This is a genomic window from Kitasatospora sp. NPDC096204 (genome assembly GCF_044763205.1).
Classification (GTDB): Bacteria; Actinomycetota; Actinomycetes; order Streptomycetales; family Streptomycetaceae; genus Kitasatospora.
This window is the reverse complement of record NZ_JBIWFT010000020.1, coordinates 115,344-159,145: the sequence shown is the minus strand read 5'-3', so window position 1 is coordinate 159,145 and position 43,802 is coordinate 115,344. Positions and strand designations below refer to the sequence as shown.

47 protein-coding genes, 2 tRNA genes, 1 other RNA gene and 1 pseudogene (1 of these 51 only partly in view) are annotated in these 43,802 nt (G+C 72.4%); 43 read left to right on the top strand and 8 right to left on the bottom strand.

Annotated elements, in window-relative coordinates:
• From ACIQ87_RS22910 to ACIQ87_RS22895, 4 genes and pseudogenes are all read left to right on the top strand, one after another.
• On the top strand, positions 1-381 hold a 381-nt coding region (locus ACIQ87_RS22910), incomplete at its 5' end, for an integrase core domain-containing protein (protein WP_402409585.1).
• Between the two features lie 176 nt (positions 382-557).
• Positions 558-1,799 (top strand): annotated as a pseudogene (locus ACIQ87_RS22905) (tyrosine-type recombinase/integrase).
• 195 nt (positions 1,800-1,994) lie between these two features.
• Entirely contained in the window at positions 1,995-2,405 is a 411-nt protein-coding gene (locus ACIQ87_RS22900) for a nuclear transport factor 2 family protein (protein ID WP_402409583.1), read from the top strand.
• Between the two features lie 93 nt (positions 2,406-2,498).
• Positions 2,499-2,981, top strand: coding sequence for a GNAT family N-acetyltransferase (locus ACIQ87_RS22895; protein WP_402409581.1), 483 nt, complete (start codon positions 2,499-2,501; stop codon positions 2,979-2,981).
• 69 nt (positions 2,982-3,050) lie between these two features.
• On the opposite strand, the gene ACIQ87_RS22890 is transcribed toward ACIQ87_RS22895, so the two are convergent.
• Positions 3,051-3,135 (bottom strand) — tRNA-Ser (locus ACIQ87_RS22890).
• 111 nt (positions 3,136-3,246) lie between these two features.
• Here ACIQ87_RS22890 and ffs point away from each other — a divergent pair.
• From ffs to ACIQ87_RS22840, 10 genes are all read left to right on the top strand, one after another.
• Positions 3,247-3,337, top strand: an RNA gene (gene ffs / locus ACIQ87_RS22885) — signal recognition particle sRNA small type.
• 69 nt (positions 3,338-3,406) lie between these two features.
• Positions 3,407-5,551 (top strand): DNA polymerase III subunit gamma and tau, encoded by a 2,145-nt coding sequence (locus tag ACIQ87_RS22880; protein ID WP_402409579.1) that lies wholly within the window; start codon positions 3,407-3,409, stop codon positions 5,549-5,551.
• A gap of 164 nt (positions 5,552-5,715) precedes the next feature.
• Positions 5,716-6,054 (top strand): YbaB/EbfC family nucleoid-associated protein, encoded by a 339-nt coding sequence (locus tag ACIQ87_RS22875; protein WP_392868351.1) that lies wholly within the window; start codon positions 5,716-5,718, stop codon positions 6,052-6,054.
• A 284-nt stretch (positions 6,055-6,338) separates the two neighbouring features.
• On the top strand, positions 6,339-6,938 hold the full coding sequence (gene recR / locus ACIQ87_RS22870) for a recombination mediator RecR (protein ID WP_350575393.1): 600 nt from the start codon (positions 6,339-6,341) through the stop codon (positions 6,936-6,938).
• Entirely contained in the window at positions 6,931-7,686 is a 756-nt protein-coding gene (locus ACIQ87_RS22865; protein WP_402409577.1) for a DUF5063 domain-containing protein, read from the top strand. The genes recR and ACIQ87_RS22865 overlap by 8 nt, the downstream gene beginning before the upstream one ends.
• A gap of 411 nt (positions 7,687-8,097) precedes the next feature.
• Positions 8,098-9,378: an aspartate kinase gene (locus ACIQ87_RS22860; protein WP_316522622.1), complete on the top strand. Its 1,281-nt coding sequence runs from the start codon at positions 8,098-8,100 to the stop codon at positions 9,376-9,378.
• 60 nt (positions 9,379-9,438) lie between these two features.
• Positions 9,439-10,506, top strand: coding sequence for an aspartate-semialdehyde dehydrogenase (locus ACIQ87_RS22855; RefSeq protein ID WP_402409575.1), 1,068 nt, complete (start codon positions 9,439-9,441; stop codon positions 10,504-10,506).
• Positions 10,507-10,777: 271 nt separating this feature from the next.
• Positions 10,778-11,323 (top strand): SigE family RNA polymerase sigma factor, encoded by a 546-nt coding sequence (locus ACIQ87_RS22850; RefSeq protein ID WP_392868345.1) that lies wholly within the window; start codon positions 10,778-10,780, stop codon positions 11,321-11,323.
• A complete protein-coding gene (locus tag ACIQ87_RS22845) occupies positions 11,316-12,608 on the top strand; it encodes a hypothetical protein (RefSeq protein ID WP_402409573.1) in 1,293 nt (430 codons plus the stop codon). The genes ACIQ87_RS22850 and ACIQ87_RS22845 overlap by 8 nt, the downstream gene beginning before the upstream one ends.
• A 107-nt stretch (positions 12,609-12,715) precedes the next feature.
• Complete coding sequence (locus tag ACIQ87_RS22840) at positions 12,716-13,495, top strand: SURF1 family protein (RefSeq protein ID WP_402409571.1); 780 nt, start codon at positions 12,716-12,718, stop codon at positions 13,493-13,495.
• A gap of 27 nt (positions 13,496-13,522) precedes the next feature.
• Here ACIQ87_RS22840 and ACIQ87_RS22835 read toward each other — a convergent pair whose 3' ends face one another.
• Positions 13,523-14,179 carry a hypothetical protein gene (locus ACIQ87_RS22835; RefSeq protein WP_402409569.1) on the bottom strand — a complete coding sequence of 219 codons (657 nt, stop codon included), beginning with the start codon at positions 14,177-14,179 and terminating at the stop codon, positions 13,523-13,525.
• Positions 14,176-16,044 (bottom strand): S9 family peptidase, encoded by a 1,869-nt coding sequence (locus ACIQ87_RS22830; RefSeq protein WP_402409567.1) that lies wholly within the window; start codon positions 16,042-16,044, stop codon positions 14,176-14,178. Before ACIQ87_RS22830 ends, ACIQ87_RS22835 begins: the two co-directional genes overlap by 4 nt.
• 1,307 nt (positions 16,045-17,351) lie before the next feature.
• On the opposite strand from ACIQ87_RS22830, the gene ACIQ87_RS22825 reads away from it, so the two are divergent.
• Both ACIQ87_RS22825 and ACIQ87_RS22820 read left to right on the top strand, forming a co-directional pair.
• Positions 17,352-18,821 (top strand): helix-turn-helix domain-containing protein, encoded by a 1,470-nt coding sequence (locus tag ACIQ87_RS22825; RefSeq protein ID WP_402409565.1) that lies wholly within the window; start codon positions 17,352-17,354, stop codon positions 18,819-18,821.
• 11 nt (positions 18,822-18,832) lie between these two features.
• The gene (locus ACIQ87_RS22820) at positions 18,833-19,771 is read left to right on the top strand and encodes an NAD-dependent epimerase/dehydratase family protein (RefSeq protein ID WP_402409563.1); all 939 of its coding nucleotides are present in this window, start codon (positions 18,833-18,835) and stop codon (positions 19,769-19,771) included.
• A 1-nt stretch (position 19,772) separates the two neighbouring features.
• On the opposite strand, the gene ACIQ87_RS22815 is transcribed toward ACIQ87_RS22820, so the two are convergent.
• Complete coding sequence (locus ACIQ87_RS22815) at positions 19,773-20,195, bottom strand: winged helix-turn-helix domain-containing protein (protein WP_402409561.1); 423 nt, start codon at positions 20,193-20,195, stop codon at positions 19,773-19,775.
• Between the two features lie 921 nt (positions 20,196-21,116).
• On the opposite strand from ACIQ87_RS22815, the gene ACIQ87_RS22810 reads away from it, so the two are divergent.
• The 26 genes from ACIQ87_RS22810 to ACIQ87_RS22685 all read left to right on the top strand — a co-directional run bounded on the left by ACIQ87_RS22810 (position 21,117) and on the right by ACIQ87_RS22685 (position 39,672).
• Positions 21,117-21,488 (top strand): hypothetical protein, encoded by a 372-nt coding sequence (locus tag ACIQ87_RS22810; protein WP_402409559.1) that lies wholly within the window; start codon positions 21,117-21,119, stop codon positions 21,486-21,488.
• A complete protein-coding gene (locus ACIQ87_RS22805; RefSeq protein ID WP_402409558.1) occupies positions 21,488-21,889 on the top strand; it encodes a WhiB family transcriptional regulator in 402 nt (133 codons plus the stop codon). The genes ACIQ87_RS22810 and ACIQ87_RS22805 overlap by 1 nt, the downstream gene beginning before the upstream one ends.
• 73 nt (positions 21,890-21,962) lie before the next feature.
• On the top strand, positions 21,963-22,943 hold the full coding sequence (locus ACIQ87_RS22800; RefSeq protein WP_402409589.1) for a DUF2637 domain-containing protein: 981 nt from the start codon (positions 21,963-21,965) through the stop codon (positions 22,941-22,943).
• Positions 22,940-23,314: a hypothetical protein gene (locus ACIQ87_RS22795; RefSeq protein WP_402409556.1), complete on the top strand. Its 375-nt coding sequence runs from the start codon at positions 22,940-22,942 to the stop codon at positions 23,312-23,314. Before ACIQ87_RS22800 ends, ACIQ87_RS22795 begins: the two co-directional genes overlap by 4 nt.
• 19 nt (positions 23,315-23,333) lie before the next feature.
• On the top strand, positions 23,334-23,543 hold the full coding sequence (locus ACIQ87_RS22790) for a hypothetical protein (RefSeq protein WP_402409554.1): 210 nt from the start codon (positions 23,334-23,336) through the stop codon (positions 23,541-23,543).
• 16 nt (positions 23,544-23,559) lie between these two features.
• Complete coding sequence (locus ACIQ87_RS22785) at positions 23,560-24,318, top strand: DUF4097 family beta strand repeat-containing protein (RefSeq protein WP_402409552.1); 759 nt, start codon at positions 23,560-23,562, stop codon at positions 24,316-24,318.
• Positions 24,319-24,332: 14 nt separating this feature from the next.
• The gene (locus ACIQ87_RS22780) at positions 24,333-24,950 is read left to right on the top strand and encodes a hypothetical protein (protein WP_402409551.1); all 618 of its coding nucleotides are present in this window, start codon (positions 24,333-24,335) and stop codon (positions 24,948-24,950) included.
• Positions 24,951-24,967: 17 nt separating this feature from the next.
• Complete coding sequence (locus ACIQ87_RS22775; protein ID WP_402409549.1) at positions 24,968-25,396, top strand: hypothetical protein; 429 nt, start codon at positions 24,968-24,970, stop codon at positions 25,394-25,396.
• A 41-nt stretch (positions 25,397-25,437) separates the two neighbouring features.
• Positions 25,438-25,938 carry a hypothetical protein gene (locus ACIQ87_RS22770; RefSeq protein ID WP_402409547.1) on the top strand — a complete coding sequence of 167 codons (501 nt, stop codon included), beginning with the start codon at positions 25,438-25,440 and terminating at the stop codon, positions 25,936-25,938.
• Positions 25,938-26,120, top strand: a complete 183-nt coding sequence (locus tag ACIQ87_RS22765) for a hypothetical protein (protein ID WP_402409545.1) — start codon at positions 25,938-25,940, stop codon at positions 26,118-26,120. Before ACIQ87_RS22770 ends, ACIQ87_RS22765 begins: the two co-directional genes overlap by 1 nt.
• A 137-nt stretch (positions 26,121-26,257) precedes the next feature.
• Positions 26,258-28,303 carry a hypothetical protein gene (locus ACIQ87_RS22760; protein ID WP_402409543.1) on the top strand — a complete coding sequence of 682 codons (2,046 nt, stop codon included), beginning with the start codon at positions 26,258-26,260 and terminating at the stop codon, positions 28,301-28,303.
• Positions 28,304-28,314: 11 nt separating this feature from the next.
• Positions 28,315-28,815, top strand: a complete 501-nt coding sequence (locus ACIQ87_RS22755) for a hypothetical protein (RefSeq protein WP_402409541.1) — start codon at positions 28,315-28,317, stop codon at positions 28,813-28,815.
• 86 nt (positions 28,816-28,901) lie between these two features.
• The gene (locus ACIQ87_RS22750; protein ID WP_402409539.1) at positions 28,902-29,744 is read left to right on the top strand and encodes a hypothetical protein; all 843 of its coding nucleotides are present in this window, start codon (positions 28,902-28,904) and stop codon (positions 29,742-29,744) included.
• A complete protein-coding gene (locus ACIQ87_RS22745; RefSeq protein ID WP_402409538.1) occupies positions 29,741-31,123 on the top strand; it encodes a transfer protein in 1,383 nt (460 codons plus the stop codon). The genes ACIQ87_RS22750 and ACIQ87_RS22745 overlap by 4 nt, the downstream gene beginning before the upstream one ends.
• Before the next feature lie 54 nt (positions 31,124-31,177).
• Entirely contained in the window at positions 31,178-31,369 is a 192-nt protein-coding gene (locus ACIQ87_RS22740) for a hypothetical protein (protein WP_402409536.1), read from the top strand.
• Between the two features lie 17 nt (positions 31,370-31,386).
• On the top strand, positions 31,387-31,824 hold the full coding sequence (locus ACIQ87_RS22735) for a hypothetical protein (protein WP_402409534.1): 438 nt from the start codon (positions 31,387-31,389) through the stop codon (positions 31,822-31,824).
• Positions 31,825-31,833: 9 nt separating this feature from the next.
• Positions 31,834-32,016, top strand: coding sequence for a hypothetical protein (locus ACIQ87_RS22730; protein WP_402409532.1), 183 nt, complete (start codon positions 31,834-31,836; stop codon positions 32,014-32,016).
• A gap of 10 nt (positions 32,017-32,026) precedes the next feature.
• Complete coding sequence (locus ACIQ87_RS22725; RefSeq protein ID WP_402409531.1) at positions 32,027-32,341, top strand: hypothetical protein; 315 nt, start codon at positions 32,027-32,029, stop codon at positions 32,339-32,341.
• A gap of 117 nt (positions 32,342-32,458) precedes the next feature.
• A complete protein-coding gene (locus ACIQ87_RS22720; protein ID WP_402409529.1) occupies positions 32,459-32,941 on the top strand; it encodes a single-stranded DNA-binding protein in 483 nt (160 codons plus the stop codon).
• Positions 32,942-33,062: 121 nt separating this feature from the next.
• Positions 33,063-34,634: a DNA cytosine methyltransferase gene (locus tag ACIQ87_RS22715; protein WP_402409527.1), complete on the top strand. Its 1,572-nt coding sequence runs from the start codon at positions 33,063-33,065 to the stop codon at positions 34,632-34,634.
• On the top strand, positions 34,631-34,993 hold the full coding sequence (locus ACIQ87_RS22710; RefSeq protein ID WP_402409525.1) for a hypothetical protein: 363 nt from the start codon (positions 34,631-34,633) through the stop codon (positions 34,991-34,993). Before ACIQ87_RS22715 ends, ACIQ87_RS22710 begins: the two co-directional genes overlap by 4 nt.
• Positions 34,994-35,010: 17 nt before the next feature.
• Positions 35,011-35,298 carry a hypothetical protein gene (locus ACIQ87_RS22705; protein WP_402409523.1) on the top strand — a complete coding sequence of 96 codons (288 nt, stop codon included), beginning with the start codon at positions 35,011-35,013 and terminating at the stop codon, positions 35,296-35,298.
• Between the two features lie 62 nt (positions 35,299-35,360).
• The gene (locus ACIQ87_RS22700) at positions 35,361-36,299 is read left to right on the top strand and encodes a bifunctional DNA primase/polymerase (RefSeq protein ID WP_402409521.1); all 939 of its coding nucleotides are present in this window, start codon (positions 35,361-35,363) and stop codon (positions 36,297-36,299) included.
• Positions 36,296-37,576, top strand: a complete 1,281-nt coding sequence (locus ACIQ87_RS22695; protein WP_402409519.1) for a DUF3631 domain-containing protein — start codon at positions 36,296-36,298, stop codon at positions 37,574-37,576. Before ACIQ87_RS22700 ends, ACIQ87_RS22695 begins: the two co-directional genes overlap by 4 nt.
• Positions 37,577-37,746: 170 nt before the next feature.
• Positions 37,747-38,085 carry a DNA-binding protein gene (locus tag ACIQ87_RS22690; RefSeq protein WP_402409517.1) on the top strand — a complete coding sequence of 113 codons (339 nt, stop codon included), beginning with the start codon at positions 37,747-37,749 and terminating at the stop codon, positions 38,083-38,085.
• Between the two features lie 63 nt (positions 38,086-38,148).
• Positions 38,149-39,672 carry a LacI family DNA-binding transcriptional regulator gene (locus ACIQ87_RS22685; RefSeq protein WP_402409515.1) on the top strand — a complete coding sequence of 508 codons (1,524 nt, stop codon included), beginning with the start codon at positions 38,149-38,151 and terminating at the stop codon, positions 39,670-39,672.
• A gap of 116 nt (positions 39,673-39,788) precedes the next feature.
• Here ACIQ87_RS22685 and ACIQ87_RS22680 read toward each other — a convergent pair.
• The 3 genes from ACIQ87_RS22680 to ACIQ87_RS22670 all read right to left on the bottom strand — a co-directional run bounded on the left by ACIQ87_RS22680 (position 39,789) and on the right by ACIQ87_RS22670 (position 42,345).
• Positions 39,789-39,862, bottom strand: a tRNA-Pro gene (locus ACIQ87_RS22680).
• Between the two features lie 100 nt (positions 39,863-39,962).
• Entirely contained in the window at positions 39,963-40,907 is a 945-nt protein-coding gene (locus ACIQ87_RS22675) for a metallophosphoesterase (RefSeq protein WP_392914264.1), read from the bottom strand.
• Between the two features lie 151 nt (positions 40,908-41,058).
• Positions 41,059-42,345 carry a helix-turn-helix domain-containing protein gene (locus ACIQ87_RS22670; RefSeq protein ID WP_402409513.1) on the bottom strand — a complete coding sequence of 429 codons (1,287 nt, stop codon included), beginning with the start codon at positions 42,343-42,345 and terminating at the stop codon, positions 41,059-41,061.
• 742 nt (positions 42,346-43,087) lie between these two features.
• Here ACIQ87_RS22670 and ACIQ87_RS22665 point away from each other — a divergent pair.
• Positions 43,088-43,549 carry a GatB/YqeY domain-containing protein gene (locus ACIQ87_RS22665; RefSeq protein WP_402409511.1) on the top strand — a complete coding sequence of 154 codons (462 nt, stop codon included), beginning with the start codon at positions 43,088-43,090 and terminating at the stop codon, positions 43,547-43,549.
• 222 nt (positions 43,550-43,771) lie between these two features.
• Here the strand turns inward: ACIQ87_RS22665 and ACIQ87_RS22660 are convergent, their stop codons facing one another.
• Positions 43,772-43,802 carry the 3' end of a transglycosylase domain-containing protein gene (locus tag ACIQ87_RS22660; RefSeq protein ID WP_402409509.1) on the bottom strand. Its footprint extends 2,255 nt past the window's final position, so 31 of the gene's 2,286 nt are visible here — the last part of the coding sequence; the start codon falls outside the window, past its right edge; it ends in the stop codon at positions 43,772-43,774.

The following is a 43,802-nucleotide window of genomic DNA, read 5'->3' as shown; positions in this document are numbered from 1 at the left end:
CTCGGCGTCACCAGGAGTCACTCACGCCCCAAGGTCTCCAACGACAACCCGTACAGCGAGGCCCAGTTCAAGACCACCAAGTACATGTCCGACTACCCCGAGCGGTTCGACTCCCTGGCTCACGCCCGTGAATGGTTCGACGGCTTCATCTCGTACTACAACCACGAGCACCGACACTCGGGCATCGGTCTTCACACACCCGCCAGCGTTCACTTCGGCACCGCCGAACAGGTCCGTGACCAGCGGGCCGTCACCCTTGCCGAGGCCTACGCGCGGCACCCTGAACGCTTCGGCCACCGCCCCAGGCCACCCGAGATCCCGAAGACGGCGTGGATCAACGACCCGGCCAAGCGCAGGGAACCCACACCACAAACCTCATAGCGTCACGACCGTCTCACTGGACTTGAAATCTTCCGGGTCGCCTCCGGCGAAGTCCCGTCCGTGACGATCGGCCGTCTCCGCCGAGTGCCCGCCGAGGCGCTCAAGGAGTACGTGGCTGCCCATACGCAGGCTGCCCCTTCGACCGTCGCGCTCGCGGCCTGAGCGGGGGAAACCGAATGGCGAACACCCGCAAGCCCAACGGCGACTCCTCGATCTACCAGGGCAGCGATGGCCGCTGGCACGGCCGCGTCACGGTCGGGGTCAAGGACGACGGCACCCCCGACCGCCGCCACGTCAGCGCCAAGACCCGCCCCGAGGTCACGGCCAAGGTCCGCAAGCTGGAGAAGCTGCGCGACAACGGCACCGTGCCCAAGGCCGGCCAGAAGTGGACGGTCGGCAAGTGGCTGACCCACTGGATCAAGGAGATCGTGCCGGGCACCGTCAGCGAGAACACGTACGCCGGATACGAGGTCGCTGTCCGCGTCCACCTCGTCCCCGGCCTCGGCGCGCACCGCCTGGAAAAGCTGGAGCCCGAGCACCTGGAGCGCTTCTACAAGAAGATGCAGGCCAGCGGCAGCGCCGCCGGTACCGCCCACCAGGCCCACCGCACCATCCGTGTCGCCCTCGGCGAGGCCCTGCGGCGCGACCACCTCACCCGCAACGTGGCCACGATCGCCAAGGCCCCGAAGCTCGAAGAGGAGGAGGTCGAGCCGTTCGAGATCGAGGAGGTCCAGGAGCTCATGGACACGGCGCGCCAGCGCCGCAACTCCGCCCGCTGGATCTTCGCGCTCGCCCTCGGCCTGCGTCAGGGCGAGGTGCTCGGGCTCCAGTGGAAGGACGTCGACTTCGCCCGAGGCGTCGCCTGGGTCAAGCGTGGCCGGTTGCGGCCCAAGTACCGGCACGGCTGCGGCGACCGCTGCGGGCGCAAGCCCGGCTTCTGTCCGCAGAAGGAGCCGATCCGGCGCGAGACCAAGGACACCAAGTCCCGAGCCGGGCGACGCGCGGTGCCGCTGCCCGAGCAAATGGTCGCGATCCTCTGATTGCACAAGGAGGAGCAGGACCGGGAACGGGCCCTCGCACGCGACCTCTGGACGGACAAGGGCTACGTCTTCACCTCGGAGACCGGCGAGCCGCTCAACCCCAGCACCGACTACCACCACTGGAAGCGGCTCCTGCGCGAGGCCGGCATCCGTGACGGCCGCCTCCACGACGCCCGCCACACCGCCTCGACCGTCCTCCTCCTGCTCGGCGTACCGGAGCGGATCGTGATGGCGATCATGGGCTGGTCCTCGACCTCGATGGCCCAGCGCTACCAGCACGTCACCGAGCCGATGCTGAACGACGTCGGCAGGAAGATCGGCGCAGCTCTGTGGGGCGATGCCGGACGTGGTCCGGAGCATGCCGGAGCACGGCTGTAGCCACCGGAGCGCAATAACTGTCACCCACTCGGCTGGGCGCGATGGTCGGCCCGCGTGCGCTTGTTGCAGCGACGCTGGTGGGCTGGCCATCGCGGCCCAGGTGCGCGACGGCGTCGCCCAGGCTGGCCGGAGTGTAGGTGGCCCGTACCTGGCTCGGGTGAATTTGGCCGAGTTCACCCAACTCGGAGCCACTGGTTGCGATCAGACTGCTACGTTCCGTTCATGGACTTCAACGCCATCGCTAACTCGTTCGTGGGCCACTACTTCAACACCTTCGACAACTACGACGCGCGGGACAGCCTCGCGAGTCTCTACCGGCCGGAGTCGATGCTCACCTGGGAGGGCAACCAGACCCAGGGGGCGAACAACATCGTCGCGCAGCTCAAGAAGCCCGAGCTGAAGGTCGTCAAGACCCAGATCGCCTCGACCGACTCGCAGCCCGGGTTGGGCGGCAGCGTCGTGGCCCTCGTCGCCGGCACCCTCGCCCTCGACAACGCCTTCGACAAGCCAATGCAGTTCACCCAGGCGTTCAACCTGGCCCCGATCCCCGGCCAGCCCGGCGGCTTCTTCATCTACAACCAAATCTTCCGCCTCATCTTCGGCTAGCAGGCTGGACCTGGGTGCCCCTGCTGCGAGCAGCGGGCACCCAGAGCTCCTCCCGCACCGCGCTGGACGGCCGCTCCACGGCGAGGGGGCAGCATGGTGACACTGCGCGAGCTGGCCGAGCAGGACGCCGACGCTGTCCGTCGCATCTACACCGGCAGGGCGGTCGCCGACATGTGGTTCGGCCAGATGGTCGGCGCCCAGGCTCGCGACTACGTGCGCGAAGCCCTCGTCAGCAGCCAGGCAATACCCCGCGCCCTGCATGTGCTCGGCGTCGACCTGGATGGCGACCTGATCGGCATCGTCCGACTTCGAACCACAGGCGGCACTGGCCAACTCGCCTACATCTTGCGTGAAGACGCTTGGGGTCACGGCTACGCGACCACCGCGGTGCGTCTTCTGCTGGCTGGTGCGGAGGTCCCCCTGGTCACCGCCGAGCACCGCGTCGGCAATCCCGCCTCGGGCCGCGTGCTCGCGAAGGCTGGCTTCGTCCGGACCTGCGTGACCGCCGATCTGGTGCGCTACGAGATCGTCACCTCAAAGCAGATCACGGCAACGGAGGCCCAGAACCCCGACTGAGACCACGAGACGAAGAAGGCCCCGACCGGGAACCCGGTCGGGGCCTTCAATTGCCTTGCTAGGCAAAGGCGGAGGATACGAGATTCGAACTCGTGAGGGGTTGCCCCCAACACGCTTTCCAAGCGTGCGCCCTAGGCCTCTAGGCGAATCCTCCGAGGGAGAGCTTAGTACATGTTTCGGGGTGCTCGCGACCACCTATCCCGCAGGCGGGAGGGTGGGGGTGGCCTGTGGATCGTCGGGGCGCGGATCCGGTAGTGTGGGGGTCAGCCCCTCGTGTGGCGTCATCTCTCTGAACCCCCCCAGGGCCGGAAGGCAGCAAGGGTAGGAGGGCTCTGGCGGGTGCACGGGGGGTCTTTGCGTTCCCGGGGCCCGGCAGGGGGTGAGGGGCGACGCGTTTGTCGGCCCGTCCCGATATCGTCGGTGGTGTGTCCCTAGCCCTGTACCGCCGCTACCGCCCCGAGACCTTCGCGGAGGTCATCGGGCAGGAGCACGTGACCGCCCCGCTCCAGCAAGCCCTGCGCAACAACAGGGTCAACCACGCGTACCTGTTCAGCGGGCCACGCGGCTGTGGCAAGACGACGAGCGCGCGCATCCTGGCCCGTTGCCTCAACTGTGAGCAGGGCCCGACGCCGACGCCCTGCGGGGAGTGCCAGTCCTGCCGGGACCTCGCGACCGGCGGGCCCGGGTCGATCGACGTGATCGAGATCGACGCCGCCTCGCACGGTGGTGTGGACGACGCGCGCGAGCTGCGCGAGCGGGCGTTCTTCGCGCCGGTGCACAGCCGGTACAAGATCTTCATCCTGGACGAGGCGCACATGGTGACCTCGGCCGGCTTCAACGCGCTGCTGAAGGTGGTCGAGGAGCCGCCGGAGCACCTCAAGTTCATCTTCGCGACCACCGAGCCGGAGAAGGTGATCGGGACGATCCGGTCCCGGACGCACCACTACCCGTTCCGGCTGGTCCCGCCCGGCACGCTGCGTGACTACCTGGCGGAGGTGTGCGGCCGGGAGGGGATCCAGGTCGAGGACTCCGTGTTCCCGCTGGTGGTGCGGGCGGGCGCCGGGTCGGTGCGCGACTCGATGTCGGTCATGGACCAGCTGCTGGCCGGGGCCGCGGAGGGCGGCGTGACGTACCAGATGGCCACGGCGCTGCTCGGGTACACCGACTCCGCGCTGCTGGACGAGGTGGTGGACGCCTTCGCCGCGCACGACGGGGCGACGGTGTTCCAGGTGATCGACCGGGTGGTCGAGGGCGGGCACGACCCGCGCCGCTTCGTCACCGACCTGCTGGAGCGGCTGCGCGACCTGGTGATCCTGGCCACCGTGCCGGACGCCGGGGAGAAGGGGCTGATCGACGCCCCGGCCGACCGGGTCGCGGTGATGCAGGCGCAGGCGGACGCGTTCGGCGCGGCCGAGCTGAGCCGGGCCGCCGACCTCGTCAACACCGGGCTGACCGAGATGCGCGGCAACGCGGCGCCCCGGCTGCAACTGGAGCTGATCTGCGCCCGGGTGATGCTGCCGGGCGCGTACAGCGACGAGCTGTCGCTGCAGGCGCGGCTGGACAAGCTGGAGCGCCGGGCCACGGCGGGCGGGTTCGCCGCGCCGATGGCGGCTCCGGTGGGCATGCCGGCGGCGGCTCCGATGGCAGCTCCGGCGGCGGCCGCGCCGGTGGCCGAGGCTCCGGTGGCTCCCGCCCCGATGCCGGCCGCACAGCCCGTACCCGCTCCGCAGCCCGCACCGGCTCCGCAGCCCGCCGTGCCCGCCGGGCCGGCGCCGGGTGCCTGGCCGATCCCGCGCAGCTTCCCGCCCGCCGGCGGTGCCCCCGCGGCGCCCCCCGTGGCGCAGCCGCAGGCGGCCCCGGCCCCGGCCCAGGTGCCGGCTCCCGCTCCCGTGCCCGCTCCGGCCCCCGCCCCGACGGCTCCGGGCGGGCAGCCTTCGGCCTCCGCGCAGCAGGGGGCCGCGCAGGTCCGGCAGCTGTGGCCGCAGATCCTGGAGGCGGTGAAGAACCGCCGGCGCTTCACCTGGATCCTGCTCAGCCAGAACGGCCAGGTGGCCGGGTTCGACGGCAGCGTGCTCCAGGTGTCCTTCATCAACGCCGGCGCCCGGGACAGCTTCGTCGGCAGCAACAGCGACGACGTGCTGCGTTCCGCGCTGGCCGACGCGCTGGGCGTGGACTGGCGGATCGAGTGCATCGTGGACCCGTCCGGCGGCGCCGGAGGCCCGGGTGGCAGTGCGCCGGGTGGTGGCGCCCAGGGCGGCGGTGGCTGGGGAGCCCCGGCTCGTCCGGCGGCGGCCGCGCCGTCGATGCCCGCCCCCGCGCCGGCGCCCGTGCAGGCTCCGCCGGTCCAGGCCGCGCCGGCGCCCGTCCAGGTGCAGCCCGCGCAGCCCGCGCCGGTGCAGGCCCCGCCGCCCGCGGCGCCGGCCCGTCCGGTGCAGTCGGTGGCCCCGGAGGACGACATCCCGGAGGCGGACGACCCGGACCTCAAGGAGGACGTGTTCTCCGGCCAGGAGCTGATCATCCGCGAGCTGGGGGCGACGGTGCTGGAGGAGATCCACCACCAGGGCTCCTGACCCGGACCAGACGGGGCCTCGCGCCCCTGAGCGGACCCCGAACCGGACCCCGAACCGGACCCCGAACCGGGCCCCTTTCCGGGGCCCGGAGCAGCGGGCAGCACGTAGGCTCGGCGATGACGCACGAAGCACCGCAAGACAGCCGTGACAGCAAGGAGACAGCCGTGTTCCCCGGTGGTGGCCAGCCCAACATGCAGCAGCTGCTGAAGCAGGCGCAGAAGATGCAGCAGGATCTCGCGAAGGCGCAGCAGGAGCTGGCCGAGACGAAGGTGAACGGTACGGCGGGCGGCGGCCTGGTCGAGGCGACGGTGACCGGCGCCGGTGAGCTGGTGGCGCTGACCATCGCCCCGGCGGCCGTGGACCCGGAGGACACCGAGACCCTGGCCGACCTGATCCTGGCGGCCGTCCGGGACGCCAGCCAGACCGCGCAGAAGATGCAGGCCGAGCGCATGGGCCCGCTGACCCAGGGCCTGGGCGGCGGCATCCCCGGTCTGCCGTTCTAACCTCGGCTTCGAGTTCCAGAAGGTCTGAAGTTCAGACGACAGACCCATGTGATTTATGTGGGAGTCGGGCGTCGGGCGCTGTGTCCGACGCCCGATTCGTTGGATGATGGCACCGGAGCACCACCGGCCATCCGGTGCCGTCGGCCATCCGGTGCCGTAGGCGAGCCGGTACGCCGGCCGTCCGGCAGCACCGACCAACAGGCAGCACCGAACAACCGGCACCACCGACCAAGCGGTACCGCCGGACGACCGGCATCACCGACCATTCGAGGGAAGGCGCGACGTTGTACGAGGGCGTGGTTCAGGACCTGATCGACGAACTGGGCAGGCTGCCCGGCGTCGGGCCCAAGAGCGCCCAGCGGATCGCCTTCCACGTGTTGCAGGCCGACCCGACCGACGTGCGCCGGCTGGCGCACGCCCTGCTGGAGGTCAAGGACAAGGTCCGCTTCTGCGTGGTCTGCGGCAACGTCGCGGAGGCCGAGCAGTGCCGGGTCTGCCTGGACCCCCGCCGCGACCTCGCCGTCATCTGCGTGGTCGAGGAGCCCAAGGACGTCGTCGCCATCGAGCGCACCCGTGAGTTCCGCGGCCGCTACCACGTGCTGGGCGGCGCGATCAGCCCCATCGAGGGCGTCGGCCCGGACGACCTGCGCATCCGCGAGCTGCTGTCGCGCCTCGCGGACGGCACGGTCACCGAGCTGATCCTGGCCACCGACCCCAACCTGGAGGGGGAGGCGACCGCCACCTACCTGGCCCGGCTCTGCAAGCCGATGGGCCTGAAGGTGACCCGTCTGGCGAGCGGCCTGCCCGTCGGCGGGGATCTGGAGTACGCGGACGAAGTCACCCTCGGCCGCGCCTTCGAAGGGAGACGACTGCTCGATGTCTGACCGGACGATCAACCAGCAGCCCCACACCCCCCGCCAGCAGTCCCACGGGGAACCGGGGGCCCACGCCCCGCAAGCAGGGGCCCACGCCCCGCACGCGGACGTCCACGCCCCGCACACCCACGGCCACGGTTCGGAGCCGGACGACTTCGCCGTGCAGATCGCCGACTCGGTGGAGAGCTTCGTGCTCGCCGTCACCGAGGTCGCCAAGGGCGACGAGCCCGGCAGCGCGGTCTCGCTGCTGCTCCTGGAGGTCTCGCAGCTGCTGCTGGCGGGCGGCCGGCTGGGCGCGATCGAGGACGTCGTCCCGGAGGACCGCTTCGAGCCCGACGCGGGCCCAGAGCCGGACGGAGAGCAGCTGCGCGAGCGCCTCGCCGAGCTGCTCGCGCCGATCGACGTCTACCACGAGGTCTTCGACCCGTACGGTCCGCCGGAGAAGCCCAACGCCTTCCGGATCTCGGACGACCTGGCCGGCGTGGTCAGCGAGCTCCAGCACGGCCTGACCCACTACCGCGAGGGCCGGGTCAGCGAGGCGCTGTGGTGGTGGCAGTTCTCGTACCTCTCCAACTGGGGCACGACCTGTACGGCGGTGCTGCGGGCCCTGCAGTCGCTGATCGCCCACGTCCGGCTGGACAGCCCGATCGGCGCGGTGCCGGACGGCGCGGACACCGACGACGACGGGCTCACCGACGAGCAGCTGGAGCAGCAGGCGGGCGACCTGATGGAGGCCGAGCTCGGCCTGGGCCGCTAGGCGGCAGGTCGCGGCCGGTACACGGCAGCCTGTAGGCGACCGGCGACCGGCGACCGGCGACCGGCGACCGGCGACCGGCAGCAGGCGGTGGGCGGTGGGCGGTGGGCGGAATTCCGCGATCGCCGGCCCGGATTGTGACGGATGCCTCAGCGGCCCGGCCGGAAAAGGAAATCCGGCCGGATCACCGCCCCCCGATCCGCCGATTCTTCGGGACCGCGCCGAATCGCCCGCAGACCTGGCGGCGGAGCCACCCACACGGCCGCTCACGTGCTGAAACTACCGTCTCACCATATGGAAAGCGCCAGTCGGAGCACCCCTGCTCGGTAGACTGACGACGACCGCACCCCCCTCTTCCCAGGGGGGTACGGGGGCCCGTAGCCCCCGGAAAAGACTTCGAGTCGAGGAGCGCACGTGGGCCTTGTCGTGCAGAAGTACGGCGGCTCATCCGTTGCGGATGCCGAAGGCATCAAGCGCGTGGCCCGCCGAATCGTTGACGCCAAGAAGGCCGGCCATGAGGTCGTCGTCGTGGTGTCCGCGATGGGCGACACGACGGACGAGCTCATCGAACTCGCGGAGCAGGTTTCACCCCTGCCTGCCGGCCGTGAGTTCGACATGCTGCTGACCGCTGGAGAGCGCATCTCCATGGCGCTGCTGGCCATGGCGATCAAATCCCTGGGGCACGAGGCGCAGTCCTTCACGGGCAGCCAGGCCGGTGTCATCACCGACTCCGTCCACAACAAGGCGCGCATCATCGACGTGACGCCGGGCCGCATCCGCACCGCCCTGGACCAGGGCAACATCGCGATCGTGGCCGGCTTCCAGGGCGTCTCCCAGACCAGCAAGGACATCACCACGCTGGGCCGGGGCGGCTCGGACACCACCGCCGTGGCGCTCGCCGCCGCGCTCAAGGCCGAGGTCTGCGAGATCTACACCGACGTGGACGGCGTGTTCACCGCCGACCCGCGCGTGGTGAAGAAGGCCCGCAAGATCGACTGGATCGCCTACGAGGACATGCTGGAGCTGGCCTCGTCGGGCTCCAAGGTCCTGCTCGACCGGTGTGTCGAGTACGCCCGTCGCTACAACATCCCGATTCACGTACGCTCGTCCTTCTCGGGTCTTCCCGGGACGATCGTCAGCAACGACAACCCGAACCAGCCCGAAGGGGGCGAGATGGAGCAGGCCATCATCTCCGGAGTCGCCCACGACACCTCCGAGGCCAAGGTCACGGTCGTCGGCGTGCCCGACAAGCCGGGCGAGGCGGCGCGCATCTTCCGCGCCATCGCCGACGCCGAGGTCAACATCGACATGGTGGTGCAGAACGTCTCCGCCGCGTCGACGGGCCTGACCGACATCTCCTTCACCCTGCCCAAGACCGAGGGCCAGAAGGCCATCGACGCACTGGGCCGGGTCAAGGAGGGCATCGGCTACGAGTCGCTGCGCTACGACGACGCGATCGGCAAGATCTCGCTGGTCGGCGCCGGCATGCGCTCCAACCCCGGGGTCACGGCGACCTTCTTCGAGGCGCTGTCCGCCGCGGGCGTCAACATCGAGCTGATCTCCACCTCGGAGATCCGCATCTCGGTGGTCACCCGCGCGGACGACGTCCCGGAGGCCGTCCGGGCCGTGCACAGCGCCTTCGGCCTGGACAGCGAGAGCGACGAGGCCGTCGTCTACGGCGGCACCGGGCGATGACCCGGGAGCGGAGCGGGAGCGTCGGGCGATGACCCGGGCACCGGGCCGGGACGCCGGGCGATGACCTGGCGTCCGAACCTCGCCGTCGTCGGCGCCACCGGCGCGGTCGGCGAGGTGCTGCTCGGGCTGCTCTCCCTCCGCCAGGACGTCTGGGGCGAGATCCGCCTCGTCGCCTCCCCGCGCTCGGCCGGCCGTACGGCGGTGGTGCGCGGGGAGACCGTCCGGGTCGTCCCGCTGGCCGAGGAGGCCTTCGCGGGGATCGACGTGGCGGTGTTCGCCGTCCCCGACCAGGTCTCCGCCCAGTGGGCGCCGATCGCGGCGGCCAAGGACGTCGTGGTGATCGACGACTCGGCCGTCTTCCGCACCGCCGAGGACGTGCCGCTGGTCGTCCCCGAGGTCAACGCGGCCGCGCTGCGGATCCGCCCGCGCGGGATCGTCGCCAGTCCGGCCGGCACCACCCTCGCGATGATCGCCGCGGTCGGCGCGCTGCACGCCGAGTACGGGCTGGCGCAGCTGGTGGTCGCCTCCTACCAGGCCGCCGACGGCGAGGGCCGCGTCGGCGAGGCGGCGCTGCGCGCGCAGACCGCCCTGGTGGCGGGCGCCGAGGTCGGCCGGCAGACCGGTGACCTGCGCGCGCTGATCGCCGATCAGGGTCCTTTCGCCGCCCCGCTCGCGCTCAACGCGGTGCCCTGGACCGGCGGGCTGCGCGAGGGCGGCTGGTCCGCCGAGGAGATGGGCATCCGCGACGAGTCCCGCAAGGTCCTCGGCCTGCCCGCCCTGAAGGTCTCGGCGACCTGCGTCCACATCCCGGTCGTCCGCACCCACGCGCTGGCGGTGCACGCCCGGTTCGAACGCGAGGTCACCCAGGAGCACGCGCAGGACATCCTGCGGGACGCGCCCGGGGTGGTCCTCTACGACGACCCGGCGGCGGGCGAGTTCCCGACGCCGAACGACGTGGTCGGAACGGACCCGGTCTGGGTCGGGCGGGTCCGGCGGGCGCTGGACGAGCCGGACGCGCTGGACCTCTTCCTGTGCGGGGACAACCTGCGCAAGGGCGCGGCGCTCAACCTGGTGCAACTGGCCGAGCTGGTGGCGACGGAGCTGACGGCGGGCCAACCGACCGAGTAGGCGCCGGGTTTCCCCACCTGTGTCCCCACCTGTCCATACCTGTGTCCGCTCCTCGACACAATCTGTCCGGAATCCCGTGGGAATCCCCTGGAGCCCGCTTCCGCCGATGCGGAAGAATGGGCCCTGGGCCGGGCAACCATGACAGGGGATCGAGTGTCCAACGTGCGTGGCGAACGTGATGGTGGGGGCAAGGGCGGGCATCCCGGCGAGAGCCGCGGTGTCCTTCCCGTCGCGCGCCCCGTGGCCTGCGAGTAGGCCGGAAGAAGACCAGATGACGGCGGCCGCACCCGGTGCGGCGGACTCCGGCGCGGGTACCGACGCGGGTACCAGCGAGGACCTGCTCACCGCGACCTACCAGGCGCACTACCGCTCGCTGCTGCGGCTCGCCGCGCTGCTCCTCGACGACCTCTCGACCTGCGAGGACGTCGTCCAGGAGGCGTTCATCCGGGTGCACGCCGCCCGGCGCAGGGTGCGCGAGCCCGAGAAGACCCTGGCCTACCTCAGGCAGACGGTCGTCAACCTGTCCCGCTCCACGCTGCGCCGCCGCATCCTCGGGCTGCGACTGCTGCCGAAGCCCATGCCTGACATGGCCAGTGCAGAAGAAGGTGCCTACGATGCCCTGGAGCGCGACCAGTTGAAGGCCGCGCTACGTGGTCTGCAACGCCGTCAGCGGGAGGTTCTGGTGCTGCGTTACTTCGTGGACATGACGGAGGCGCAGGTCGCCGAGACCCTGGGCATCTCGCTCGGCTCGGTGAAGGCCTACGGCTCGCGTGGACTCGCCGCCCTCCGCGTCCAGATGGAGGCCGGACATGGCTGAGGCGGACGGCGCCTCCGGCCCGAACGGGCCTGACGCCTCCATCCCGAACGTGCCCGGGGCGAACGTGCCCGGGGCGAACGCGTCCGACGCCGCGAACGCGTCCGACGCCGCGAACGCGTCCGGCACCGCGAACGCGTCGTCCGACTCCCTGGCCCCGGAGCTGTCGGACCTGTCCACCGAGGAACGGGCACTGCGCGAACTGCTGCACGGCGCCGTCTCCGGCATCCAGCCCGCGTCCGAGGCGCTGCCGCGGATCCGCCGGGCGGTGCCCCGCCGCCAGGCCGCCCGGCGCGGTGCCTGGACCGGGGCGGCCGCGCTCGCCTTCGTCGTCGCGATCGGCCTGCCCGTCCTGCACCAGGGAGAGCACCTCGGGCTCTCCGGCGGTCCCGGCTCGGCCGACGCCAAGAGCCCGGCCGCCAGCTCCCCCAGCGGCGTCACCGGAAGCGCCGGCGGCACCGGTGGGGCCTCGCACGGGGACCCGAGCGGCACCGGCGGGGTCACGTCGCCGTCCGGTTCTGCCACGGCCCCGCACACCCCCGGCGGCGGGCTGACGCACACCGACGGCGGCGTCGCGCCCTCCGGCACCGGCGGCGCCGACGGCGGCGGCATCGTCCCGCTCTGCACCCGGACGGACCTCGGCGAGGGCGTCTCGCAGGTCGGCGCGGCCGACGGTACCGGGCGGATCTACGGCTCCTTCACGGTCTACAACGTCTCCGCGCACAGCTGCCGGCTCGGCGGGCCGGGCTCGGTGGCGGTCACCGCCGTCAGTGGCGGCGACCGCGGCCGAGTCCACTCCGCCGACCACGCCCCGGGCGACCCGGCCGCCGACCTGCCCGCGATGGACGGGGAGCCGCCGGTGCTCGCGCCGCGGGCCGGGTACCGGGTGCCCTTCGCCTGGGTCCCCGAACGGACCTGCACCGGCTCCGGCCCGCTGACCACCCCGGCGTCGAACGGCGTCAACCGGGTGGCCCTGCGTTCGGACGTCCCGGCCGTCGAGTCCGATGCCCCGGCCTCCGTCACCAGCGACGCGCCCAGCGCCAACCCGCCGGCCTCCTCGTCCCCGTCGGCGGAACCCACCACGGCCCCCAGCCCGAGCGCCAGCCCGACCGGGAACCCGCCCACCGCGGCGCCCACCGTGACCATCGCCCACACCCCCGCCCCCGGCAGCCCGGCGGTCGCCACGGCGACCCTGCCCGTGTCGTGCGGCGGCACCGTCTACCGCGGCGGCGTCCAGGGCCTGGGCGGCCCGGCGCCGCAGCCGTCGGGCTCACCGACGGCGGGGTGACCGCCCGGCGGTGCCCGGCGGTGTTCGGCGGGCCCTGACCGGCCGGTGGTCGCCGGGTTCGGGGCCCGGGGGGCGGGCCGGGTGTGAGGAGTGGATACCGTGGGGGTGTGTACCGGTTCCTCCTGACTCCGCGCTGGCTCGGCGGCACCGTCGTGGCCGTGGCGGCCGTGGCGGTGTGCCTGTTCCTGGGCTCCTGGCAGCTCGGCCGGTTCGAGGACCGGGTGTCCACGCACCAGGAGACCAAGCAGGCGGTCACCGCTTCGAGTGACGCCCGGCCGCTTGACGCGCTGCTCAACCAGGCGACCCCGCAGGTGACCACCGAGACCGTCGGCAGGACCGTCACGGTGACCGGCAGCTACGACACCGAACACCAACTTCTCGTCCCCAACCGGGTGGTGGACGGCAAGCAGGGCTACTACGTGCTCACCCCGCTGCGCACCCCCGACGGACACGCCGTCGCCGTGGTGCGCGGCTGGGCGCCCGGGGCCCCGGCCGCCGCCGGGCCGCCGCCGGGCGGAGAGGTGACGGTGACCGGGCGCCTGCAGGCCAACGAGGCCGTGGGCAGCAACGGCGCGGTGGCGGGCGGCCTGCCTGCCGGGCAGCTCGGCATGATCAACCGGGCGTCGCTGCTGAACGTGCTGGAGTACGACGGCTGGTACGACGGCTGGGTGGCCGCCGACGACGTGTCCGCCGGGCTGGCCTCCGTACCGAGCGTGCAGCCGCAGGGCGGGGACGGGCTCACCCTGCGCGCGTTCCAGAACCTGGGCTACACCCTGGAGTGGTTCGTCTTCGCCGGGTTCGTGGTCTTCATGTGGTTCCGCCTGGTGCGCCGCGAGGCGGAGGCGGAGCAGGACCGGGCCCTCGGGCTGGACCCGGTCCTGGACTGACCGGCGCAGTCGCGCTCCGCCCCCGGCTCAGCGCTTGGTCGGCAGGGCCGGTGCCGGCGTCGGCTTGACCGCCGGCGGGGGCGGCGTCGGGGTGGGCGTCGGGAGCGCCGGCTGGGTCGGGAGCAGCGACTGGGTCGGCGAGGACGAGCCGGTGGGCAGCGGCGTCGGGTCGCTGTGGCAGTGGCCGTTCCCGCTGCCGTTGCCGTTGCCGTTGTGGTCGTCGGAGTCGTAGTGGTCGATGTGGTGGTGCACGGTGCGACCGCTCTTCGACCCCTTGGAGCCCTTCGAGCCGGAGGAGCCCGAGGAACCCGAGGAGCCGCTGGACCCCTTCGACCCCTTGGCGAGTTCGACGGTGCCGTCAGGGTCGGTCGGCTCGTACGCCGCCAGCAGCACGGACGTGCCCGCGGCCCCGCCGACGACCGTGCCCCCCGTGTTCCCCGTGCTCCCCGCGCCCGGTGCGCTCGCCTTGGTCGCGGTGGCGGGCGGTGCGGCGGCGGGCGGTGTGGCAGCGGGTGCGGCGGGCGGCGTGGCGGCCGGGCTCGTGGGCACGACCGCCGAGGGGCTCGGCAGCACCGGGCCCGCCGGGGGCGGGCAGGAGGCGTCGTTCTGCTGCGAGCCCGAGCAGCCGGTGAGCACCAGGGCCCCGGCGACCGCCGCCCCCGCGAGCATCAGCAGGCGTCTCACGCCTCCCCTCCGTCGCCGCTCGCGTCGGCCTCCGCCCGCGCCGCGCCCAGGTACCGCCGGACGAAGTCGATCTCCAGCCGCAGCTGCTTGATCCGCTCCTCCACCACCAGCGACCCGTGCCCGGCGTCGAAGCGGTACACCTCGTGCGGCTTGCCGAGCCGCTCCAGCCGCTCGACGTAGTTGTCGATCTGCCGGATCGGGCAGCGCGGGTCGTTGACCCCGGCACTGATGTACACCGGCACCCGCACCTGCTCGACGTAGGTCAGCGGCGAGGAGGCGGTGAAGCGCTCCGGGACCTCCTCCGGGGTGCCGCCGAAGAGCGTGCGGTCCAGCGACTTGAGCGCCTCCATCTCGTCGGCGTACGCCGTGTGGTAGTCCGCGACCGGCACGGCGGCGACGCCGAGGGCCCAGCTGTCGGGCTGGACGCCGAGGCCGAGCAGGGTCAGGTAGCCGCCCCAGCTGCCACCGGTGAGCACCAGCCGGGCCGGGTCGGCGAGCCCGCTGTCGACGGCCCAGGCGCGGACCGCCGCGATGTCCTCCAGCTCGATCAGGCCGACCCGCTCGTGCAGCGCGTCCGTCCAGGCCTGGCCGTAGCCGGTCGAGCCGCGGTAGTTGACCCGGACCACCGCGAAGCCGTGGTCCAGCCAGGCGGCCGGGCCGGCGGCGAAGGAGTCGCTGTCGTGGTGGGTCGGGCCGCCGTGGATCTCGAACACGGTCGGGTACGGGCCCTGCGCGGGCGCCGGCGGCCGCTGCACCAGGGCGTGCACCCGCCCGCCGGGGCCGTCCACCCAGACGTCCTCGACCGGCACCGAACCGGGCGGCACCGCGCCGGGCGCCCGCAGCACGACCGTCCCGGCGGTGGAGCGGACGGCGGAGGGCTCGGCGGCGGAGGACCACAGGTACTCGACGGTGCCGTCCGGGCGGGCGGTGGCGCCGCCGACGGTGCCGCGCGGGGTGTCCAGGCGGGTCAGCAGGCCGTCGGCGAGTCCGTACGAGAACAGCTCGCTGCGCGCCTCGTACTCGTGCTCCACCAGCAGCTCCCCGGCGCCGGGGCGCCACTGTGCGGAGACGTCGCCGGGCAGCTCGCGGCCTTGCTCGTCACGCAGCGGAAGGGCGGTCTCGACGCCGGTGGCGACGTCCCAGATCATCGGCTCCCAGCGGCCGGTGCGCTGGTGGGCGACCAGCAGGCGGGTGTCGCCCTCGACCGGGGCGAAGCCCAGGCAGGCGACGCCGCGCGGCTCGTCCCGGCCGGTGACCTCGTCCAGCTCGGCGACGGTCTCGACGCCGCCGTCCCCGGTGATCCGGACGACCCGGATCGCGGAGTGCATCGCGTCGCCGTGCTCGGTGTGGTCGATGGCGAGCAGCGTGCTGTCGTGGCTGAGGTCGCCGACGCCGCCGTACTCCTCGTGCCGGTAGATCTCGACCGGCTCGGCGCTGCCGGGGCGGCGCAGGTGCAGGGTGGTGCCGTCCTCGTCGGTGGAGCGGCCGACGACCACGGTGCCGTCGCGGCCGAGCGCCAGGCCGGCCGAGTAGGAGGCGGCGAGGCCGGGCACGGCCTCCTCGTCGGGGCCGCCCGCGAACGGCTGGCGGCGCCAGACGCCGAACTCGTCGCCGTCGTGGTCGTCGAACCACCAGACCCAGTCGCCGTCGGGGGACAGCTCGGCGTCGGTGGTGCCGTTCGGACGGTCGGTGACCTGGCGGTGGGCGCCGGTGGCGCGGTCCCAGGCGTAGACCTCGTAGGTGCCGGTCGCGTTGGACACGTACAGCGCCCGGTCCGGGGCGTCCTCGGCCCAGTCGGGCAGCGACACCCGGGCCGCCCTGAACCTCTGCTCCCACGCCGGGACGGCGCTCTTCTCCTCGCTCATCCGACCATCCAACCCGATCGGGGGGAGGGAAGGGAACGGGCGGGCGGGCTTCGGCCCGCCCGCCCGGAGTGCCGGCGTCGTCGTCGGGGGTGCCGTCGGGTCGGCGCCGGGATGCCGTCGGGATGCCGTCGGGGAGGCGCGCCGCGATCAGGCCTTGCGCGGTGCATGCGCCCTGCGGCAGGAACCGGACCAGGCCGATCGGTGCGGCGTGTCAGGGGAGTGGTCCCGGATGCGGGGGTGATCCCTCGTTCGGCCGTGGTGGGGGCGGCGTGCCTCGCTGACTCGTCGTCAATATGACGTATGCATCGCTTGTTCCCAGTTCTTCACAGCTCACGGTTCTGCCAATCCCGGATCATCGCGGTTCGCCGAGCTCGACCCGCCCCGCGAGGGGCCCGGCGCGGGGCCGCATCGCCGCCGCCGGCTCGTACGGCCGCAAGGGCGCCTTTGACCCCCAACGACCCGCGCGAGTCGGTACCGACATCGGCGACCGCCGGCCCCGGCTGGTCGGGCCCGGTCAGGGCCAGGTGGTGTGCTGGTCGACCCGGCGGTCTTCCCGGACGCGGCGGGGGCGACCGGGGCGAGGGCGACGGTCCGGGACTTCCAGCCGGGGCCGTCCGCTTCGCCCTCCACGCCCGCGCCGGCTTCTGCGTCATCGGCACCCGTGAGCGGATCCCGCAAGCACTGCGGCGTCTGGCACGGCGTTACGCTCCTTGAGCGCCGCAGCCCGACTGTGCCCTGGATCACATCATGGTGTCGGTGGAGTCGGAGTGCTTCGCCGACACTTCCTCAGCATCCGTTGCCGGCGGTCGGGGAGGGCCGGGAGGTTGCCGTACTTCCGTGCCGGCAGATACGACAGAGGCCCTGCCGGATTTCTCCGGCAGGGCCTCTGCAGTGGGTCGGGGTGGCGGGATTTGAACCCACGGCCTCTTCGTCCCGAATGAGGTCCGGGGCGACGGCCGACCTGCGCAGATACGCGAACGCCCTGGTCAGAGCGTTGGTGTTCGTTGGTTCTCGCCGGACCGGCAAGGGGTGGATCTCAAGATCTTCTCCCGAGATTCTCCCGGCGCCCCAGGCGGGGCTATCCGTCTTGATCAAACACAGATCTCCTGCGCCGCAGGTGCAGTTGAATGTTCTTCGGCCCGTGATCGGCCGATCCCTGAAGGGGTAGATGCCTCATGACCATCGCAGCCAAGACGCCCGCCGTCTGCGCCCGATGCGGCGCCCGGCTGAGCCGCAGCAACACCGACACCGTGTGTAGCCCGTGCCGCCGGGCGATTGGGCTCGCCGGCCGGGTCGCTCCGATTGCCGTGACGACCGAGCCGGTCAGCTGGCTCTCCACCTCGGCTGAGCGCACCGCGCCGCCGGACGGGTCCAACCTCGGCGACGTCCTGAAGGCCTACCGCGCGCTCCACAAGCTGAAGCAGCAGGACCTCGCCGACCTGCTCGGCTACGACCAGTCGTACGTCTCGCTGCTGGAGCGTGGGAAGCGGGTGATCAAGGACATGGACGAGCTCCGGCGCTTGGCCCAGGCGCTGGGACTGCCCGAGGACGAGCTGGGCCTGCTGCCGGCCGCCGAGGCGGCCGTCGTCTCGGTTCCCAGCGAGGAGAGCGGCCCGCAGGCCGCGGTCGAGGAACAGCGCCGATGGCGGATGACTCGCAGGGACCTGAACCGGCACCGGAGCCAGCTCACCAAGGCCGCCGCCCGGCTGTACCCCGGCGTGGACCGGGCAGGAACCAGCCCGGTGCTCACGAGGGCTGGGTGGATGTGGCCGAGCCCCCTGGACTTCGGGGACATCGACCTCACGTGGCTGACGCAGACGGTTCCGCCGGAGGTCGTGGGTGCTGAAGTCGAGTCCGAGGGCGTCCGGCCCTTGGCAGCGACCGGCGGGCGGTTCGCCCGGTACTCGCAGGCCATCCGCATGGTCGACCGGCCGTCGCTGTTCGTGAACCGGCCGAGCTTCCGGCTGCTCGACGTCACCCAGGTCGACGGCCGACCCAAGCTGTCGTTCGGCTACACGACCTACTTCGACATGGCGGACGTCTGCGAGGGCGTGGCCCATGAGCTGGCGGGCGCGTGGCTGGCGACCGGCAGCGACCCCGCATGGATCGGTGAGCCGGACTGGGACGCGCTCCCGTTCCGCTCGCTGGTCGGTGACCCGTTCGACCTCAGTCGCCGTCCGCTGCTGCCGTCCATCGACACCCTGACCATCCGGCTGGCGCCGGATGGCACGGCGTCGTTTCCGCTGCACCATCGGGCCGCGAGCAACGTGGCGTTGGCCGGCGGGACGTACCACATCATGCCCGCCGGGGTGTTCCAGCCGTCCTCGGTGATGCCGTGGGACCAGTCGAACGACTTCGACCTCTGGCGCAACGTGCTCCGGGAGTACGCGGAGGAGTTTCTGGGTGACCCCGAGGCCGATGGCAGCAGCGGCGAGCCCATCGACTACGACGGGGTCGAGCCGTTCCGCACGCTCAACGAGGCCCGACGCGCGGGAAAGGTCCGACCGTACTGCTTCGGGATCGGCTTGGACCCGCTCACGCTGGCGGGCGAGATCCTCAGCGTCGTGGTCATCGACGCCGACGTCTACGACTCGGTGTTCTCCGGCATGGTCTCCCGCAACACCGAGGGCAGCGTCATCGCCAGCGCAGGCGATGGCAAGGGGATCCACTTCACCGAGGCCAACGTTCGCCACCTGCTGGACAATGAACCGCTCGCGTCTGCCGCCGCCGCGTGCCTCGACCTGGCGTGGCAGCATCGCGGACTGATCCTGAACTGAGGAGGAAATCCGTGCGCGTACTCGTGACAGGCGCCTTCGGGTTTGTCGGCACCGCCGTTGTCCGACGTCTCGCCGAGGCGGGCCACGAGGTGGTTGCCCTGACCCATCGGCCACCGGGGGCCCCGCTCCCCGAGCTGCCGGTGGCCGAGGTGGTTCACGGCGACATTCGCGACGAGCAGGCCGTTGCGTCGGCCGTGCGCGGCGTGCACGCCGTCTGCCACCTGGCCGCGCTCACGCGGGTGCGCGAGTCCTTCGAGATGCCCGATGAGTACCACGACGTCAACGTCAACGGCACCGCGACCCTGCTGGCCGCGCTGCCCGGTCGAGCTGCCGTGGATCGCCCGGTGGTCGTGCTCGGTTCGACGGCCGCGATCTACGGTGCCCCTGAGCAGCAGCCCATCGGCGAGGACGTCGTGCCTGCTCCGAGCAACCCGTACGGTGCCTCGAAGCTCGCTGCGGATGAGCTGCTCAAGCACGAGGGGGAGCGGGGCACCGTCCAGGCGGTGAGCTTGCGGTGCTTCAACATCGCAGGCTCGGTGGGTGGGGTGGGGGACACCGATGAGTCCCGGATCATCCCGAAGGCGCTTGCCGTGGCGGCCGGCCGCCACCCGCACTTGGAGATGAACGGCGATGGGAGTGCCGTCCGGGACTTCGTCCATGTGGATGACCTGGCCCGCGCGTACGTCTTGGCGTTGCGGGCTGGGGACTTCGCGTACCGGGCCTACAACGTGGGCGCGACTCCGGCGAGTATGCGCGAGATTGTCGATGCCGTGGAGCAGGTCACCGGACGGCCTGTGCCAATAGTTCACCGCCCTCCGCAGCCGGAGCCGCCCCGGCTGGTCGCCGACCTCACCCGGATCACGACCGAGGTCGGGTGGAAGCCCGAGCGGTCCGGCCTTCGGGACCTGATCCGAGACGGGTGGGCGGCGACCAGTCGGGGCGGGCTTTGACCTACTCCGCCAGGCGGCTCTTCACGCTGTCGGGAAGCGCGTCGACCGCGTCCCGCCAGCGCTGGAGAGCCGCTTCAGCATTGACGGACCCGCTTTCGGCGTGCGCCAGCTCGCGCAGGGCTTGCTCGATCGCCTGTCCGGCCTGCAGTACGGGCAGGGCCCAGTCGGCGGCCCCTCGGGAGTGCCCGGCGAGGCGCGGCGGGAACTGGACGAACACCCCCTTCCCCTGATGTCCGACCACATAGCCTTCGGATCGAAGCAGCGCGATGGCGGCCTTCACGACCGTGCTCGACACGCCGTAGTGATCCATCAACTTCCGTGTCGACAGCAGTGGGCTACCTGAAGCCAACTCGCCGCTACGGATTCGTTCCCGCAGGTCATCGGCTAGCTGGAGATAAGCCGGCTCGCCCTGGAACTCGGTCACCAATGATCCTCCAGTTGACGTCTCGCACTTAGTGCACCAGTTTGCCGCAGCCTCGTCGCAGCGAAGCACTTGCCAACTTGGCGCACTAAGTGCACCATGTTCATTGTGAGGGCAACGCCTCGGCGTGAAGCCTCATATGACAGGCCGTCATTGGTCTGACGTCATGCGTCGGAGCAGGCTTGTCGCAACAGACGGCCCGCGATCAAGCGGGTCTCTGTCAAAACCATCAGCTCTTGGGGCCCTTCTTTGGGCTGCCCTGAGCTGGACAAATGCGACCGGCGGGTGCCGGGGAAGGCGGCTTGGCCGCACGCCCTACGGACTGCTCGGCATCGCGGTTCCTTGAGAACTGAACAGTGATCGTGCGGGACCGACGCGAGGGCGGCGGTCACGGTAGGCGCCTAGGTTGAGGAACCGGGGGAGAGCCGCCGTGATGGACGACGCCCTCCCCCTACGCAGTGGCATGCCACCCCTTCGGGGGTGTGGGGCCGGACGGGACGCTGACCAGGCCGATTCGTACGGCTGGATGGCGCCCCGGGAGTACAGCGGAGTCCCAACGCACGTGGCGGGATGAGACAGACCGCCCCCGTGGTGACCGGGTGATGTCGCCGGCGGCAGCGAGCCACGCAGCACTCCTGATCCGGGAGTGCGCCGCCCTGCTGGTGCTGAGCAGAGACGCAGCACCGGACCAGGCCCGTGAGACCTGACGCCCGTAGGACGGGCACCCCCAAACCACCAGCCCCGGCAGGGGCTTCGATCTGAGGAGGGCGCGCCCATGGGCATGCCCCAGAGCTGTATCCGGCCCCGCCGCTGACCAGCGGGCGGGGCTCACCGCTTCCGGTCGCATTTACCAGCGATCACGGTCCCCGGCGCGCGCCGGCCGCCCTCGCGGCGGCGGGTTCGCGTCGGGTTCCGCGGCTGCTCGTGAACGACGAGAAGCTGGGCCCGCGCAAGACGGGCCGCCGCGCTCCGGCCAAGGAACGCGCGGCGGCCCTGCGGGCTCACCCCCTGAATCAACGAGGTGACCCCATGAAACTCATTGTCGCAGGCCAGGAGGCCGCGACTCCCGCCGAGTTCGCGGAACTCGCGTGGGGGACCGGCGTCGACTTCGGCTTCGGCGTCGATGTCGAGCTGTTCGACGGCAGCGCCGACGCCACCGATGAGGACCGGATCGTGCGGCTCGACGTCGCCCGGGAGGTCTTGAAGGACCTGGACGGGCCGGAGGCCCGGTTCGCGTCCGCGCTGATGCGCACGGCCGAGCGCCGCCGGGTGCTGACCTGGAAGGCGGCCGCGTGATGGCCGCCCAGTTGCACTCCCTCCTCGCGGGTGCGACCCGCACCCCGCACCTGGTTGCCCGCCCGGCGGCGACCGTCCTCGCCGAGTACCGCCCGGACGGCGACGGCGACCTGCGCGGCGCGGCCTGCGCCGGCGTCGACACCAACCTCTTCTTCCCGGAGGTCGACGAGGACGCCGAGGACATCGAGATGGCCCGCGCGGCGGCCGAGTGGTCCGAGCGCCGCGCCAAGATGTTCTGCGCCGGATGCCCGGTCCGCACGATGTGCCTGGAGCTGGCGCTGGAGCGGCGCGAGAAGTACGGCATTTTCGGTGGGCTGAACGCCGCCGAGCGCGCCGCGCTGCACCGCCGCCGGCAGGACTACGCGGCCCGCGAGCGCCGCGCCGCCGGGGGTGCTCACTGATGAACGCCCCGATGCTCACCGCGCTCACGACGCGCTCACCGCGCAACCGGCGGTGGTCGCGGTGAAGCTGCGAGTGAGCCCGGACCAGATCCGCTCGGCGGAGTTGGCGCTGGCCGTGGGAACGTGGACGATCACGCTCGGCGCGGTCCTCTACAGCGTGCTCACGGTGACCCCGCTGATGTCTCACCACAGCCCGGACGGCTGGGAGTGGACGGCCCCGATCCTGCCGCTGGTCGTGGACGCGGCGGTGGTGATCGTGGTCCGCCTGGACAGCGTGCTCGCCCGCCTGGGTGGCGACGGCGGCCGGTGGCCGGTGGCGCTGCGCTGGATGACCGGCGCCATGACGGTGCTGCTCAACGTGGGTCAGAGCGCGTTGGATCACGACGCGGTCGGGGTGGCGGTCCATGCGGTGGCGCCGCTGCTGCTGATCGTCACGGCGGAGACATCGCTGGCCTACCGGCGGGCGATCGCCGCCGCGTTGGCCGCCGATGAGGCCCGTGAGCGCGATGAGCGGGCCGAGCGCGAGCGCCGCGCCGAGCAGCGCCGCCGGCAGGAGCGCGAGGACCGGCAAGCCGAGCAGGAGCGGGCCGACCAGCGCGAGCGTGAGCGCCGTGAGCACGACGAGCGGATGGCCGCCCAGCAGCGTGAGCACGAGCTGCGGATGGCCGACGAGGAGCGCCAGGACCGGCGGCGTCTGGAGGATGCCGAGCGGACCGAGCGTGAGCGTCGTGAGCGCGAGGTGAGCGAGCGTGAGCGCCGTGAGCGCGAGCGTGAGCGGGTCGCCGAGCAGGAGACCGAGCGGCTGCGGCAGGAACTCCTCTCCGCGCCGGCGGCGGCCGAGCGCCTTCCCGAGGACGACGCCCGGCTGACCGTCCAGGCCGCCGTGACGCTCGGCATCCCGCAGCGCCGGGCCGCCGAGCTGACCGGCTGGTCGACCGGATGGATTGCCGCCCGCTACCGCGAGTTCGGCACGGCCAGCACGGAGCGGCCCGCTCTGCACGCCGTACCCGCCACCACCGAAGACACCACCCCCCGCGAGGAGCAGGCATCGTGACCACCACCACCGACACCACCACGGCCGGCGTTCAGATCGCCGCCGCCGCTTCCCTGCTTGCGCTCTTCACTGCCCACCCCGACCTGCCCGCGCCGAGGATCACCAGCGAGCGCGTCGCCACCGACGAGCGCGACGCCTCGGGCAACCTCCTGCTCACCGAGGGCCTGACCCTCGCCTTCCACTGCGACACGTCCCTCACCGACTTCGAGCAGTGGCGCCAGCGCCTCGGCCTCGACCCGGCCGCCGTCGGCCTCGCCACGACGGGCCGCTTCGCCTGGCTCTACGTCACCACCACCTGCACCGGAACGCCGATCCGGCTGGTCGGCTACTTCGACCTGCCCGAGACCGCCTCCGACTCGACCGCCGCCTGAGACCACGGGAGGACCCGTCATGAGCACCGACCGCGTCCCGGCCCCGGAGCCGGAGTTCGAGCAGACCCGCGTCGTGGACGTCTTCCCGCTCCACGGCTTCATGTGCGCCCAGACCAGCAACGAGGACGGGACCGCCCGCTGGTGGCACCTGTTCACCCTCGCCGGGCGCTCGCTCGGCTCCACCAACCGCCCCGAGCTGATCGGCTCCCTGATCCAGCAGACCCGCTGACCCCCGAGGAGAAGCCATGAGCACCGTCCGCACCTTCCGCGCCACCGACGCCACCAAGCTCGTCCTCGACCTGCCCACCGGCGACGTCCGCGTCTGCACCGACCCCGACGCCACGGCCATCACCGTCATCCTCGCCACCGACGACGACCACGGCCCCGCCGCCGACGCCGTCACCCAGGCCCGGATGCAGGAGGGCCTCACCACCCTGAGCATCGACGTCCCGCAGGTGGACAGCGGCGGCATCACCATGACCACCCGCGGCCGCAACGTCGTGTTCCAGTCCGTCGGGACCGGGAACATGACGATCATCAACGGCCAGGTCATCACCGCCGACACCTACCACCTCGGCGTCAGCCCGGTCACCGCCACCGTGCTCATGCCGCCCACCGCCCGCGGCATGGCCCTCAAGACCGCCTCCGCCGACCTCACCGCCACCGGCCACCACCGCCTGCTGGCCGTCACCTCCACCTCCGGCGACGTCCGCGTCGACTCCGCGGACATCCTGACGGTCACCACGATCTCCGGCGACGTCACCGCCCAGCGCATCGGCGCCGACGCCGAGATCATGTCCACCTCCGGCGACGTGCGCATCGCCGTCCACGAGGGCCACACCGCCAACATCGACACGGTCTCCGGCGACGTCCGCTTCACCGCCGGCACCCGCGCCACCGGCAGCGTGTCCGTCCGCGCGGTCTCCGGCGACATCACCCTGACCGGCACCGGGCGCCTCGACGTCACCGCCCACACCGTCTCCGGCCGCAAGCACCAGAGCTGACAGGAGCCCAGGACGTGTCCGTCACCGAGATCACCCTCGTCTCCTTCGGCTACCTGCACGGCGCCCCGCCCGAGGCGCACCTGACCCTCGACCTGCGCCGCCACTTCCGCGACCCGCACATCGACCCGACCCTGCGTCACCAGAGCGCCCACGACCTGCCGGTGCGCCGGGCCGTGCTCGGCACGGCGGGTATCCGCGAACTGATCGCCGGTGCCGCGCTGGTGGCGGACTCGTTCGACGCCGGTCCGTCCGACGCGCCGCTGACCATCGCGGTCGGCTGCGCGGGCGGACGGCACCGCGCCGCCACCGTCGCCATGGCCCTCGCCAAGCGCCTCGCCAAGACCGGTGCGACCGTCAGCCTCACCCACCGCGACCTCGACAAGCCCGTCGTCGACATGAACCGCACCGACGCCAACGCCCTCGCCGCCGCCCTCGACCGGGGCGCCGCCGCCAAGGCCGACGCCGCCTGCTCCGGCGACGCCGTCGCCGCCGACCCCGCCAACGACGACCTCACCCGCCGGCAGGCGTCCGCCGCTGCCCGCATCCTGCTCGGCCAGGCCCGCGACATGTGGGCCGACGCCGCCGCCATCCGCGACGGTGTCGACCCCGTCGAGCTCGGCTACACCGACTGACCTGGAACGGAGACACCATGACCAGCATCCGGGCCGCCCGGTTCGCCGCTGCCTACGCCCTTCTCCGGTCGGCGGCGGACGTCGCCGACCACTGGATCCAGACCGACCACCAGGCCACCACCAAGGGCCTGCCGGGGGCGGCCGGGCGTGAGGCCTGCGCCGCCCACGTCGCCTCCTACGTCGCCGTTCAGGGTGCCGCTCTGCTGGGCGGCGCCCGCCTGCTCGGCATCCGTCTGCGGCCCGGCCCGGTGGCCGCTGCCCTCGCGCTCAGCGCGGTCACCCACTACGTCGCCGACCGGCGCGAGCCCCTGCGCCGCCTCGCCGACGCGACCGGCAAGGGCGACTTCGCGCGGCTGGCCGACCACGGCCTCAACGGTGGCTACCTGCTCGACCAGGCGTGGCACCACGCCGCCGAGACCCTCGCCGCGCTCGTCGCCTCCGCCTGACCCACTGCCACCCGAAACGAGACCGGAACGGGAGGAACACCATGAACAGCACGAACAGGTGGACGTCTGACCACCTGACGGCCCCGGGCGGGACCGCCATCTACGCCGCCCAGCAGCGCGAACGGCTGCGGCAGATGGCGGACGAGGTCCAGGCCCTGCTGCGCGAGTACCGCTCGGACCTGGAGTCGGTGCGCATCGACGGCGACTGGCTGTTCCAGCCGCGTCTGCGCGCCTACTTCGCGACCCGGCCGCTCGCCGATCTGGAACACCACCTGCGCGAGGCGGTGAACGCCGCCGGAAAGCTCGATGTCCAGCACAACCGCCGCTACGTCGAGCTGCCGAAGAAGCGCGAGGCCCGCGCCGCCGAGAAGGCCCTGAGGAATGACCGCAAGGCGGGAATCCAGGCGGCCCGGAGCGCGGACGCGGTGGACACCGCCGCTACCCTCCACGGCATTTCTTCCGCGCTTTCCGAGAAGGCGGACGGGAATTCCGGAGAAAAGCAGTCTCCGGCATTCCTCGACTTCCTGAAGGAGAGTGCCTGATGGCGCTTTCCCCCGGGCAGGTCGCCTACTGGCAGAAGCGCCTGGCGGCGACGACGACGAACGCCGACCGGGCCCGGGTGCTGTGGGACCTGGCCCGCACCCTGGCCGGCGCCGACGAGGAGTTGTCGGCCGACCTGGTGCGGATGCTCAGCGCCTGGACTCAACACCACGCCGTGTCCTGAGCACGCTCCCCTGGTGACGCTTCGCGCTCATCATCACCACGCCGCTCCGTGAATCCGGGGGTCCCACGTACGCGTGCACGCGTACGCGTGAGGACCCCCGGACCCGTGACGGAGCGTGACACCCGATTGGAGGCCCCATGGCCGACAACGAGGGGACCGTGCTCGGGTTCCCCCGGCTGACGGTGCCGGGGGTCGTCGCCGAGGACCGGCCGCCCGCCGGCCCTCCGGTGCTGGCGCCACTCGCCACCGACCTGGCCCCGCCCGCATCCCTGTCGATCCCCGACAACCCCGAGATTTCCCGCGAAAGCGAACACCCCGCACCGGCCGGGCCGCCGCTTTCGGCGGGCGGCCCGGCGAATGTCGCCGCAATGTCAGCGGTCATGATGGCGGGCATCACCGTGGCCGCACTGCGGGGCGCCGCCCATTTCGTCGCCTACATGAAAGCTCGCGCCGAACACCAGAAGACGGTGGAGCGGCAGCGCACACCCTCCGCCTCTGCCGGGAATCCACAGCATGTGGATTCCCGGACGCACATTCCCGGAGTCGCGCCCCGGGTGCAGTCCGGTCCGGAATTCGGGCGGAGCACGCGCCATTCGGCGCAGCATTCGCCTCACACCGGCCCGCAGGTCCCGGCGACGTTCCGCCAGAGCCCCACCACCCCGGGCGGCACGCCGGGCAGCAGGACGCCCGAGAAGCCCCTCCACGGCCGTTCTGACGGCCCCTTGGGGGGCGGTGGCAGCCCGGGGGCGGATCGGGTGCGGGAGGCCCGCAGAAGGGTCCTGGAGGGCTCCGGGTCGACGGGGCGCCAGAATCGCCTCTCCGGCGGCGGGAATTCGGGTGGCGGCGGGGTGGCTCCTTCCTCCGCCCGCGATCGGGACCGGTCGGCCGGGCGCCTGCTGCGACAGCCCGCCGGGCCGGACACGATTCGAGGTGCGGCCCGGCGCCGCATGGCCGAGCGCATCACCCACGGCCCCAAGGACCGCCCGGACAAGCCGGAGCGGTCCCCAGCGGGGCCGGACACGATCCGGGGGGCCGCCGGCCGCCGGGTCGCCGACCGGATCACCACCGGCTCTTGGAAGCCAACCGGCGCCCACAAGCCCCCGACCGGCTCGACGCCGACGACGATCCGCGCCGCGCTGCGGGCCCGGGCCGCCGACCGGATCCTCAACGGCCGCAAGCCCAAGCCCGACAGTCCGGGTGACCCGGCCACGCCCGAGGAGCAGGCCACACCGGCCGGGCCGCCCGGCACCGATCTCGCCGTCGCACCGGGAACGGCCACCGCCGGCGCCAAGCCCGACGGTGGTCGTTCCCGGCGGGGCCGGGTAAAGCCGCCGAAGCGCCCGCGCCGTAAGCGGCGGCTCGTGACGCCAGGCGGCGCGACCGGGGCCAGGCCCTGGCGGAGCCGTCCCGGACAAGGCCGGGCCAGTCGCGAACGCCCCCGCCGAGACCGCCGGCGACAGCGCACCCGGGACGCGTGGTGGTTCCGCCGATACCGCGCCCCGCGGACCGAAGAGACCACCCCGCCCGCCGGTTCGGCCACCAGCGCGGGCGGCGGGTTCGCTCCGCCGCCGGGCTGGGCCTGGACCGAGGGCGAGACGATCACGGTCGAACGCGCCGACGGCGGCCCCCGCAAACCCCGCCCGCCCGCCGCCCTCGGCCGTGGCCAGGCGGCCCTGCCTCCCGCGCCGCACCGCACAGCCCACGCCCGGCCCGGCACCACACGGCCCCCATCTCCCCCACCCCCGAGGCCTGTTGGAGGACAGTCCGTGAGTATTCCCCTGCCGCGCGCCACGCGCGGCGCGCAGTATGTCGACGCCGAGCTGACGATCTACGACGTCATCGAGGCGGACGCCGACATGGGCGAGGAGATCACCCAGGGCGCTGCCGAGGCCAAGCAGGCCGCCTCCGATTGCGAAGAGCTGGCCGGGCAGCTGGAGCGGCTCTACGCCAAGGTCCTCGACCTGAAGGTGCCCGGCATCCTGGCGCCCGCCGTCGTCAAGCTGATGGAGAAGACCGCGAAGGTCAAGGCCCGCGCCGAGGCGATCGCCGAGAAGATCCCGGCCGCCGCCGAGGCCATCACCGCCGCCGGCGACAACGCCGCCGCCCGCCACAAGCCGCTGGCGGACGCCGTGCGCGACGCCGGCCACACCGCACCCGCCGAGCGCGACTACCACAACGAGTAGGGAGGGCGTCCGTGTCCGACAGCACCAGCTCCGAGCAGGTCACCAGCAGTCAGCCGCTCACCGAGTCCACCGCGCCCACCGACCGGGACGGCACCGGCGGCGGGGTCGGGTCGGCCCTCGCCACCGCCGGCCGGGCCCTCACCGAGGCCGTGCGCTACGGCATCGTCATCGCCCAACTCGTCGAGACCGGCGTGAAGCTGGCGCTCGTGTCCGACGTCGTCACCAGCGCCTACAAGTACGTCGAGAAGTGCGCCGCATCGGTCGACCGCCTCGCCGACCAGGCCGCCGCGCTCGCCGTCGACCGCGACACCGTCGCCGAGCACCACGACGCCGCCACCGTCATGCGCTCGGTGCTGGAAGAGGCCGAGGCCATGGCCGCCGACCTCGCCGACCTGAGCGTCTCGTTCAAGGCCGCCGCCGCCGAGCACGAGGCCGACTACGGATCGGTCGCCGAGGCCGCCAACGCCATGCCCGTCGAAATGGCCGACCGCACCTTCTACAGCAACCGCTGACCCTCAACGGGGCGGCGGCGACGCCCCGTTGGACGGTTCCGCCGCCGCTTCGTCCACCCAGCCACGGAACGCGAAGGAGAGCGTTGATGATGTCCCTCGGCCCGATCCGCGGTCGTGTCGCCACCGCCCGCAGCCACCTCGGCCGCGCCGCCACCCTCACCGGCACCGCAGGCCTCGCCGCCGGCGCGTTCACCACCGACTTCCTCCCGGCCACGGTCGGCGGCGCCGGAGCCGCGATCGTCTACGGCCTGATCTGGTCCGCCACCCTGCCCAAGGACCACGTCCGGGACACCGCCACCGCCCTCTACCTCACCCCGGCCGTCACGATGGCCGGGCTGCTCGTCGTCGAGCGCCTGGGGCCGGGCAGGCACTGGTGGGAGCTGGCGGCACTGGCGGCCGACGCCGTCTGGGCCGCCGCCGTGTGGCTCATCCGCCCCGCCCGCATGGCCCGCGTCATGGCGGGCCGTGAGCCCTCCCTCAGCCCCGAGGCCGTCGAGCATGCCCGGCAGGAGGCGCCGACCGGCCTGGACCAGGCCACCGACCGGCACCCGCTCGCCGTCTGGTGGTCCGAGCACGCCGCCGTCGACGGGGGTGTCGCCCCCGGCACCGTCCTGGAGCACATCGAGCGGACCGGCCCGCAGTCCATGCGGGCCGTCATCCGCTCCGCCCACCACGGCACCCCGGTCCCCACGATCTCCACCACCCGCCTGTCCGCCCTGATCGACTGGGACGAGGAGGAGATCACCGTCACGAAGATGCCCGGCCGGGGCGCCGGCGTCCGCCGCCTCACCGTCGGCCACGCCCCCCAGGACACCGCCGACATGTACGCGCACTGGACCCAGCACATCGCCCCCAAGGGCATGCCCGGCACCACGATCACCGGACTGCGGATCGTCGACACCGACACCGGACGGCAGATCGACGCGTGAGCCGCATCTACGAACTGACCCTCGAAGCGCCGCCGGGCGACATCATCACCTACGACCCGGTCCGCCTCGCCGACGCCATGCGCATCGATGACCCCTCCCGCCTCGCCATCGAGGCCATGGGAAGCCGGGCCCTGGTCACCATCTACCCGACCGACCCGCTCGCCGACGTCCGCCTGCCCGGCCCCGAGTGCCTGGAGATGGACGAACGCGGCCGGATCTGGATCGGCCTCTACCACAACGGCCGCAAGGTCTGGATCCAGCTCTACGACCCCAAGAGCGGCAGCGCTCAGCGCCTGCTGCTGTTCGGCACCACCGGCGCCGGGAAGTCGACGCTCGGCCAGATCATCCTGGCCGCGATGAAGCGCTCCGGGATCGCCACTCTCTACGGCGACCTGAAGGAGGGCCAGTCCGCCCCCGAAGCCCGGGGCAACGTCGACTGGGCGGTGTACTCGCAAGAGGGCGTCATGGCCCAACTGCACACCGCCTGGTGCGTCATGCGCGAGCGCGCCGCCCGGTACGCCGCGGCCGGCCGCTCCAAGTTCCTGCGCGACCGCCCCGACCCGCTGCTCTACGTCGTCATCGACGAAGCCAACAGGTTGTTGGAGAAGGGTGCCCCCTACCGGGACCTGGCGACGTTCTACATCAAGGACATCGGCCGCACCGGCCGCTCGCTGGGCGTCGGCATCGCCCTGCTCGCGCAGGCCGGCCACCTCGACGAACTCGGCGGCTCCGACACGATGCGCGCCATGCTCAAGGAAGGCGAAGTCCTGCTCCTGCGCTGGACCTCCAGCATGATGCAGCAGCTCGTCGCCGACGGCCTGATGCCCGCCGGACAGAAGCTCGCCCCGATCCCGAAGAAGGCCGGAGCCACCCGCCTCATCAGCCAGTTCGAGACCGAGGCCGCCGACGACCGCCCCGGCACCCAGGGCACCGGCTACCACCTCTCCGGCCCCTACCCCGGCGCCAAGATGCGCGCCTTCAACGTTGGCAGCCCGGTCCCCACCGAGGGCCTGGACCCCGAGATGCTCGCCCTGTACGGCGACGACCCGCACGCCGTCCTGGAGAAGTCGTCCTGGCCCGCCGCCGGCCGGGCCTACGCCGAGAAGCTCGACGGTGCCGACGCCTACAACGCCGCCTTCCCCACACCCGACACCGACGCGGACGGCGGGGGCAGCGGCCGATCCCGCAGCAGCATCCCGGCCGCACCGGGCCGCCCGCAGACCACCGCACGGCTCACCATCGCCGACCGCGTCCAAGCCGTCCTGGAGGCCGCCGACGGCGACATGGACGCCCACGCCCTGCTGGAAGCCGTCAACGCCGACGGCGGACGCCCCGTGAAGCTCGGCAGCATCCGCAACGCCCTCAGCAACCTGCGCTGACGGCCGACCGCACACCTCACTGCACCGCCCACCCCTCGCCCATGGAGTGCGCCCGTGATCTTCTCCGTCTCGCTCACCGCCATCAGCGGCATCGCCCTCTTCGTCCTCATGCGCCATCACTACCTGCGCCTGGGATCCGCCGTGGTCGCCGCCCTCTTCGGCTACGCGCTGGCCTCCACCGGCCTCCACACCGCCATCGACCACCTCATCGCCACCATCGCCGCCGCCCTCGGATCCCTCCACTGACCGGACGGAGAAGCCCCATGACCACGCCCTTTCAACCCGCGCCCGCCCCCGTCGCCTACGGCCCCGACGGCACCCCCTACTACGCCGCCCCCGCCCCACTCACCAACCCGCCCGCCCTCTACCAGCCGTTCGCCCCGGCCCCGATGCCCGCACAGCCGCTCACCCCGACCGTCGTCTACTTGCCCGCCCCGCCCGCCCAGCAGCAGGCCACCGAGCAAGCCCCGGCGCGCGACCCGTGGCCCGCCCGCCTGCTCGCCGGCGGCATCGGCATCGGCGGCGCAGGCCTCGGCCTCGGCTTCCTCCTCCATGCCCTCGCCGCCGCCACCACCGGCCTCGCCCTGCTCGTCGCCGCCCTCGGCACCCTCTACCTGCTCAAGAACAGCTCCGGCGCGGGCGGCCGGGGCGGGCAGGGCGCCGTGAACGTGCACGTCAACGTCACCAACCGCAACCGCTGAACGGACACCGTGACCCACCCCCTCACCGACCGCGACAGGGCCGCAGCCACGCACTACGACCTCGCCCAGGTCTACGTCGACTACGGCTACCTGCCGCCCACCGACCACGCCCACCTGCTCGCCCTCCTCGCCATCGCCGACGCCCTGCACGCCCTCGCCCCGCAGCGCGAGCCCGCCACCCCGGACGCCTGAAAGGCCGCCCATGAACGACGACTTCGACCAGCATGACTACGTCGACTACCCGACCCGCGACGAGGAGAAGGCCGCCGAGATCGCCCTCGACCTCGCCGACGAGCAGCGCCGGTTCGAGGAGGAGAAGGCCAACCCCCGCCCCGGTCACACCGAGATGTGCGAGGGCTGCCACGGCAGCGGCGGCGGCTACGAGGACGAGGCGTGGGACTACGAGGCCGGTGAAGTCGTCTTCATCGACTACGAGCACTGCCCCGAGTGCGGCGGCTGCGGCTACTACGACTGCGACGGCACCTGCGACTTCGCCCAGGACTCCGACGAGTCCTGACCGGACTGCGCCGACCGCCGTGCCGCCCGGACCACCGCCGCAGCCAGCGACGGGGCCCGGACGGTGCGGGGGACGGGCAGACCCGCTCCCGACACCCCAGCGCCCTTGGAGGCACCCGTGTCCGTGGGAGAGACCCCGATCACCGTCGTCGGCAACCTCACCGACGACCCCGAGCTCCGCTTCACCCCGCAGGGCGTGGCCATGGCGCGCTTCACCGTCGCCTCTACCCCGCGCACCTACGACAAGACCAGCGGGCAGTGGAAGGACGGCACCGCGCTGTTCCTGCGCGCCACCGCCTGGCGCGAGATGGCCGAGCACACCGCCGAGTCCCTGACCAAGGGCATGCGCGTGGTCGTCACCGGCCGCCTGGTCCAGCACAACTGGCAGACGGAGCAGGGCGAGAACCGCTCCATGCTCGGCCTCGACGTCGACGAGGTCGGCCCCAGCCTGCGCTTCGCCACCGCCAAGGTCACCAAGACCCAGCGCGGCGGCGCCCCGGCCACTCGCCCGACCGACCAGTGGTCCACCGCCGCTCCGGCCGCGCCCGGCGGCGAGTGGAGCGGCGCCGCGGCCGGCGGCTCCACCGAGCCGCCGTTCTAACCAGGCCGCGCACCCCCGAGCAGCAGCGCAAAGGGCCCCGCAGCAGACGGCCATCCGGGCAAGGTCGTCCGGCTGCTGCGGGGCCCGTCCAGTCCCCTCTCAGAGACCAGAGGACTCCAGCATGCCCCACGTCACCAGCGACACGCTGACCTACATCGACTTCTTCTGCGGCGCCGGCGGCTCCAGCACCGGCGCCGCCGCCGTCCCCGGCGTGGTCCCCGTCCTGGCCGCGAACCACTGGGACAAGGCCATCGCCTCCCACGCCGCGAACTTCCCTGCCGCCGACCACTTCCTCGGCGACCTCCACGACACCGACGTCGCCCGCTTCCCTGCCGCCGACCTGTTCTGGGCCTCCCCCGAGTGCCCCCAGTGGTCCAACGCCCGCGGCAAGCGCCGCGACTTCGACAAGCAGCCCGACCTGTTCGGCGACACCCTCACCGACGCCGCCGCCGACCGCTCCCGCGCCCTGATGTGGGACGTCCCCCGCTACCTGGAGGCCATGGCCGCGCGCGGCAAGCCCGTCCTGGCCGGGGTCGTCGAGAACGTCGTCGACGTCCGCGCCTGGGACCTGTGGACCGCGTGGGTCGACAGCATCCGCGCCCTGGGCTACCGCACCCGCCTGATCGCCCTGAACTCCATGCACGCCCGGCCGAACGTGGTCGCCGCCGCCCCGCAGTCCCGCGACCGCCTCTACCTCGCCTACTGGCGAAGTGGCCTGCGACGCGACCCCGACTGGGACAAGTGGCTTCGGCCCACGGCCTGGTGCCCCACCTGCGAGCGCACCGTCCGCGCGGTGCAGGCGTTCAAGAAGCCCGGCACCGACATGGGCCGCTACCGCCAGCAGTACGTCTACCGCTGCCCGAACGTCACCTGCCGCAACAGCGTCCTGGAACCCCCGGCCCTCCCGGCCGCCACCGCCATCGACTGGACCATGCCCGGCACCCCGATCGGCGAGCGCACCAAGGCCCTGTCCCCCAAGACCCTGGAGCGCATCCGCGCCGGCCTCGCCCGCTACGCGCTGCCGCTGCTCGCCCCGGCCGGCGGAACCTGGCGCCAGGACGCCAGCCCCGTCACCGACCCCGCCCCGGCCCGCACCACCCGCGAGAACGACGCCCTCGCCGTCCCACCGCTGCTCGTGCCCGCCGAGGGCCGCGACGGCAAGACCGCCGCCACCGCGAACGAGCCCCTGCGCACCCAGACCGCCCGCAACGAGACCGGCGTGGCCTGGCTGCCGTTCATCACCGAACTGCGCGGCGGCTCCTCCGACGCCCGACCCGTCCTGGACGCGCTCGCCACCGTCACCGCCTCCGGCAACCACCACGGCCTCGCCACCCCGCCCGTCCCGCACGGCGAGCAGGAACCTGACTGGTCGTCGCTGTTGCTGCCCTACTACGGCAACACCACCGCACGGCCCGTGGCCGAGCCCGTGGGCGCGCTCACCACCCGGGACCGCTACGCGCTCGTGCGCGGCCACCAGGTGCCGGTGGAGGAGGTGCTGTTCCGCATGCTGGAGCCCGGCGAGATCGGCAGGGCGATGGCCTTCCCCCGCCAGTACACCGTGCTCGGCAACAAGCGGGAGAAGGTCCGTCAGTACGGCAACGCCGTCACCCCGCCCGTCGCCGAGATCCTCGTTTCCGCCCTCGTCGAGGCCGTCACCGGCCACGACCTGCCCGAACCCGGCAACGTCCGGTGACCGGCCGCACCCCGCCCCTCGGCGACCAACAAGGCCTGTGGCAGGCCGTCCTCGCCGCCGCCGCCGGCCGCTGCCAGTGCCGAGGCACCTGCGGCAAGAGCCACGACAAGGACGGCGGACGCTGCCCCGCCGTCCACGGCGGCTACGGCTCCCGCCACGGCACCGGCCCCGTCCGCCTGCTCGCCGCCCCCGCCGACCCGGATGGTCTCCTCCTTCCCGCGCACCTGGCCGCCGCCCTGCCCAAGGGCGCGCTCGCGGCGTGGTGCCCGGCCTGCCACGACGCCACCCGCCGCGCCGCCGCCAAGGCCCGCCGGGCCGCCGCCCCGCCCGCCGGGTCGGACTCCCTGTTCGACCTCTGACCCGTCGGGAGGTTCCCGTGTCCATCAAGCCTGTGACCTGCTACGTCGCCGTTTGCGACGTCTGCGGCACCGCCTACGGCTCCGACAGCGACAACGAGTGCGTGGTCCACTCCACCACCCGTGAGGCCTCCGCCGACCTCGTCCACGCCGACCCCGAGTGGCTGGTCACCACCGACGGGCGCGTGATCTGCCTCGTCGGCGACCCGGCCCACCAGGCCGCCCTTGACGCGCTGATGCCGCCCGCCCCGCCGGCCGTGTGCGACGGACAGTTCCCCCTCGCCCTCGACCTCGGCCAGGCCGACTGACACCCCTCCACCCGGGGCCGACCCGCGTCGGCCCTGGGCCCTACCCGCCGAAGGGATTCGCCGTGACCGGCAACCCCCTGCTCACTGCCGCACTCGACGCCGTCGAACGCGGCTGGCACGTCTTCCCCCTGCTGCCCCGCAGCAAGCGCCCCGCCCTGCACTCCTCCACCAACTGCCCCCGCACCGGCGCCTGCACCACCGGCCACCAGGGCTGGGAGCAACGCGCCACCCTCGACCCCGACACCGTGCGCCGGACCTGGTCGCACGGGCCGTACGGGATCGGCCTCGCGACCGGCCCGTCCGGGCTGGTCGTCATCGACCTCGACACCCCCAAGCCCGGCGCCACCGTGCCCCCGGAGTGGGAGGACCAGCGGGTGACGGACGGGTACGACGTGCTGGCCGTGCTGTGCGAGCGCAATCGCCGGCCGTTCCCGTCCGACACCTACACCGTCGCCACCCCCAACGGTGGCCACCACCTCTACTTCACCGCCCCCGCTGGGATCGCCCTGCGCAACACCGCCGGTGGCGCCGGGTCCGGGCTGGGCTGGCTGATCGACACCCGGGCCGGTGGCGGCTACGTCGTCGCCGCGGGCAGCAACGTCGCCGACCGCCGGTACGACGTCGTCCTGGACACCGACCCGGCGCCGCTGCCCGACTGGATCGCCCGTCTCCTCACCCCGTCGCCCAGGCCCGCCGCCCCGATCTTCCGGCCCGCTCGCCGCACCACCGGCACCCGGCCCGCCTACGTCGACGCCGCCCTGCGCAACGAGACGGCGAACGTCGCCAACGCCACCGAGGGCGCCCGCAACTGGACCCTCACCCGCGCCGCCCGCGCGCTGGGCCGCTTCGTCGCCAGCGGCAAGCTCAGCCGCGCCGAGGTCGAGAACGCTCTTAAGGGGGCAGCGGAGCAGGCCGGCCTGACGGTGCGTGAGGCCGACGCGACCATCACCAACGCCCTCGACTGGTCCATCGCCCACAACCCGGCCGGAGACGCCGCATGACGCACCCCAGCTCCCCCCTTAAGAGCCCCAAGACCCCGGACAGGCCGGGCCCCGAGGACGGCGCCGCCCTGCTCGACGAGGTCGAGGCGTTCCACCGGCGGTTCAACGTCTTCCCGTCCGAGGCCGCGTACACCGCCGTCGTGCTGTGGGACGCGCACACCCACCTGCTCGACTGCTTCGAGTCCACCCCACGCATCGCCTTCCTGAGCCCCGAGCCCGGATCCGGAAAGACCCGGGCCCTGGAGATCATGGAGACGATCGCCCCGCGTCCGGTGCTCACCACGGACGTCAGCCCGGCCGCGCTGTTCCGCACCGTCTCCGACGCCGACGCCCGCCCCACCGTGCTGTACGACGAGATCGACACCGTCTTCGGCCCCAAGGCCGCCGGGAACGAGGACCTGCGCGGGCTCATCAACTCCGGCCACCGCCGCTCCGGCGTCGTCCTGCGCTGCGTCGGTGAAGGCGGCAGCCAGACCGTGCAACCCTTCCCCGTCTACGCCGCGCTCGCCATGGGCGGTCTCGGCGACCTGCCCGACACCATCATGAGCCGCTCCGTCGTTATCCGGATGCGCCGCCGCGCCCCCAACGAGACGGTCGAGCCCTACCGCGAGCGCATCCACAAGGCCGAGGGCCACGTGCTGCGCGATCGCCTCGCCGATTGGGCCAGCGCCGTCCGCGACCAGCTCCACGACGTGTGGCCGGAGTTGCCCGAGGGCATCAGCGACCGCCCGGCCGACGTGTGGGAGCCCCTGCTCGCCGTCGCCGACGCCGCCGGCGGCCACTGGCCCGAGCGCGCCCGCACCGCCTGCGTCCAGCTCGTCACCGCCTCCAAGGCCAACGACAAGGGCAGCGTCGGCATCCGACTCCTCACCGACCTGCGGGACATCTTCGACGGCGCCGAGCGGATGCTCAGCGCCGAACTGCTGAGCCGCCTGGCCGAGTTGGACGACGCGCCGTGGGCCGACCTCGACGGCAAGCCCATCACCGCCCGCGCCCTCGCCCGAATGCTCGGCGACTACGTCACCGCCGACAACGACCCCATCAAGCCCCGCAACATCAAGACCGGGAAGGCGAGCAGCGCCAAGGGCTACTACGCCTCGGACCTCGCCGACGCGTGGCTGCGGTACTGCCCGCCCCGCCCGCCTCGTTCCCAGGAAGCCGCTACCGCCGCTACTGCCGCTACCGCGCAGGTCAGAGCCCTGTTTCCGGTAGCGGATACGCCCGAGGTAGCGGATACCGAACCGCTACCCGCCACCACGGCCGCCACCGCGCCGTAGGCCACCCGCCGCTCCCGCACACCCCGGCGGGAGCGGCACCAATCCGCTACCGCTACCCAATCCGCTACCAAAAACATGCCTCTGACCAGGGAGGTAGCGGCAGTAGCGGCAGTAGCGGATCCCAGAGAAGGAAGGGGCGAAGCCCCGCCACCGATGATCTGGAGGGTTCCATGCTCAAGGACCGGGCTGCACTGCCGGCGCTTTTCCACCCGGCAGACATCGCCAAGGCCATCGGCATGTCCGAGTGGTGGGTGAAGGAGCAGGCCCGTCGCGGGCGCATCCCCTTCACCAAGCCTGGACGCGCCTACCGCTTCACGGCCGACCAGTTCGCCGAGATCGTCCGCATGTACGAGGTGCGGCCGGCTGCCGCGGCCGCGCCGCAGACCAAGGTCGTCGCCGTCGCGGTCCTGAAGAAGCCGGACCGCGACCCGCAGCTGAGCCGGCCGACCACCCGACTCCGTGCGCGGATGCCGCGTCGGGCGGTGCTCCACCAGCAGGACGCTGCCTGATCACACCCCACCCGCCCCGCCCGGCGTCGTCGCTGGGCGGGGCCCTGTTACAGAGGGACCACATTGGGATACGGCGAGAACCGCGGCGAGTACTGGCGCGCCCGGTACAAGATCGGGCCCGGCAAGTACGGGACCGTGAAGGACGCCAACGGGAAGACGGTCCGCTTCAAGACCAGGCGCGCGGCGGAGAAGGCCGCCGCAGTGGCCGAAGAGGAGGTGGCCAAGCAGGCCGTTCAGCCGTCCGTCGCCCCGGAGTCTGAGCGGATGACGTTCGGCGAGTATGCGAGCGGCTGGTACGAGGATCAGGATCTCGCCGCCTCCACCATGCAGAACTACCGCCGCCATATCGAAGAGCACCTGCTCCCGGAGTTCGAGGACGCCCTGATCGGCGAGATCAGCAAGAGCGACGTCGATGCCTGGGAGCGCAGGGAACGGGAGCGCGGCTACGCGGCCAGCAGCATCAAGACGTGGCGCGGCACCCTGCACCTGATCCTCGCGGACGCCGTCGACGAAGGGTTGCGGGACTCCAATCCGGCGACCCGCCGTCGCGGCCGGGGCAAGCGAGCCGGCCGCTCACGCAACCGAGGCCCCGAGAAGGTGGTGACGAACGCGCTCGGCGTCCTGCTGATCGCCGAGCGGGCGGCGTTGCTCTCGGGCCGCGACGACGAGTTCGTCGCGGTCGTGACCAAGGGCTACACCGGCATGCGATGGGGCGAAATCGTCGGCCTGGAGCCGGAGTTTGTCCGCCCCGCCGCCGTCCGGGTGGAGTGGCAGTTGTATGAGCTGGACTCCGGGGAGTTCCACCGCTGCCCGCCCAAGGACGACTCCTACCGCACGATCGACACCCCTGACTTCCTCTCCGACCTGCTCGCCGGGCAGATGGCGCGGACGAAGCAGGCGCCGTGCGAGTGCCACGGCTTGCGGTATCTGTTCAGCGGGCACGGCGCCGCCAACGGGGCGGCACAACGGCCCGGCGCGAAGCTGGTCGACGTCGCGCGGGCCGCCGGCGTCTCCACCGGAACCGTGTCGAACGTGCTGAACCGCCCGGCGGCGGTGGCCGAGGGCACGCGGGTGAGGGTGGAGAAGGCCATGGCCGATCTCGGCTACTTCCGGTGGCAGGCATCCGGGGAGAACGCGGCGCACTGGCGGAGGAGCGCGTTCGCCACCTGGCTGTTCCACCCGGCAGCCACCGGCTGGTATCCGAAGAAGGCGCCAGAGGAGGCCCGGCCGGTGCCGCTGCTGGCCGATCCATGGCCGGGCATCCCGGCCCGCGGTCGGGGAGCCACTGCCCGCGCTCAGGCGTGCTGGCTGCCGATCGCGCGCGGCCTCACCCCGCACGGGCTGCGGCACTTCCAAAAGACGATGATGGACGAGCTGCGGACGCCGGAGAAGCTCAAGGACGAGCGGATGGGGCACGAGGACGGCTCCGTCCAGGCCCGCTACTCCCACATCACACCGGAGATGCGACGAGACCTCATGGAGGGGCTGACCCGGATGTGGCTCGCGTCACTCGCGGCCCGTCGGCAGATGGCGCCCGGCTCGCCTGTGCCGGTTCTCGATGCCCTGCTGAAGGAACCTCAGCAGTAGGCCCGGGGAGAAGGTTTCCCGGCGATTTTCTCCCAGAATTCTCCCGAGAGCCCTGGGAGAACCAGTCAGGGCCGGTCTCCCTTGCGGGAGACCGGCCCTGAGCTGGTCTTACTGGGTCGGGGTGGCGGGATTTGAACCCACGGCCTCTTCGTCCCGAACGAAGCGCGCTACCAAGCTGCGCCACACCCCGGTCTTTCTGTTTGTCGCTCCGTCTCCTTCGCGACGAGTAGAACTCTACCGGACGCTCGCCTAGACACGAAATCCGGTTCCGGGCGGGCGTCCGGCGGGGGTCAGCGGGGGGCCGGGGTGAGGGTGAGGAGGGTGGCCTCGGGAGGGCAGGCGAAGCGGACGGGGGTGTAGCGGTTGGTGCCGCAGCCGGCCGAGACGTGGAGGTACGAGCGGTGGCCGCCGGCGGTGTGGGTGGAGAGGCCCTTGACCCGCCGGGTGTCGATGTCGCAGTTGGTGACCAGGGCGCCGTAGAAGGGGATGCAGAGCTGGCCGCCGTGGGTGTGCCCGGCCAGGATCAGCGGGTAGCGGTCGGCGGTGAAGGCGTCGAGGACGCGCAGGTAGGGCGCGTGGACGACGGCGAGGGAGAGGTCGGCGTCGGCGGAGGGGCCGCCGGCGACCTCGCTGTAGCGGTCGCGGCGGATGTGCGGGTCGTCGAGGCCGGTGAACTCCAGGTCGAGGCCGTTCACGGTGAGCCGGCCGCGGGTGTTGGTGAGGTCGAGCCAGCCGGCTCCGTCGAAGCCGTCGCGGAGCTTCTCCCACGGGTTGTGGACGGCGCCGGTGATGCCGCGGCGGGCGGTGCCGTCGGGGTTGTTCAGGCCGTGGGCGCCGCTGCGCATGGCCTGGAGGTAGCGGGCCGGGTTCTTGCGGGCCGGTCCGTAGTAGTCGTTGGAGCCGAAGACGTAGACGCCCGGGAACTCCATCAGCGGCCCGAGCGCGTCGAGGGTGGCCGGGACGCCGAGCGGGTCGGAGAGGTTGTCGCCGGTGTTGACCACCAGGTCGGGGCGCAGGCCGGCCAGGCTCTTCAGCCAGCGCTGCTTCTTGCCCTGCCCGCTCACCATGTGGATGTCGGACACCTGGAGGATCCGGATCGGCCGGGCGCCGCGCGGGAGGACGGGGACCTCGATCCGGCGGAGGCGGAAGGCCCGGACCTCGTACCCGACGGAGTAGGCGAGACAGGCGGCGCCGGTGACGGCGATGCCGAGGGGAACGGAGTGCAGCGGTCGCATCAGGCCATGCTCTCAGACGGTCGATCAGCCGGCGCACGCCCGGCGTCGACGGTGAGAGTGAGGGCCACCGGCCCACCGGCCGTGCCCGGAACGGCATTCCGGGCACGGCCGGCACTCCGGGTACGGCCGGTACGGCGATGCGGGCCGGTCCTCAGGCCGGGATGGCGTTGACGTACTCGCGCATCATCCGGGGGACCCGGTACGCGTACTGGTGCCCGCGCTTGACCTGGACGACGGAGAAGTCGACCAGCTCGGCCAGGACATCGAGGTTGTGGGCGGGCTCCCGGCCGCCGTCGACCGGCTCCCGGCGGACGTCGTCGATGGAGAACTCCTCGGGGAACCGGGAGAGCCGTCTGAGCGCCCGGCGCTGCCGTTCGTCGAGCAGCCCGTACGCCCAGGCGAGGCTGCGGTGCAGCGAGCGGTGGTGGGAGAGCCCGCCGACCTCCTCCTGGCCGAGGATCGGCAGCACCCGGCACTCCTCCACCAGGACGTGCAGGGGCACCGAGCGCATCCGGACGGCCGCGTTCTCGATCGCGAGCGCCAGGCCGCCGAGGCGCCGGCAGAGCTCGACCACCTGGGGCATCTGGTCGCGCAGGTCGAGGGTGGGGACGACCGAGTGCACCCGGCGGCAGAACAGTTCGGCGGCGGGCGGGCAGCCGTAGGGGCCGTCCGGATGGTCGACCGGCAGCGGTGAGACCTCCCACAGGTCGGCGGGGACCCCGGCGGGCGCCCGCAGCGAGGTGATCATGATGTGGAGTGCCGGGTGGCGCGCCAGCAGTGCCCTGACCTGCCGGGCCACCGTTTCGATGACGTGCTCGGCGTTGTCGATGACCAGCAGCAGCTGTGGCTCGGGGGTGGTCCGCGGGTCGCGGTCGAAGCTCCGGAAGAGCGTGTCGAGCGCGCGCTGGGCCTGCGCCGCGGCGGCGGTCGGGTCGACGCCCTCGGGGGTCACCGAGCCGAGCTCCAGGACCACGACGCCGTCCCGGAAGCGGTCCAGCAGGTGGGCGGCCGAGTCCAGCGCCAGCCGGGTCTTGCCGACTCCGGCGGGGCCGGTGAGCACCAGTGGCCGGCCCGGCCGCAGGGCGGTCACGACGTGCAGCAGGTCGGCCCGGCGGCCGACGGTGATGTCCGTCTTGGGCCGCAGACCCCGCCAGCGCGCGTTGTCCGGGAGTTCGGCGACGTGGGTCGGCCATCCGGCCTCCGGCCGGGCGGACAGCAGCTCGGCCGGAGCGCCCGCCTGGACGGCCCGGGAGAGCAGGGTGTCGTTCCGGTCGGTCGCCGCGGAGAACAGCGCGCCCACCAGGAGTTCCACGGAACTGCGCCGCGGATTCTTGATGGCGCCGGTTTCCAGGTTACGGATGGTGCGGACACTGACGGTGGAGTGTTCGGCTAATTGCTCCTGGCTCCATCCGATCATCTTCCGTTGGGTTACCAGCATCGAGCGAAGCTGATTGTTGTCCATTCCCCCGCGCTTCCTGCCGTCGTGAGCAGAATAAAAGTCAGAACTCGATGCGCCGTTTTGGCGGCGCCAATCACTCCGAAAAACGATCACTGCCGGCGGGCGGTCGGACAGCCGGGCGGAGCGCAGGTGTGAACGCTCGTGTCGGCATGGGCCGCAAGGCGCCCGGACGCAAGGTGTCAGGGTCGCACGGTGCTCGGGCGACAGTGTGTCAGTGCTGTAAAATAATGAATCGGGGACGTGGTGGCGGTTTGTCGCAGCTGTTAGTGGCGGCCTTCGGCGGTGATTCGGCGTTGATTCGACGGTGAGTTGACCGCCGCCATCGGGCTACTCGAGCGACGCGCGAACGAGTGTACTACGCAGACTATTTTCGGCGAAGTGGTCGCAACGTTCGATTTGCCCCCTTGATACCGGCAACTTCGCGCCGGTCACGGCAATTTTCGGCGTTGCGGCCGAAATTGTACGAGCATTATCGGCCACCTTGGCCGAATCCATTCGTCCGCTCCCGGTCCAGGACGTCGACTGTTCACGGATTCGACCGCCGCGCGTTCCCGACCCGGACCGCCGCCCCGCTTCCGAGCGGGACCGCCCGCGACCCGTGCGCTGTCGGGCGACGCCCGGCCGGGACCGTCGGGGATACTCGTTCAACTGCGGAAATCCCGGTGGATGCCCAGCGGAAACCTGGTTGAGCCCACCCACGGCCGAAGGATAAGAAGAGGAAATGACAACGCTCAAGGAGCAGCTGCAAGCGGACCTCACGGCTGCCATCAGGGACCGGGACGAGCTTCGCGCGTCCACCATTCGGCTCACTCTGACCGCCGTCACCAGCGAGGAGGTGGCGGGCGAGCAGAAGCGCGAGCTGTCCGACGACGACGTGCTGAAGGTGATCGCCCGCGAGGCGAAGAAGCGCCGGGAGGCGGCCGAGGCCTTCGACACCGCCGGCCGGACGGAGCAGGCGGCCCGCGAGCGGTCCGAGCGCGAGGTGCTGGCGGTCTACCTGCCCAAGCAGCTCTCCGACGAGGAGCTGGCCGCGATCGTCGCGGCCGCCGTGGCCACCGTGGCCGAGGGCGGCACGAGCGGCCCGCAGGCGATGGGTGCCGTCATGAAGCTGGTGAAGCCCAAGGTCGACGGCCTGGCGGAGGGCGGCCGGGTCGCCGCCGCGGTGAAGGCCGCCCTGGCCTGAACCGGCGCGCCCGGCCACTTCCGCGCGGGGCCCGGCCGCGCCCGCCGTCCCGGCCGCTCCGGGGCACGCCGCCGCCGCGAGCACGCCCGGAAGCGCGTCGCCCCGGGAACACACCCGGAAGCGCGTGGGAACACACCGAAGGGGCGCCCTCCGCACTGGAGGGCGCCCCTTCGGTGTGTTCCTCGGTCGGTGCGCCGGGAGGCCGGTCACCCGGCCACCGGGTCAGCCGTTCCCGTTGCCGCCGCCGTGCCGG

Excerpts from the sequence above, each read along its gene's own strand:
- ACIQ87_RS22895 (WP_402409581.1), top strand. The coding sequence starts at position 2,499 with ATGGTGACACTGCGCGAGCTGGCCGAGCAGGACGCCGACGCTGTCCGT.
- ACIQ87_RS22865 (WP_402409577.1), top strand. The coding sequence starts at position 6,931 with ATGTCTGACCGGACGATCAACCAGCAGCCCCACACCCCCCGCCAGCAG.
- ACIQ87_RS22855 (WP_402409575.1), top strand. The coding sequence starts at position 9,439 with ATGACCTGGCGTCCGAACCTCGCCGTCGTCGGCGCCACCGGCGCGGTC.
- ACIQ87_RS22850 (WP_392868345.1), top strand. The coding sequence starts at position 10,778 with ATGACGGCGGCCGCACCCGGTGCGGCGGACTCCGGCGCGGGTACCGAC.
- ACIQ87_RS22845 (WP_402409573.1), top strand. The coding sequence starts at position 11,316 with ATGGCTGAGGCGGACGGCGCCTCCGGCCCGAACGGGCCTGACGCCTCC.
- ACIQ87_RS22830 (WP_402409567.1), bottom strand. The coding sequence starts at position 16,044 with ATGAGCGAGGAGAAGAGCGCCGTCCCGGCGTGGGAGCAGAGGTTCAGG.
- ACIQ87_RS22805 (WP_402409558.1), top strand. The coding sequence starts at position 21,488 with ATGGCCGCCCAGTTGCACTCCCTCCTCGCGGGTGCGACCCGCACCCCG.
- ACIQ87_RS22790 (WP_402409554.1), top strand. The coding sequence starts at position 23,334 with ATGAGCACCGACCGCGTCCCGGCCCCGGAGCCGGAGTTCGAGCAGACC.
- ACIQ87_RS22785 (WP_402409552.1), top strand. The coding sequence starts at position 23,560 with ATGAGCACCGTCCGCACCTTCCGCGCCACCGACGCCACCAAGCTCGTC.
- ACIQ87_RS22775 (WP_402409549.1), top strand. The coding sequence starts at position 24,968 with ATGACCAGCATCCGGGCCGCCCGGTTCGCCGCTGCCTACGCCCTTCTC.
- ACIQ87_RS22770 (WP_402409547.1), top strand. The coding sequence starts at position 25,438 with ATGAACAGCACGAACAGGTGGACGTCTGACCACCTGACGGCCCCGGGC.
- ACIQ87_RS22765 (WP_402409545.1), top strand. The coding sequence starts at position 25,938 with ATGGCGCTTTCCCCCGGGCAGGTCGCCTACTGGCAGAAGCGCCTGGCG.
- ACIQ87_RS22760 (WP_402409543.1), top strand. The coding sequence starts at position 26,258 with ATGGCCGACAACGAGGGGACCGTGCTCGGGTTCCCCCGGCTGACGGTG.
- ACIQ87_RS22750 (WP_402409539.1), top strand. The coding sequence starts at position 28,902 with ATGATGTCCCTCGGCCCGATCCGCGGTCGTGTCGCCACCGCCCGCAGC.
- ACIQ87_RS22735 (WP_402409534.1), top strand. The coding sequence starts at position 31,387 with ATGACCACGCCCTTTCAACCCGCGCCCGCCCCCGTCGCCTACGGCCCC.
- ACIQ87_RS22725 (WP_402409531.1), top strand. The coding sequence starts at position 32,027 with ATGAACGACGACTTCGACCAGCATGACTACGTCGACTACCCGACCCGC.
- ACIQ87_RS22715 (WP_402409527.1), top strand. The coding sequence starts at position 33,063 with ATGCCCCACGTCACCAGCGACACGCTGACCTACATCGACTTCTTCTGC.
- ACIQ87_RS22695 (WP_402409519.1), top strand. The coding sequence starts at position 36,296 with ATGACGCACCCCAGCTCCCCCCTTAAGAGCCCCAAGACCCCGGACAGG.
- ACIQ87_RS22690 (WP_402409517.1), top strand. The coding sequence starts at position 37,747 with ATGCTCAAGGACCGGGCTGCACTGCCGGCGCTTTTCCACCCGGCAGAC.
- ACIQ87_RS22675 (WP_392914264.1), bottom strand. The coding sequence starts at position 40,907 with ATGCGACCGCTGCACTCCGTTCCCCTCGGCATCGCCGTCACCGGCGCC.
- ACIQ87_RS22670 (WP_402409513.1), bottom strand. The coding sequence starts at position 42,345 with ATGCTGGTAACCCAACGGAAGATGATCGGATGGAGCCAGGAGCAATTA.
- ACIQ87_RS22665 (WP_402409511.1), top strand. The coding sequence starts at position 43,088 with ATGACAACGCTCAAGGAGCAGCTGCAAGCGGACCTCACGGCTGCCATC.